Origin of the sequence: Rhizobium binxianense, assembly GCF_028994275.1 — a bacterium.
Classification (GTDB): Bacteria; Pseudomonadota; Alphaproteobacteria; order Rhizobiales; family Rhizobiaceae; genus Rhizobium; species Rhizobium binxianense.
On the sequence record NZ_CP118713.1, the window covers coordinates 456,066 to 511,276 of the forward strand.

Sequence of the window (55,211 nt, forward strand, 5' to 3'; positions counted from 1 at the left end):
GCTGGTAAATATCCTGGCCGATCCCGGTCATCTGCGCCGCCTGGGCGGCCACCGCGCGCGAAACCTCCTTCGAACCGAAAAGCTGGGCAAGGATGTTATTGCCGTCGGAAATGCCTTCGGGCGTGAAAGCCCGGCTCATATCCTCGAAATAGCGCGCATAATTGCCGGAGGCGACGGCCTGCATCAGCCCGACGAAATCATAAGGACTGCTGGTGCTGCGCTTCAGGCCGGCGGAGAAGGCCGGCATCAGCGCCGCCATCGCCTTGGTCGCCTGTTCCTGCGCTAGGTTGAATTGCCGGGCGATCGCTTCCATCGCCGCACCGTTCTGCGCCTGCATCATCATGTCGAAGAGTGGCAGCATGGAGGTCCTTTCCCCGAGTCGTGACGCGTGTCACGTCACTATATCCGGAAATGGTAATGTGCAACCGGCTTTTTGCCATAAGAACTTAGGGAGGAATTTTTTGCTGGAGCATGCGGTCGAGCCTCAGCGGCAGATCAGTGGAACACCGCCGCGGCCCTCTCGCTTCAGGACATCATCGGTTCGGGATGGGAGGCGCGTGTCGGGCAGTGTTTATGCTCTGCTCGGCAAGGCGGGATGTTTTCAGATGCTGCCGGAAAAATGTCTTGAAGTCGCGAAAGCTCGCAAATCCGAGAGCGGTGGCAACGCGAACGACGGTGGAGGGGGAGACGGAGCACTTGAGCGCGACAGAAGCGACGGTCCCGAACGCGATCAGTTCCGGATTTGTGAGCGCCATGCGGGCAGCGCGTTCCTGCTGCTCGGGCAGCGTCAGGCCTGTCTTGACGATCATGGCCTTGAGTTCGGTCAGACCGTTCGGCCGCTTGCGATTTTCCTCAGAATTCATAACCGTGGTTCCTTCGAGATGCGGTGCGCCGTCTCCGGGCCCACCGCGGTTGGCCTTCAGTTCAGCGGGATTGCCTGCTTTTTCGAAACCGATGCGATGCAGGCAAGCGCGATTGCGAGGGCATTGCGAGCATCCGTACCCGTCGGCCCTTTGGTTAGTTCACGGTTACGAACGGAGCGGACGAAAGAGGCGAGCTGGGCCGTGTAGCCGTGAACGAAGTGCTCGGTGTCGCGGCGCCATGTGTCGTTCGAGACGCCATTGCCGTCGAAGAGCGTCATGCTGGAGCGGCGCACGTCGCCCATCGTGACCATCCCGCCGGAGCCGAAGACTTCGCCGCGAATGTCGTAGCCGTAGAGGGCGGAGAAGTTTGCCTCGGCGACCGCGATCGAGCCATTGTCGAACCGGACGGTCACTACAGCCGTATCGAGGAAGCCTTTCTCCCGGGCGTCCGGCCGGATGAGGGCGTCGGCCATTGCATGGACCTCGACGGGCTTTGCTCCGGGATTGAGCCAAAGCAGCGTGTCGAAGTCGTGAATGAGGGTTTCGTAGAAAATCGTCCAGAGCGGAATGCGATCGGGATCGGCGCCGAACGGGCCGGGATCGCGCGTCAGCGAGCGGATCAGCTGCGGCGCGCCGATCCTTCCCTCGTCGATCGCGGCACGGCCTTCGGCAAAGGCCTGATCCCAACGCCGGTTGAAGCCGACCTGAAGGGGAACGTTGGCCGCGCGTGCCGCTGCAATGGCGCGATCGGCATCCTCCAGCGTCAGCGCCATCGGCTTTTCGCAGAAGATCGCCTTGCCGGCTTCGGCGGCCTGGACGAGGATTTTGGTGTGGAAGCGGGCAGGTGTGGCGATGATCACGGCATCGAGCCCGGGATGGGAAAGAAGCTCCGCGACGCCGGTATAAGCGGTCTCGACGTCGAGCGTCTCGCCGAGCCTGGCGGCAGCGCCCGGTGCGGGATCGGCGATGGCGACGAGATTGGCGTTGACGAGGCGGCGGGACACGGTCTCCCCATGAAAGGAACCGATGCGGCCGGCGCCGATGAGGCCGAGATTGACGGGTTTGTTGGCTGGCATGGCAGCAATCCTGTGCGTATCGAGATGGATCAGAGGGTGAAGGCGGTGCGGAAGGCTTCAAGCGCGGCTTCGGGATCGCCGGCCGACCAGGCTTCCATGCCGACCGGGCCGGAATAGCCCATGGCGTTCAGCGCGCGGGCGATGCCGCGCCAGTTGATTTCGCCGGTCCCCGGCTCGCAGCGGCCCGGCACGTCGGCCACCTGGATTTCGCCGATCCAGGGCAGGCATTTGCGGCAAAGCTCGATCAGGTTCCCTTCGCCGATCTGGGCATGGTAGAGGTCGAGATTGAGGCGAAGCCGGGGGTGATCGACGCTCGAGACCAGCGCCAGCGTGTCTTCCGCGCGTCCGAAGGGCACGCCCGGATGATCGACCGGTAGATTGAGGTTTTCGAGCGTGAAGGTGACGTTTTCCTCTTCGGCCATGTCGACGATCCGGAGGAGCGTGTCGCGCGCTTTCAGCCACATCGCGCCGGTGACCACTTCGACCGGCTGGACGGGTAGGCCCCCATCTCCGAGGCCGGTGCCGTGCAGGTTCAGTCGCTGCACACCGAGCCGCTTGCCGATCTCAGCGGTTTGGCGCGCCGTCCTTAAAAGTTCGGCGGCGCCCTCGTCGTCGGTCAGGCGGCCGGTGAGATAGCCGTTCATGATCGTGAAGGTCGCGCCTGTTGCCTCCAGTTTGGCGAGGTCGTGCTCCGACCAGTTCCAGAGACCGACGCCGAAGCCCATTTCCTTCAGGCGCGCGGCGCGCCATTCGATCGGCTTGTCGCGCCAGAGCATTTCGGCGCAGGCGGCAAGCGGGAAGGGGGAAGTCTTGGCAGCACTCATGGCAGGGTTTCCATATCAAGGGTCTGAGGTGGTGAGAGCAGCGCGAGCGCCGCATCGTAGCTCGGGGTGAAGGTCCGTCAGACCGTTCCGCCGAGTTCTTCCGACAGGGTCTGCAGCTCCTTGCCGCCGGCCATCAGGTTTTGAAGGTCCTCGATGCCGATCTCGCTCTTCGAATAGGTGCCGAGCGTGCGGCCGCGGTTGAGCGCGGTGAAGCGGTTGCCGACAGCATAGGCGTGGCGAACATTGTGGGTGATGAAGATCACGCCGAGGCCCTTGCCGCGGACCTGGTTGATGTATTTCAGTACCATCGATGTTTGCGCCACGCCGAGCGCCGATGTCGGTTCGTCGAGGATCAACACCTTGGCGCCGAAATAGACCGCGCGCGCGATCGCCACGCATTGGCGCTCTCCGCCGGAAAGCGTGCCGACGGCCTGCTCGGGATCGCGCACATCGATGCCGATTCTGTGCATCTCGTCGCGCGTCACGTTGTTTGCGTGTTCCATGTCCATGCGCTTGAGGGGGCCGAAGCCTTTGAGCGGTTCGCGTCCCATGAAAAAGTTCCGGGTCACCGACATCAGCGGGATCATCGCGAGATCCTGATACACGGTGGCGATACCGGCATCGAGCGCGTCGCGCGGACCGGCAAAGGCGCGCGGCTGCCCTTCGACCAGGAATTCTCCCGATGTCGGCTGGAAGACGCCGGCGAGCGTATTGATCAGCGTCGACTTGCCGGCGCCGTTATCGCCGAGAAGGCAGAGCACTTCGTTGGCATTGACGGTGAGCGACACGCCGTTTAGCGCGATGATGGAGCCGAAGTGTTTGACGAGGTTCTTCACCTCGACGAGGGGCGTCTGAGATGTGCTCATCAGCGTTCTCCCGTGACACGTTTGCGAATGACATTGTTGAAGATCACCGCGATCAGCAGCATGCCGCCGAGGAAGACGAGGTACCAATCCTGGTCGATCGAGGTGTAGGTCAGGCCGATCAGCACCATGCCGAAGACGATCGAACCGAAGAATGCGCCGATGGCCGAGCCGTAGCCGCCTGTCAGCAGGCATCCGCCGATGACGGCGGCGATGATGGCTTCGAATTCCTTCTGGAAGCCGCGGCGCGCATCCGTCGAGCCTGCGTCAAGCACGGTCAGGATGGCGACCAGCGTGGCGCAGAGGGCAGTGATCACGAAAAGCGTGGTCTTGACGCGGGCAACCGGGACGCCCGATTTTCTGGCAGCGCGCGGATCGCCGCCGGCTGCGAAGATCCAGTTTCCGAAGCGGGTTCTGAGCAGGACCCAGGTGGCGAGAACGGCGATGCCGAAGAACCACAGGATCTCGACCGGAATTCCCGGCACTTTCGGCGTGCCGTTCGGGAAGGTCTCGATGATCCCGTGCCCGGCGAGCCATGAGAACAGGCCGATAAAGGCGTCGCCCGAGAAGAATGGCGCGAGCGGGCTGCCGGCTGCGGCTTCCTTCATGCCACGCAGCTGCGTGGCGCCGCCGCTTGCCCATTTCAGGCCGACGAGCGTCAGGCCGCGCAGGATGAACAGGAAGGCAAGCGTGACGATGAAGGAGGGAAGGCCGGTACGCATGGTGATCTGGGCGTTGGTCACGCCGATCACGGCGGCGAAGGTCAGCGCAACGAGGATCGCCACGCTGAGCGGCAGGTGCAGAACGACGAGGGCGGTGCCGAAGACCAATCCGGCAAAAGCCACCATCGAGCCGATCGACAGATCGAATTCGCCGCCGATCATCAACAATGCCGCGCCGATCGCCAGAATGCCGAGCTGCGCGGCCGGCGCCATGAAATTGATCACGCCGGCCAGCGTGAACATGGCGGGATTGGCGGTGAAGAAAAAGAAGATGGTGACGAGCACCAGACCGGCGACGGCGCCGAGTTCCGGCCGCCGCAGCAGCGCGGTCAAACCCGAAACCTTTTTCAGCCGCTCATCGGATCGGGTGGCAGCCCCATTCTGTTCATTGGCGAGCGTCATGGTTCATTCCTCAAGGATTGGTCGTTGCCGTGCGTGCGCCTTCACGCGTGGAGGCGCGGCGTTGGAGGCAGCCTCCGCCCAGGCGGAAGCTGCCGCGGCTCCGCCTCAGCGGATGCCCTGGGAGGATTTCTCGATGACCGATGCGGCCGCATCTTTCTCGACGAAGCTCGGGCCGGAGGGGACGTTGCCTGCCGGGATCGTGCCATATCGAGCGTTGAGCGCGAGGAAAGTCACGGGGAGGTAGCCCTGGAGGTATGGCTGCTGGTCCACCGCGAACAATGCCTTGCCGTCGGCGACAGCCTGCAGGAAGCCGGCCGAAAGATCGTAGGATGCGACCTTGACCTTGTCGCCATTGCCCATCTTCTCGACGACGGCGACCGCACGCTCGCCGACGAGCGGAGCCGACAGGCCGAGAACGACATCGATGGACGGATCGGAGGTCAGAGCCGCCTGGATCTTCGCTTCAATTTCGGCCGGATCGGCCGTGGTCGGCAAAACGGTGACCGTGCCGCCCTCAAAGCCCTTCTCGGTGCCGGCGCAACGCTGATCGAGCGCCGCGTTGCCAACTTCCTGGTTGACGCAGAGGACGTGCTTCAGGCCGAGCGATTTGAGCTTGGCGCCGACCTTGACGCCGGCCGGCAGTTCGTCCTGGCCGACATGCAGCTTGATGCCGAGTTTTTCGGCCGCGGAAATGCCGGAGTTCATCGAGATGACCGGGATGCCGGCGGCAACGGCCTTCTCGATCGCCGAACCGAGCGCATCGGGATCGGGGTTCGAGATGACGATGCCGGCAGGGTTCTGGTTGACGGCGGCTTCGATCAGCTGTGCCATCGCCACCATGTCGAAGGTTTCGGGAGCGCGATAGTCGACCTTGACGTTGCTGTCCTTGGCCGCCTGCATCATGCCGTTCTTGACGATCGACCAGAACGGATCGGACGCCTGGCCGTGGGTGACGGCGATGATCGTCGGCTCCTGGGCCTTGGCTCCGACAGCCGCCGTGGTCGCAACGCCAAGGGCGAGGGCGCCGAATGCGAGCTTCTTCAAAATAGATGTCATGTCTTCCTCCTCTAGACCATCCACTCCTCAGGATGGCAAAAAACGATTGCTACCGGGTGCAAACGTACTTGCTACCGGGTGCAAACGGGTGCATCTTATTCACGGATGCGCTAAAATCAAGCATTCATTTCATCTGAATCATAAAATGGAATGTTTGTTTCATTTTTAGGGAGGCATCATTGCGAAAAAGAGCAACGGCCAAAGAGGTCGCGGATGCGGCAGGCGTCTCGAAGTGGACGGTCATCCGGGCATTTACGCCGGGCGCCTCGATCACCGAGGAAAGCAAGCGTAGGGTTCTCGAGGCGGCGGCCGTGCTTAACTACACGCCCAATCTGCTCGCCCGTAGTCTCGCGACCAATCTGACGCATCAGGTCGCGGTCTTCGTCGACGACTTCGCCAATCCCCAGAAGCTGCCGTTCCTGGAAACCCTGACCGAACGTTTGCAGGCGGAAGGCCTGGTCGCGGTGCTGATCAATATCAACAATCACTTCGATCACGTCCATGCGCTGCTGAACGCCGATCAGCGTCAGGTCGACGCCGTCATCCTCTTCGGCACCGCCTTTCGCAATGAAACGCTGAGCGACCGGCAATTGGGCAGGGGCATGCCGCCGATGTTCGTCCTGGCGCGTGACAGCCAGATCGACGGGGTGCCGGCCGTCGTCTGCGACGCCGAACTGGCGCTGCGCGACATTGTCGACCACCTCTATGAAAGGGGATACCGGCGTCCCGGTTTCATGACCGGTGCGCCGGCGCTATCGACGGCGCTGCGGCGCCGGCAGCATTTCATCGATTTCTGGAAGGGGAAGGGGGTGGACGAGATCACCATTCTGTCCGCCGACAGATACAGTGCCGAAGCTGGGGCAGGATCCGTCCGTCACTATCTGAACGACATCGACCCGGCCGCAAGGGTCGACGTACTCATGTGCGAAAATGATATCCTCGCCCTCGGAGCGATGGACGAGATCCGCGGCAATTTCGGACTGCGGATACCTGATGACATCGCCGTCGTCGGCTTCGACAATTACGAACTCGGCGGCGCCTCCTGCTACGGCCTGACGACCTATGAGCAGCCGAGGATCGAGATGGTGCAGGCGGTCATCGGCATGATCAAGGGCCGGCTGGAGCCGGAAACCGTAACCCTTCCCGGCAAGCTGGTCGTGCGCACATCCACATAGGCCATTTCCACATGGGGCGCTCCTTTTCGCGGCCACCAGGCGGCACTCTCAAGACATATCTCGGAGGAAATATCCATGACTGGACATATCACTGCCTTGCCCGTTGGCGTGCGTCTGGCGGTCAGTCCGCTGTCATGGGCCAACGACGTTCTGGAAGACCTCGGCGCTGACATATCGCTGGAAACCTGCCTCCGGGACGCTGCCGAAAGCGGCTATGAGGGGATCGAGCTCGGGCGGAAATTCCCGCGCGAGGCAGGAGCGCTCCGCTCGCTGCTGGACAGCCATCGGCTTGCTCTCGCATCCGGATGGCATTCCGGCGAGTTGGCCGAGCGCAGTGTCGACGACGAGATGAAGGCCGTTGCCGGGCACGCCGCGCTGCTGCGAGCGATGGATTGCAAGGTGATGGTCTATGGCGAAGTCGCGATGATGACGCCTGGATCGCCGCTGGATGCACCGATGTCGCAGCGGTTGCGCATGCCGGCGGCCGAAGTAGCGGGATATGCCGGGCGCCTGACCGATTTCGCCGGACGCCTGGCGACGGAATATGGTCTGACGCTTGCCTACCACCATCACCTGATGATGGTCGCCGAAACGTTCGACGAGATATCGGCAATCTTTGACAAGACAGGCTCGGCGGCGGGACTGCTTCTCGATACCGGCCATGCCGTCGCCGGCGGCTTCGACTATGCCAGGCTGATCGATCGGTTCGGCGATCGCGTCGTGCACATTCATCTGAAAGACATTCGAGGTCCTGTTATCGACGAGGTGCGTGCGGGTGACATGAGCTTCAATGCCGGCGTGCGCCGGGGCATGTTCACCGTCCCCGGCGACGGCATCATCGATTTCAAGCGGCTTGCCCGTTTCGTCAGGGACAGCGGCTATCGCGGATGGCTGGTCGTCGAAGCCGAGCAGGACCCCGCCGTCGCTGAACCACGCCCCGCCGTCGAGCGGGCATTTAAGCATGTGCAGGCAAATTTCCGGAGCTGAGCCGATTTCTTCGGCGGCATGATATCCTCACCGGAAACCGATCCCTGCGCGCCGGCGTTCGCCTTCCATGGCCGAAATGAAATCCCCCGCTGATCATGACGAGGCGCCGCCTAGCGAAGACGGTGCAAAGCCGGGCGCGGATATCGGAGACGGCCGGAAGTAGGACTCAGTACTGATAGTCCTCGAAGACCGGTTCCACGGAACCCTGCCAGCGGCCGTGATAGAGCGACAGCAGATCCTCGGCGAGTGTCGCCTTCTTAGCGAGCACTTCATCGAGCGGCGCCAGGAAGATCGTCTCGTCCTGGCCTTCGCGGTTGAGCCTGCTGCGCGCCTTGAGGCCGGCTCTCGATATGCCGACCACCTCGCGCGCGACATCGAGCAGCGCATGCCCGCGAAACTCAGCCTTCAACCCTTGCGCCGGAACGGCATTGCGCAGGGCGCCGACCTCGGCAAAGCTCCAATCGCTCGTCAGTTCGTCGGCGGCCTGAAGGGCCGCATCGTCGTAGAGCAGGCCGACCCAGAAGGCCGGCAACGCGCAGATGCGCCGCCACGGGCCGCCGTCGGCGCCGCGCATTTCGAGGAAACGCTTCATCCGCACGTCGGGAAAGAGCGTGGAGAGATGGTTCGTCCAGTCGCCCATCGTCGGCGAGGGATCGGCGACCTCGCCCTTCAATGCGCCGTTCATGAACTGGCGGAAGGTGACATGGGTACAGTCGTGATAGCGGCCGTCACGGACGATGAAATACATCGGCACGTCAAGCGCCCATTCGGCATAGTCGCGGAAGCCGAAATCGTCGCGGAAGGTAAAATCGAGCAGGCCCGAGCGCTGGTTGTCGACATCGCGCCAGATATCGCCGCGCCAGGAGAGCAGCCCGTTCGGCTTGCCCTCGGTGAAGGGCGAGGATGCGAAGAGGGCGGTCGCCAGCGATTGCAGCTTCATCGAGACGCGCATCTTCTGGCGCATGTCGGCTTCCGAGGAGAAATCGAGGTTCACCTGGATCGTGCAGGTGCGGTACATCATGTCGAGACCCTGGGTGCCGACCTTCGGCATATAGCGGGTCATGATCTCGTAGCGAGATTTCGGCATTTGCGGGGTTTGCGCATAGGTCCATTTCGGGCTGCCGCCGATGCCGAGGAAGCGGATGCCCATCGGCTCGGCGATGTCGCGCAACGTCGCCAGGTGGTGGTTCGATTCCCTGCAGGTTTCGTGGAGCGTTTCCAGCGGTGCGCCGGAGAGTTCGAACTGGCCGCCCGGCTCGATCGAGATCGCGCCCATGCCACTCTGCTCGGCCAGGCCGATGATATTGCCGCCATCCATGATCGGCTCCCAGCCGCTCTTCGCCTGCAGGCCGGTGAGCAGGGCCGAAATGCTGGCATCGCCGAAATAGGGAACCGGGCTGTTGTCGGCGCGGAAGAAGGCGAACTTCTCGTGTTCGGTGCCGATCCGGAAGCGCTCCCGCGGCTTGTTGCCGGCGGCGATGTAATCGGTCAGATCCTGGACCGAAGAGAGCGGTGTCTGGTCGGTAGTGTCGCGGGCCATGCGGGATACCTGTATTCGAAAAGGCGCCCAGGGGGCCGGGCAGTTGGAAGGGTGATTAGGACCCAAGCCACGTCTGTTGCAAGTGAAATTCTTTCAACGACGCATCAAAAAAATAGCAGCGATTTCGATGTCAACCCGTTTTCGAGCTAATTCCAGTCGCCGATCGCCGCCTGCACCACCGCCAGCGCCGCAACGGCTGCGGTATCGGCCCGGAGGATGCGTGGTCCGAGCGGAATGGCGGTAACGAAATCGAGGCTTCGAAGCCGTGCCCGTTCCTCTTCCGAAAAGCCGCCTTCCGGCCCGACCAGCAGCGCGAGGTGCCTTTCCCTGATCGCCGACAGCACCGGCAGCGGGTTCTGGCCGGCATCGCCCTCGTCGCAATAGATGATGCGGCGCTCCTTCGGCCAGCGGTCGAGCAAGTCGAGAAGCCTCACCGGCTCGGCCACCTCGGGTATGCCGAGAATGCCGCATTGCTCCGCCGCCTCGACGACATTGGCGCGCAGCTTGTCGAGATTGGTGATCTTGCCCTGGACGTGCTGGGTCATCACCGGCTGCAGCAGGCCGGCGCCCATTTCGACTGCCTTCTGCACCAGATAATCCAGGCGGCCGACCTTGAGCGGCGCAAAGAGATAATGCAGGTCTGAGGGCGCGGGCTGCGGCCGCGTCTCTTCGATTGCCGTCAGGAGGATGCGTTTGCGCGTGGGGAAGGACAGGGCGGCCTTCCACTCGCCGTCGTGGCCGTTGAAGAGCAGGATCTCCGCGCCTGCCTCCAGTCGCAGCACATTGGCGAGATAGTTGAACTGATCGGCATTCGCCTCGAGGGCGGCACCGCGGGAAAGCGGCGCGTCGACGAAAAGCCGTTGCATGCGGAAATTGGCGCGCATTCGAAAACTCGGGGTTTCAGACGAAGAGCGCGAACATAACCCAATAAATCATGGCCGCAAGCGCTCCCGAAACCGGCACGGTGACGATCCAGGCGGCGACGATCGTCATGAAATGCGAACGGCGCACGAGATAGCGCCGCCGCGTCTCGTGAATGTTCGGTTCCTCCGGCTCGTCGATATCGAAGCTCTCGGCCTTGCGCCTGATATAGGCGATGCGCCGCTTCGAATGGCGCGTGTACCATTCGCGGAAGAAGCCGACGCCGAAGACGGAGCCGACGGCGATATGCGTGGTGCTGACCGGCAGGCCGAGCCAGGAGGCGACGATGACGGTGAAGGCGGTCGACAGCGCGACGCAATAGGCCCGCATCGGATTGAGTTTGGTGATCTCCTCGCCGACGAGGCGGATGAGGCGGGGGCCGAACAGCAGCAGGCCGACGGAGATACCGAAGGCGCCGATCAGCATCACCCAGAGCGGCGGATGTCCGATGGCGTCGCCGCCGATGCCGACCGAATGGACGATCGCCGACAGCGGCCCGACCGCGTTCGAAACGTCGTTGGCGCCATGCGCGAAGGACAGCAGCGCCGCAGAGCCGATCAGCGGCAACCGGAACAGCACCCGCAGCGAGCTGTTGCGGTTTTCGAGATCCCGCGCCTGGGCGAGAACGAGCGGCCGGGCGGCAAGCCAGCTGACCAGCCCGATGCCGATGCCGATGAGGAGGATGGTGAAAGACGGAAATTTGCCGGTGGGCGACAGCTGCAGCACCATATAGGCCATGAAGCCGCCCGCCATCACCGCGACCAGCACCGGCACCCAGCGCCGCGCCGCCGCGACCTTGTCGTCGCGATAGATGATCAGCGTCTTGACGAGATAAAGCAGCCCGGCGGCGATCAGCCCGCCGATCAGCGGCGAGGTGATCCAGCTCGAGGTGATCTCCAGCATCACCCGCCAGTTCACCGGCTCCGGCCCGACGGCCGAGATGCCGGCGCCGATCACCGCCCCGACGATCGCATGGGTGGTGGAAACCGGCGCGTTCATCCAGGTGGCGAGGTTGATCCAGAGGGCCGCCGCCATCAGCGCCGCCATCATGATCCAGCCGAGCGTCACCGGCGGCACCTGGACCGCATCGACGATGCTGGAGGAGATCGTCTTGACGACCTCGCTGCCGGCGACCGTGGCGCCGAGGATTTCGAAAATCGCCGCGATGACCAGCGCCTGGCCCATCGTCATGGCGCGCGCGCCGACGGCGGCACCCACATTGTTGGTCACGTCATTGGCGCCGATGTTCATCGCCATGTAGCCGGCAAGGGCTGCTGCCGCCACGACGAGCACCGCTCCCGGCCGGTCGAACACATAGACACCGGCAAACAACATGGCGAGACCGACGAAGATCAGCCCGAGACCAGGCGCCACCAGCCGCCGCAAAACATGCTTCGCCGCGTCCTCGGCATGGGTGATCTTGTCGAGGTCCTTGTCGAGCGTGCGTTTCGTGAGGACTGTGGGACGTGCCGGCATTCTTTTCCCGAGGTATGAAATCTGCTTCTACGCTGCTTTTCTAGCACCGCAAGATGGCAGGATTCATTCCGCCGGAATTTGTTTGGTCGCCGGAATGCGCTTTGCCGATAGCCTGTCGGTCATCTTCTTCTTGAAGGCGAGGAAAAGGTGACGGAGTTCAGGTTCGCGCACGCGCCCGGCCGCCTCGTCGAACGATACCCATTCGATGGTGCGTTCGCCCCTTTCCTTGAAGTTCTTCGCCATGTCGGTGACTTCGAGCGCATAGACCTGCACCTTGCAGACCACCTGCACTCCGTCGCGCAGCACTTTCGAATAGCTGTAAGCACCGAGCGTGTCCGTCTCGACCGCGCCGCGGACGCCGGCTTCCTCAAGAGCTTCCTGTGCGGCGACCTCATGGGCGCATTTGCCGGTCATCGGCCAGCCCTTGGGAATGACCCAGCGGCCGGTATCGCGGCTCGTCATCAGCAGCACCTCGACGTCACCGCTCTTCTTCTTTACCCGATAGCAGATCGCACCATACTGTTGGCGCGGCGGGCGCCGGAACATCAGTTGCACATCGGATGCCAGTCGGGCGAGAAGAGTCAATTGTCGGGTCACCTTCGCAGTGGTTTTAGGAATCACTCATATACGTGTATCACGAAAAGCCTACACAATCCAAAAGAGCCACGGGACGATCCGAAACGCGATTCGATCGCCGTTCATAGGGGAATCGAGGCCAGACAGGTTCGGAAAATCCGTCATGTGATGTCTCGAATGCGCCACGTTGCACAGCTGTACAATATGGCGCGGACTTGCCTTTCGTTCAATGGCAAGATCAAGTGATCCACTATCGTTTCCGATTGTGGTAATCATGCGCCTTCCACCGCTCAATGCCATCCGCGCCTTCGAGGCCGTCTGCCGTCACGGTAGCATTCTGAAGGCCGCCGAAGAGCTGAACGTGGTGCGCGGCGCCGTACGCCAGCAGATCGCCACGCTGGAGAATCACGTTGGCCGCAAGCTCTTTACGCGTGACGGCCGCAGGCTGGTGCCGACCGTCCAGGCCAGCGCTTTCGCCGCCGCCGCGGGCGCGGCTTTCGATATCCTGCAACGCGCCGCTTCAGAACTCGAAGGCAGCGTGCCGGGCCGCATCCGGCTCGGCGTGCCCTCCGCCTTCGCGGTCTGGTGGCTGATGCCGCGCGTCGCCGACATGCAGGCGAGCCTCGGCGACACGGCAGTCGACATCGTGCCGATGGCCGTGGCCGAGCCGCTGCAGATCCACCCGGAATTGGACGCGGTGATCATGGGCGGCGAATACCGGCCGGCCGCAGGAATTACCGCTCTGCGTTTCATGGAGGACGAATTCGGCCCGGTCGTGACTGCAGCGCTTGCCGCAACACTCTCAAGCGACCCTGCATCGATGGCCGCGCTGACGATGCTCGCCAGCCGCAGCGTTCCGAAGCTCTGGGACGAATGGTTTGCCGAAAGCGGCACGCCGCCGGTCACTTTTTCCCGCGTCCAGGAATTCGTGGATCTGCTGCTGGCGCTGGGTGCTGCCCGCTCCGGGCTTGGCGTCGCGCTTGCGCCGCGCGCCTCGATCGAAGACGATCTTCAACGCGGGCGTCTGGTCGCCCCCTACGGCTTCATCTCCCGCCCGTCGGGCTACAGCCTCTGCTGCCGCGCGCCGGATGCGAAACGACCGGCCTTTGCGGCGCTGTCCGGCTGGCTGCTTCGTTGCGGGATATCGGCTTGAAAGGGCAGAATTTCTGCCCCTTGGCCAGAATTACTTCCATATTCGCAGCCCTGTTGCTCCGTTAAAAACAGCCGGATACGCAAACAGGAAAGAGTTAATGGAAAAGACCGCAACCCGCATCGACTGGATCGGCACCGGCTGCCGGCTGCTCACGGCGACGGCCGCCGAATTCGAGCGCACACGTCCTTTCGAGGGTCTGTCGATCGGCACCGGCATCCATCTGGAGCCGAAGACGGTGGCGCTGCTGATGACGCTGCGCGCCGGCGGCGCGCGTCTCGTCTGCACGGGCAATCTCAACAGTACTCAGCCCTCGACGGTCGAGTTCCTGCGTTCCCAGGGCATCGCGGTCTTTGCGACACAGACGACCGATCCCGCCGCCCATCATCAGAGCTTAGAGGCGGTCATCACAGAAAAGCCGGATCTGCTGCTCGACAATGGCGGCGATCTCTTCGCCATCGCGGCGGAAAAGCCCTATGCCAATCTCCGCGGCGGCACCGAGGAGACCACCTCGGGCCGCACCCGTCTGCTGCCGCTGCGCGAGCGCCTGAACATGCCGATCCTCGTCATCAATGACAGCCCGATCAAGCAGTTCGCCGAAAACAGGCATGCCGTCGGCCAGAGCCTGTTCGAAAGCTACCTGCGTTTCACCAATCGCTCCACCAATGGCAAACGCGTGACGGTCTTCGGCTACGGCGCCTGCGGCAAGGGCACGGCCGCCTGTTTCCGCAATGCCTTTTCGTCAGTCAGCGTCGTCGATATCGATCCGGTGACGACGCTCGAAGCCCATCTCGACGGTTTCGTCACGCCGCTGCGCGACGCAGCGATCCGCTCGGCCGACATCATCGTCACCGTCACCGGTTTTGCCGGCATCGTGACGGCAGCCGACCTGCCGCTCGTCAAGGACGGCGCGATCCTGATGAATGGCGGCCATTTCCCGCAGGAGATCGATGTCGAGGCTTTTCGCCGCCACCCCGATGTCACCGGCATCGATCGCTACGAGGCCGATCATATCGAGACCTTCCACCTGAGCGACGGCCGCTCCTTCCATGTGCTCGGCGGCGGACACATGGCCAACCTCGCCGGCCCGCGGCCGCTCGGCAATACCGTCGAGTCGATGGATCTCGGCTTCACCCTTCAGGCCCGCTGCCTGGAACGTATCGCCAAGGGCGAGGCTGGCCCTGAATCCTGCGTCGTGCCTGTGCCCAGGGATATCGACGCGATAGTGGCGAAGGCCTATCTCGATCTCTCACGCTGAACCCTGCGCCTGTTATCATCGCTCCCAGTAGGGGACAGGACCATAAAGCTCTGCCAGGTAGTCGATGAACAGCCGCACCTTGGCTGGCAGGAATTGCCGGCTGGGATAGACGGCCGACAGCGCGACATTGTGCGAGCCTTCATAGGCCGCCAGCACCTGCACCAGCCGGCCACTCTTGAGCTCTTCGCCGATATCCCAGGTCGAGCGCAGCGCGATCCCGAGGCCGGCGATGACAGCCTCGCGGATCACTTCGCTGGAATTGGTGATCAGCATGCCTTCCGGCCTGAGACTCAGCGCCCCGTCCGGCCCGTTCAGCCGCCAGGTGTCGTTATTGTGGGCCGGCAGGCAACGGTGGTGTTTCAGCTCGTCGATATGTTTCGGCTCGCCATGCGCTGCAAGGTAGTCCGGCGAGGCGCAGAGCAGCCGGCGTACCGGCGCCAGACGGCGGGCGACGAGGCTCGAATCGGTGAGTTCGGCGATGCGGATCGCCAGATCGAAACCGCCGCCGACGATGTCGCTGAATTCGTCGGTCAGCACCAGGTTGATCGCAAGCTCCGGATGCGCCTCCATGAAATCCTTCAGATGCGGGGCGATATGCATGCGCCCGAAGGAGGTCGGGGCCGAGATTTTCAGCGTGCCATGCATCTGCGCCGAGCGGCCTGAGATATAAAATTCTGCCTCCTCCAGCCCGGCGAGAATGCCGAGAACGCGGTCGTAGAAGCCCTGTCCGGCTTCCGTCAGCGAGATCTGCCGCGTCGTGCGCTGCAGAAGCCGGGTGCCCAGCCGGTCCTCCAGCCGCTTGATCCGTTTGGAGACGACGGCCGGGGAAAAGCCGAGCGCCCGCCCGGCGAGCGACATGCTTCCCGTTGAAACGACCTTGGCAAAGATTTCGAGATCACCCAGATTGGTCATAAGGTTTTGCGACTTTTTCCCCTTTTGGCATAAGTGCTTAGCATTTGCGCCAGTTTCGGGAAAGTGCTAAGCCGGTCTATCGGCGGCAGGGAGGTTCGCGGCCGGTTTCCGCTGTCATCTTCCCGCTGTCATTCCCCCTCGTCAGGGCCAGGGAGAACGCCATGTCCGACGCCATTTCGTTTCTCAGCCCCCGCGCCGACGTGCTGGCGCGCCGGGCTCAGATCGTCGCCGACCTGACCGATCTTCTGCCGGCGGAATGCCTGGTGCACGAGGCGCGCGAACTGGTACCGTTCGAGACCGACGCCTTCGTCTCCTACCGTCGCCTGCCGCTCGCCGTCGCCTTGCCGCGCACCACGGCCGAGGTTTCGGCCGTCATGCGTTATTGCCACCGCTATGGCATTCCCGTCGTGCCGCGGGGCGCCGGCACCTCGCTCTCCGGCGGCGCCATTCCGCAGGAAGATGCCGTGGTGCTCGGCCTGTCGAAGATGAACGCTATCCTCGAAATCGATCTGCCGAACCGGGTCGCCGTGGTTCAGGCCGGCGTCACCAATCTCAATATTTCTGAATCCGTCTCCGCGGATGGCTTTTTCTATGCGCCCGATCCGAGTTCGCAGCTCGCCTGCACCATCGGCGGCAATATCGGCATGAATTCCGGCGGCGCCCACTGCCTGAAATACGGCGTCACCACCAACAATCTGCTCGGCGTCAGGATGGTGTTGGTCGACGGCACGGTGATCGAACTCGGCGGCAAGGCGCTGGATGCGGCGGGTTATGACCTGCTCGGCCTCGTCTGCGGCCACGAAGGCCAGCTCGGCATCGTGACCGAGGCGACGGTGCGGCTGATCGCCAAGCCGGAAGGCGCCCGCCCCGTGCTCTTCGGCTTCGAGAGTTCGGAGGAGGCCGGCGCCTGCGTTGCCGATGTCATCGCCGCCGGCATCATCCCGGTTGCGATCGAATTCATGGACAAGCCGGCAATCGAGATCTGCGAGGCCTTCGCTCATGCCGGATACCCGCTCGATGTCGGCGCGTTGCTGATCGTCGAGGTCGAGGGGTCGGAAGCGGAGATGGACGCGACGCTGAAGGACATCGTCGCGATCGCCCGCCGGCATGCTGTGAAGACGGTGCGCGAGTGCCAGTCGGCAACCGAGGCGGCGCTGATCTGGAAGGGGCGCAAATCCGCCTTCGGCGCCACCGGCCGCATCGCCGACTATATCTGCATGGATGGCACCGTGCCGCTCAGCCAGCTTTCCCATGTGCTGAAGCGGACCGCCGAGATCGTCGATCATTACGGCCTGCGCGTCGCCAACGTCTTCCATGCCGGCGACGGCAATATGCACCCGTTGATCCTCTTCAACGCCAATGATCCCGAAGATGCCGCCCGCGCCGAAGCCGCCGGCAGCGATATCCTGAAACTCTGCGTCGACGCGGGCGGCTGCCTGACCGGCGAACATGGCGTCGGCATCGAGAAGCGCGACCTGATGCGCCACCAATATTCTGAGGCCGATCTCGCCCAGCAGATGGCGGTGCGCGCCGCCTTCGATCCCGGCTGGCTGCTCAACCCGTCGAAAGTCTTCCCGCTGGAAGGGCGCCCCGCCGCATGATCGATTTGATGCCGACGAGCGAGGAAGAGGTGGCGGCAATCGTCCGCGCCCATGCGGAAAGCGGCCAACCGCTGGCGATTTGCGGCGGCGATAGCCGCTCGGGCTTCGGCAATGACATGATCACAGAAGAGCGGCTGCGCTCGACCGGGCTTTCCGGCATCGTCGCCTATAATCCCGGAGAGATGGTCATGACCGCGCGAGCGGGCACGCCGCTTGCCGAGGTCGAGGCGGCACTTCAGGAGAGCGGCCAGATGCTCGCTTTCGAGCCGATGGATCATCGCCCCGTGATGGGCACATCGGGCGAGCCGACCATTGGCGGCGTCTTCGCCGCCAATGTCTCCGGCCCGCGCCGGCTCATCGCCGGTGCGGCGCGCGACAGCCTGCTCGGTGTGCGCTTCGTCAACGGCAAGGGCGAGATCATCAAGGCCGGCGGCCGGGTGATGAAGAATGTCACCGGCCTCGATCTCGTCAAGCTGGTCGCCGGCTCGCATGGCACGCTGGGTTTTCTCACCGAAGTCACCTTCCGTGTGCCGCCGTCAGCGAAGACCGAGCGGACGGTGGTTCTCTCCGGCCTCAACGACGCCGAAGCCGCAAACGCCATGGCGGCGGCGATGGCGCTGCCGGTCGAAATCTCCAGTGCCGCTCATCTGCCTTTGACGGTGACCTGGAAATTCCTCGCCGGCACATTGCCCGAGGGCGAGGCGACGGTGCTCCGCATCGAAGGCCTGGCCGGTTCGGTCGACGTCCGCGTCGAAAAGCTTGCGGCGGCGATGTCGGCCTTTGCGACGGTCACGCGGCTGGAACAGCCGGAAAGCCGCAGGCTCTGGCAGGAAATCCGCGATGTGCTGCCTTATGCCGACGGCACCGCGCGGCCGGTCTGGCGCGTCTCTGTCGCCCCCGGCACCGGCCATCAGCTGGTCGCAGCCCTCCGCCTCGAAGCCGGCGTCGACGCCTTCTACGACTGGCAGGGCGGCCTCGTCTGGATGCGCATGGAGGCCGGTCCCGAAGCCGAGCTGGTCCGCCGCTTCATCAAGGCGCTCGGCGGCGGCCATGCGACGCTGATCCGTGCATCGGTTGCGGCGAGGGCGGTCACCGCTGCCTTCCATCCCGAGCCCGAGGCGGTGGCGATGCTGTCGCGGCGGGTGAAGGAGAAGTTCGATCCGGCCGGGATCTTCAATCCGGGGAAGATGGGGTGAGGGAGAAAATGAGCACAACCCTCGACATCCTCCAAAAGCGGAGGTCTCTCTAAATGCAAACCAACTTCACCCTGACCCAGCTCCTCGATCCCGATGTTGCCGAATCCGAGCAGATTCTGCGCAAATGCGTTCATTGCGGTTTCTGCACCGCCACCTGTCCCACCTATGTCACCCTCGGCAACGAGCTCGACAGCCCGCGCGGCCGCATCTACCTGATCAAGGACATGCTGGAAAACGGGCGGGCCGCCGATGCCGAAGTCGTCACTCATATCGACCGCTGTCTCTCCTGCCTTGCCTGTGTCACCACCTGTCCCTCGGGTGTCGACTACATGCATCTGGTTGATCACGCCCGCGCCCATATCGAAAAAACCTATAAACGCCCGCTGATGAACCGGCTGACGCGCGCCATCCTGGCCGCCGTGCTGCCCTATCCCGGCCGTTTCCGCCTGGCGCTCAATCTCGCCCGCCTCGGCCGGCCCTTCGCCGGCCTGATGCGACGGGCCGCGCTGAAACCTTTCGCCGCCATGCTGGCGCTTGCGCCGCGTCGCATCCCCGCCGCTTCGGCTTTCGCAAAACCGGGCAGCTACCCGCCCGAGACCGAACGGCGCGGCCGGGTGGCGATCCTTTCCGGCTGCGCCCAGCCCGTGCTCGATCCCGGCATCAACGCGGCGGCGATCCGGCTGCTGACCCGGCTCGGCGTCGAGGTCGTGCTGCCGGAAGGCGAGGTCTGCTGCGGTTCGCTGGTCCATCACATGGGCCGTGCCGAACAGGCGCTCGCCAGCGCGCGGGCCAATGTCGATATCTGGACGCGCGAGATCGACGGGCAGGGCCTCGACGCGATCATCATCACCGCCTCCGGCTGCGGCACGACGATCAAGGATTACGGCCACATGCTGCGCCTCGACCCCGCCTATGCTGCAAAGGCGGCCAGGGTCTCGGCGCTCGCCAAGGACGTCACCGAATATCTCGCAACCCTCGACCTGCCGGCGCACATGCCGAAGGGCGTCACGGTTGCCTATCATTCCGCCTGTTCCATGCAGCACGGGCAGAGGATCACCCTGGCGCCGAAGCAATTGCTGAAAGCGGCGGGTTTTGCCGTGCGCGATCCCGCCGAAGGCCATCTTTGCTGCGGCTCTGCCGGCACCTACAACATCATGCAGCCGGAGATCTCGGCGGCGCTGAAGGCGCGCAAGGTCAAGAACATCGAGGCCACCAAGGCCGATGTCATCGCCACTGGCAATATCGGCTGCATCACCCAGATTGCTACCGGCACCGGCATTCCGATCGTACATACGGTCGAGCTTCTCGATTGGGCTTATGGCGGCGCTGTGCCGGAAAAATTAACAGTTTTGCCGTTAGGCTGAAGCTTGCGAAGGCCCGTCGGGCCGGTCTCGGGAGTTTTAGGCGATGTGGCGGGGAATGATTGTGCTTGCGGGACTGCTCGGTGCGGCAGGCACCGCCCATGCAAACAGCCGTTATTTCTGTTCCGCCGATGACAAGGAAGCACGCTTCACGCTCGAAAGCGGTTTCGAAAGCGATGCCGGCCACAAGCTCAACCATTTCCGCGGCGCGTTGATCGTCAAGGATGAGGCCCAATCGGCCGTATTCGGAAAGCGTGTTTTCGAATCGCAGCATCTGACCAATCACTGGTCGCGCGACGGCGAACTGCTTATGGAGGTCGTTGACGGCGGCGGTGACGATACCGGCGGAGCAACGCTGGATCTGGTCGTCGTTGCCGGCGAACGCGGCAAGCCGGTTGCCAATTTCACCGGCACCTATTCCCTGACGATCGCAGGCGGGGACAAACCCTATGACGTCGAGGGCAAGGTCAGCTGCGGCACCAAATAGCGCCGCAGCCGATATTCTCGATTACCAGTGGAATGATACGCCGACATTGACGGCATTGGTGAAGATGTTGGTCTTCAGGTCGACGCCGCTGTCGATCGGAACGTCGACGCGCGAATAGGTGCCCTTGTATTCGACAAAGGTCGACCAGCGATCGGTCACCTTGAAATCGACGCCGGCCTGCGCCTGCAGCGTCACGCCGCCGAATTCATAGGCCCAGGTCTTGCCCTCGGGACGAATCACTTCGACATGCGGAATGTTCACGCCGATACCGGCGCCGAGATAAGGCGTCCAGCGGCGGGTCGGATCCTGGAAACGGTAGAGCCCGTTCACCGTGAGCAGGTTGAGGCCGTCGGTGAATTCGAAATGCGACCAGCCGGTTTTGGCCAGCGTATCGTCGTCGGCATAGACCTTGTCATGGGTGTAATCGAGCGAGATACCCCAGTTCGGCTTGTTGAAGTTCTCGAGCCACCAGGTGACGCGGCCGCCGTAGTAAGGCGGGCTGCCGAAGGACTTGCCTTCCCAGCCGGCGGTGAAATGCGTGCCGTCGGAGAGATCGACCCCGCTGTGCGGTGCCGTCTGATAGCCACCGTAGATGGAGAACTGCAGGTCTTCCGCCGAGGCGGAGGCTGCCGAACAGATGGTGAAAAACGCGATGCCCGCAAGCAGGGAAGCGGAAGAACGCAGCGCAGATGTCATCGAATAACCCCAGATTGCAATATGTCGACTCTAAGGCAGGTGTGCCAGCTTTCCGCCGCAAAGTCTAAGGAAAAGAAAAGGCGCCTCGAAGAGCGCCTTTCGTTTTTTTCTTAAGTGTTGCTCAGCCGCCAAATAGCGTGCGCAGCACATCGATGCCCCTGTCTTCGAAGGCAACCTTGCCCTGCTTGTTGCCGGGGCCGATGACGATCACCTTGGTGCCGACAGGCGCGCGGTCGTATAGATGCGTCACATCTTCGTTCATCATGCGGATGCAGCCGGAAGACATGTTGAGGCCGATCGTCCAGGGCTGGTTGGTGCCGTGGATGCGGAAGATGGTGTCGCGGCCGCCCTGGTAGAGATACATGGCGCGCGCGCCGAGCGGATTGTCCTCGCCGCCTTCCTGGAACGCGGGGATGATGTGCCCCTTGGCGGCTTCGCGTCGGCGCATCTCGGACGGCGGCGTCCAGTCCGGCCATTCGGCCTTGCGGCCGATCTTGACGACACCCGACCAGCCGAAGCCGTCGCGGCCGACACCGATGCCGTAGCGGGTGGCGCGGTTGTTGCCTTCGACGAGGTAGAGATACTTGTTGTTGGTATCGATGATCACAGTGCCGGCCACTTCCGTCGTCACCAGGCGCACTTTCTTGCGCTTGAACTCCGGCTTCACGTATTTCGGCATCTGCGCCACACGCACGATCTGCGTCGGGCGCTGTGCGTTGTCAGGAGTGGAGCCGGCGGGTGCGGCAAAGGCGGACGCAGACATCAAGGACAGGACAAGTCCGGCCGCAGCCAGACCTGGCATCAATTTGATCATGGTCGATTCCCCTCAAGCAAAATCCGCTCGAAGCTACATGAACTTCTGCCCGATTCAAGATCGGTGCTGACGGATACAGAATTTTTGGGGAAAGGAGCCGCCTGTTCTTGCGGCTCCCAAAATACTGCGCCGGCGTTACATGACGATGACGCGGGTCCCGACGCTGACGCGGTCGTAGAGATCGACGACATCTTCGTTGCGCAGGCGAATGCAGCCGGAGGAAACGGCGCTGCCGATCGACCAGGGCGCGTTGGTGCCGTGGATACGGTAGAGCGTCGAGCCGAGATACATGGCACGCGCGCCGAGCGGGTTTTCCGGGCCGCCGTCCATGCGTGCCGGCAGGTAATGACCCTTGGCGGCTTCACGGCTGACCATTTCGGACGGCGGCGTCCAGTCCGGCCATTCCGTCTTGCGAGTAATCTTGTGGGCGCCTGCCCACTCGAAGCCAGGCTTGCCGACGCCGACGCCGTAGCGCCGCGCCTTGCCGCCTTCCATCACCAGATAGAGGAAGCGGTTGTTGGTATCGATGACGATCGTGCCGGGCTTTTCCTGGGTGTCGTAATCCACGATCTGCGGCAGGAACTGCGGCTCGATCGGATGGCGGATCGAGGGGATGCCTGGATTGATCGCCGAAACGGTCTGCGGCGCAACCTGCGGCGCCTGGCGGATGATGCGGCGCTGGAAAAGGCCGCGCTGCTGCGTCTGGACGACAGGACGCTGGTAGACGACGGGACGAACCGTGCCGCCGCCGAGCTGGTTGATCCATGGCGCGGTCAGATCGGGGCTGAGCACGACCGGCGGACGGGTGGCATAGCGATCGTCCGCCATGGCCGTCGTGGAGAAGATGCCGACGAGGGCAGCGGCAAGAACAAGGTGTTTCATCATCGGACGAACTCTCTACAAATGACCGAAAATGTGCTGGCGGAGCATGTCTGCCCCGGGCGGAGATGTTCCCGCCCGCAAAGACGCTGCCATCCTATCCGCCAGCGAATGGTAAAGATCGAATCATGAAAAGCCGACCGGTCGAATAAACTTTTCGTCAGGGTTACCGTTCGGTTTGGAAAGACGGTTTGCAAATGGTAAAGCCGGAATCATGACCGGAGAACGAAGCGGACGCCGGAGAATGAAGCGGACATGAGCGCGACAGGCATCATCATCGGCGAGGACGGCAGGAGCCGCTGCCACTGGCACGCCAATCTGCCGGATTATCTGCGCTATCACGACGAGGAATGGGGCCGCCCCGTCACCGACGACATCCGCCTCTTCGAGAAGATCTGCCTCGAGGGCTTCCAGTCGGGCCTTTCCTGGCTGACCATCCTGCGCAAGCGTGAGAACTTCCGCGCCGCCTTCGCCGCCTTCGACTTCGAGAAGGTCGCCCTCTTCGGCGAGGAAGATATCGCTCGCTGCCTTGCAGATGCCGGCATCATCCGCCATCGCGGCAAGATCGTCTCCACGATCAACAACGCCAAGCGCGCGATCGCGCTCCGGGACGAATTCGGCTCGCTCGCCCATTACTTCTGGCGCTACGAGCCCGGCCACAACGAAAGGCCGGCGATCGTCGACCGCGATCATATCGTCGCCAATCCGACGACCCCGACATCCGTGGTCATTTCGAAGGATCTGAAGAAGCGCGGCTGGACCTTTGTCGGCCCGACTACAGTTTATGCCTTCATGCAGGCGATGGGCCTCGTCAACGATCATCTGGAGGGCTGTTACTGCCGGGCCGAGGTCGAGGCGATGCGCGCCGCCCTGGTTCGCCCATGAAAGATCTATCCGTGAGAACATTGATAACAGCCGCTGCCCTGCTCCTCCTGACGGTCCCCGCCATGGCGCAGACGCCGCAGCTCGATCCCGGCGAGAAACTGGATAAGCTGCAGTTCCCGGCCGTCACCATGCAGCTGCAGGGCTGGACGAAGTTCGGCAACAGCCATGTCTATACGCTGCCGGTGCGCGCCGGCCAGCACGTGAAAATCAGCTTTGCGACGAAGAGCAAGTTCGCCTTCCTGGCGATCTTCGACCTGTCGAAGCCGGATGACGAGGCCTTTTTCGGCACCGACGAGGACGGCACGAGCTTCGAGACGACGGTCAAGGAAAATACCACCTGGCTGCTGCGTCCCTATTATTCCAAGGTCTCGCCGCGCCGCGGCCTCGGCGCCCCCTTCAGCGTCCTGATCGAGCCCTTGGCGGCCGCCCCGCCGCCGCCGCAAAAGCCGGCCGAGCCGGAGCGCCCATCGCTGTTTCCGAAGGCGCCCGCCAAGCAATGAGATAAAAATCTTAAGCGAGCCGGTCGATCAGGTCGCGCAATTCGCCGAGATGGCCGATCTTGCGGAACCGCGGCGCCTCCGTCGGTTCGTCGACATGTTCCAGCACCCAGGTGAGTTCGTGCGGCACGAAGACGCCGTAGCTGCCGGCGGCGATTGCCGGCACGATGTCCGATTTCAGCGAATTGCCGACCATCATCGCCCGCTCCGGCCCGTCCCCGACCTTGGCGAAGATGCGGCGGTAGGTGACGGCTGTTTTGTCGGAGACGATCTCGACCGCATCGAAGAAATCGCCGAGCCCGGATTGGGCGAGCTTGCGCTCCTGATCGAACAGATCGCCCTTGGTGATCATCACAAGCAGATATTTGCCGGCAAGCCCCTCCAGCGTGTCGCGCACATGTGGCATGGTCTCGACCGGATGGGAGAGCAGGTCGCGGCCGGTATCGAGGATCTTGGCGATCACGCCTGCGGGCACCTTGCCCTCGGTGATCTCGATCGCCGTTTCGATCATCGACAGCGTGAAGCCCTTGATGCCGAAGCCATAGTGGCGAAGGTTGCGTTTCTCGGCTTCCAGCAGCCGTTCGGAAATCTTCGGTCCTTCGGCGAAATCGGCAAGCAGGCTGGTGAAATGCGCTTCCGTCAGCCGGTAATATTGTTCGTTCTGCCAAAGCGTATCGTCGGCATCGAAGCCGATCGTGGTCAGTGGTCGCGTCGCCATATGCGTACCTCTCGAAATCAGGCCGGCAATCTACCGGCCGCCTGTGTCGAGACAAGGGCGTCGCCTGCGCGGCAAGACGGCGTTGAAAAGCTCCGGCGCCGCACTACATCGAACCTGCCTCACCCTGCAGCCAGCCACGGCTGTGCCTGTCACGCGCAGGCCAATAATCAAAAAATGAAGTTCAGCGGTTCGCAAGCCTCTTGCGGCAGACACAAAGGATTTTTTCGACCATGCGTTACAATCAACTCGGAAATACGGGACTTTTCGTCTCGGAAATCTGCCTGGGCACCATGACCTTCGGCGAAGCCAAACAGGGCAGCATGTGGGGCGCCATCGCCGATGTCGATCAGGATGCCGCCGACCGGATTGTCGAGCGCTCGCTTGGCGCAGGCGTCAATTTCATCGATACGGCCGACGTCTATTCATCCGGCGAGTCCGAAAGGCTGCTCGGCCAGGCGCTGAAGAACCTCGACGTGCCCCGCAAGGACGTGGTCATCGCCACCAAGGTCTACGGCGTCATGGGCGACAAGCCGAACGACCGCGGCGCCTCGCGCGGCCACATCATGGATTCCGTCGAGGCGAGCCTGCAGCGCCTGCAGACCGATCATATCGATCTCTACCAGATCCACGCGACCGATACGGTGACGCCGATCGAGGAGACGCTGCGCGCTCTTGACGATCTCGTTTCCCGCGGTCTCGTGCGCTATATCGGCGTCTCCAACTGGCAGGCTTGGCGTATTTCCAAGGCGCTCGGCCTCTCCGAACGCCGCGGCTTTGCCCGTTTCGAAACCGTGCAGGCCTATTATTCCATCGCCGGCCGCGATCTCGAGCGCGACATCGTGCCGATGATGCAGGAGGAAAAGCTTGGCCTGATGGTCTGGTCGCCGCTCGCCGGCGGTCTGCTCTCCGGCAAATACGGTCCGGGCGCGCCCGGCAACGGCGAGGGCCGCCGCGCCAGTTTCGACTTCCCGCCCGTCGACAAGGACAGGGCCTGGGCCTGCGTCGCCGTCATGCGCGAGGTCGCCGAAAAACACGGCGCCAGCGTCGCCACCGTGGCGCTCGCCTATATCCTCGCCAAGCCTTTCGTCACGACGGTCATCATCGGCGCCAAGCGGGTCGACCAGCTCGACCAGAATCTAGCCGCCGTCAAGCTGAAGCTCGATGAAGACGATTTGAAGAGGCTCGACGAGGTGAGCGCCCTTGCCCCCGAATATCCGGGCTGGATGCTGTCGCGGCAAGGCGCCGGCCGCCGCCCGGCCGATTTCGAGGCGAAGGACTGACATCATCGGCGTTGTGCCACGGCCGTCCCGGTCGGGCGAATGGCTGCCCCTTCATCTGCTTGCAGAGGTGCAGGCAGATGAAGGGGCCGGAGTCTACTGAGGCTTTTTCAGCGCCTTTTCCTTGGCAAAAACATTCCCGTCCTCAGCGGCACTCTCGACCCAATGTTTTTTCGGATCTTCGAAGAACATGCGGCGCTTGTGCGACTTGGCGAGCTTGTCGTCATAATATGGCTGCCACCACTTGTCGGTGGGATCGAGTTTGCCGACGTTCACCGGGCCGCCCTTCTTGGCGATGTCGTTGATGACGTCGCGGGAATAGAAGTGGCGGAAGACGCGGTCGTATTCGGTGAGATAGATATCGGCAACACGCGTGTCGCCGCGGATCAGCAGCATATTCTCGTCGTTTGCTGTCAGCGACGCACCGGAGAAATTGGCCGATCCGGTGCACACCAGGGGATCCTCCGAGAAGGGATCGACCAGCAGGAACTTGGTGTGGACGTAAAAGACGAAGCCGTCGCCGGACTGGCGTTCCAGCTCCTCCTTCAGGAACCACTTCTCGATCTTGAAGTTCGGGATCGGAACGATCTTCGTCACCTTCTTGCCCGTCGCGTCACGGCCGGTTCGCTCCTCGGTGAGCATCTTCGTCTTTCCAAGAATCGCTCCGTAGGACAGTTCGAGATCGGCCGGATTGGCCTTCCTGGCAGCCTGGACTTCCGCGCTCGGCGGCTGTTCGAGAAGAATGAAGCGCATCGACGTGTCGGTGTCGGCGAGCGCGCTGAGGATTCGTTCGTCCACCTTGAAGGCTGCCGTGAACATCACCGCATTGACTGCATCGGCGGCGCGATGACCGTACCAGTCGAGCATCTTGGGGCTCGGCCGCGGGGAAAAGACCAGTGTCGTTCCCGTCCCGACGGCATTGGCCGGATTGGGCGTCAACGCCATGGCCGCCTCAGTCGCGTCGAAATCATCAGGGTCGGCCTTCAACCCCTCCCAGAGCTGCAGATAGTTTTTCGCAATGTCGCCGTCGGTGACCTTGTGGCCGACATTCGTCTGCCCGAGAAAACCCGAGGGCGTGAAATTGGTGGAACCGGTCCAAACGGAGACCGGAGTTTTTCCTTTCTTCAGCCTGACGATGAACTTGTTGTGCGGTGTCTGCGGCCGCGTCCGCTTGAAAAGGATCTGCTCTCCCTTCCAATTCTCAGGCAGTTTCGCATCGGCAATTGCATCCCCGTTCGCCTTGGTGGCGTGATAGACGATCCTGACGTCGACCCCGCGCTCCAGCGCCGCCTTCAGCTCCAGCAATATGCGCTTGAAGGTGAATTCGTAGGCGACGATGCGCAGCGCATCGCCTGCAGGCGTTTCCCTGATGAATTCGATGCAGGCTTCCAGCAGGCCGCGCGACAGAAACGCGACCTCCTTGTTATCGGGATCGTTGTACTCCGCATCCGACAGCGGCTTGTTCCCGAATTTTTCGGCAAAGGCCTGGCTGGCGATGGCGCCGAGATTGAACCAGATGCCGTGCTTGCCGTCGTCGTTTTGCTCGGTGGTGATGGCAAGCGTGGCCGTGTAGCGCGCCTCCAGCTCGGCGATCGGGCCGAACATGGCCGAGATCTCGAATTCGTATTTCGTGCCCGGTGAGGCGCGGTAATCGCTCCACAGAAAGCTCTGGATCGGATGTTGGTTGGTGGGAAAGCGCCCGACCTTGCCCTTCTTGATGACCGGACCGCCCTCTGGAAACAGGTCCACGAACACCTTGAGGCCGGTCAGCCATTCCCACTGTCCATCCGCGACGCGGCGGCGAAAGGCAAAGCCGTGAAAGCCCTGCAGAAGGCCTTCATCCATATTCATCGCCAGCAGGATCGCCTTCGTTCCGGCGACGGCAAAAACCTGCAGCTTATTGTCAGGAGAAAATGCATGGACACGCATTGTGAGCAGCCTCCGTTGGGACTCGAGAATGCAACAGGCGAGATATGCGGTGAATGAAATGCGCAGAGAATGGTGCGGATGCGGGCTGGGAACCATCCCTGAGTGCAACTTTAAATATCAAAAGCGATGAGTCAATTGCCGACTTTATCAGCCATCCGGGAACGCCTGATAGATCTGGCGTTCCCCTTTTCATCTGAGATCGGTTACTTGCCGTGGGCCTTGAGCCAGGCGTTCATCTCGGTGATCTCCGCTTCCTGCGCCTTGATCACCGCTTCGGCGAGCTTGCGGATGTCTGGGTCCTTGCCGTATTGAAGCTCGATCTTCGCCACATCGATCGCACCTTGATGGTGAGGGATCATGCCGCGGACGAAATCGACATCGGGATCGCCTGTATATTCGATCATCATATCCTTGTGCATCTTGTCGTTCGCCTGACTGAAGGCATGACTCGCCGTATCGTGGCTGCCCATCGGCTTGCTCATGTCCATGGGCTTGTCTTCGGCAAGGACGGGAGCGGCAACGACAGTAAGCATTGCGGTGAGGGCGATGATTTTCAGAGACATGAGAGTTCCTTCCTCTGTCTGACAATAGGTTTGCCGGGTGGCTGAGCCACCCGATTGGCATGGATTGCTAGGGTGTCAGGACAGTCGGGGAGGGGGCGCCTGCGGTGTCGGCTTGTCGTCATCCAGGGAGCGGGCAGGTGCTGGGGCGGGATAGCCGAAAACGGACTGTCCGCCATCCGTGACCGTCACCGTCGGCGGCAGCAGAAGACAGGCGGCGCAAACCGGCATATGCGCTGCGTTGCCGCTGGCGCAGGGGTCTTTCATCGGATCGGCCTTGCCTGCCGCCCCAGGCCCATCCATGCCGGCCATTTCATGGTGCATACCGTTTTCGACGGCGACCGGCACACTCATCGACGCGCATGTCGGACAGCCCGCCCATGCGGACATGGCGCTATAGACCAGCCAGCCGAGAACCATCGTGATGAAAGCGAGCGTGCGCATGATGTTTCATATACGTGAATGCCGGGTGTAAGCCAATCCGGCTGACGGTGAACATTCGGTGACGGCATCGTTATGCCTCTCACCAGGCGGCAATGACCTTGTGCTCGATCCGATAGTCCCGGCTCTCCTCGCCGAGCGGCGCGACCGGCCATGTCCAAGCCGCTTTTGCCGGCGGCGGCAAAACGCCGTGCAGCAGGTCGGCCTCCTCATGCGTCCTGTCGTTGCGGTCGACGACCGCATAGGCGATGTCGGTCACCAGGCAACCGCGGCAGGGAAGCTCGGAAAGTCCGGTGAGATGCGCCGCGATCAGTCTTTCCACGGTATCTTCAGGCATGCGGCCGGTCTCGGCCTCATAGCGCCGTTTTACACCGCGGCCGATCTGCGACAGGAGATTGGCCGAAACCACGAAATCGAGATAGGGCACCGAGCGCAGGAAGCCGAACGGTTCGGGCTCACCGCCGGCCGCGAGCGTGTCATAGCCGGAGAGATCGCGCTCGATCAGCCTGGTATTGCGATAGGTCTTGGCCGCGAGCCACAGGCGCACCGAGGCGAGATGAACGAGATCGACCAGAACGACGGTGTCGAAGCTTTTCGCCAGGTCCTCGATCGGCACATCCCGCAGCAGGCCGGAACCGAGCACGACGGCTGTCCGCTTCTGCCGGAGGTCGGCCGCAGCCGTGCGAATCGCATTACGGCTCATCTCCTCATGTTCGGCCCAATCCACCGCACAGCGTCCGGCCCGCGACCAGAGATTGACGGAATAGCGGATGAACTTTCGATGCGGCTTGCCGGTGAGCGGCATTGTCGCGGCATAGAGAAGCGCCTCGGTGATCATGAGCATATCCGCATTCTATAGACGCCTCTGCTTCAATCGATTCTGCTTGCGGCTTCAAGACCCTTCGCCCTTGCCGCTCCCCGCCCGATCGGTTAGGAAACCGCCACTGTCACAGTCAGCGGAATTGCCGGAAATGAACGACAAGCAGAAGAAACCGCAAAAGCTCAAGGCCCGCCTGCCGCGCGGCTTCGTCGACCGGACGGCCGCCGATATCCGCGCCGTCAACGAGATGACGGCAAAGATCCGGGAAGTCTATGAGCATTATGGTTTCGATCCTGTGGAAACGCCGCTGTTCGAATATACCGATGCGCTCGGCAAGTTCCTGCCCGACAGCGACCGGCCGAACGAAGGTGTCTTCTCGCTGCAGGACGACGACGAGCAATGGATGTCGCTGCGTTACGACCTGACGGCGCCGCTCGCCCGCCATGTCGCCGAGAATTTCAACGAGATCCAGCTGCCCTACCGCACCTATCGCGCCGGTTACGTCTTCCGCAACGAGAAGCCGGGTCCCGGCCGCTTCCGCCAGTTCATGCAGTTCGATGCCGATACCGTCGGCGCACCTGGTGTCCAGGCCGATGCGGAAATGTGCATGATGATGGCCGACACACTGGAAGCCCTCGGTATCAAGCGCGGCGACTATGTCATCCGCGTCAACAACCGCAAGGTTCTGGATGGCGTGCTGGAGGCGATCGGCCTCGGCGGCGACGACAAGGCCGGCCAGCGGCTCAACGTGCTGCGCGCCATCGACAAGCTCGACAAGTTCGGCCCGGAAGGTGTGGCATTGCTGCTCGGTCCCGGCCGAAAGGATGAATCCGGCGACTTCACCAAGGGTGCCGGGCTCAACCAGGAGCAGATCGACAAGGTGCTGTTTTTCGTCGGCATCAAGAATTATGCCGAAAGCGCCGGGCGCCTGGCTGAGCTCGTTGCCGGAACCTCCAGGGGCGGTGAAGGCGTCGAGGAGCTGAATTTCATTGGTGCGCTGGTCACCAGCGCCGGTTACGGCTCCGACCGCATCAAGATCGATCCCTCCGTCGTCCGTGGCCTCGAATATTATACCGGCCCGGTCTACGAGGCCGAACTCTCCTTCGACGTCACCAACGAAAAGGGCGAAAAGGTCGTCTTCGGCTCGGTCGGCGGCGGCGGCCGTTATGACGGTCTCGTCTCCCGCTTTATGGGCCAGCCGGTTCCGGCGACGGGCTTCTCGATCGGCGTCTCCCGCCTGATGACGGCGCTGAAGAACCTCGGCAAGCTCGGTGCCAGCGACGTCATCGAGCCGGTGTTGGTCACCGTCATGGACGGCGATGTCGAGGCGATGGGCCGTTATCAGAAGATGACGCAGCAATTGCGCGCCGCCGGCATCCGCGCCGAGATGTTCCAGGGCAACTGGAAGAAATTCGGTAACCAGCTGAAATATGCCGACCGCCGCGGCTGCCCCGTCGCCATCATCCAGGGCGGCGACGAGCGCGCCGAAGGTGTGGTGCAGATCAAGGATCTGATCGAAGGCAAGCGGCTCTCCGGCGAGATCGAGGACAATGCCAGCTGGCGCGAGGCGCGCGTAGCGCAGGCGACGGCGCCGGAAGCCGACCTCGTCGCCAAGGTGAAGGAAATCCTTGCCGCGCAGGCCGAGGATCGGAAAAGGGCTAGCTCCGGTTTCGAAACTTCATATGATCCCGCTCAAGCCGGTGACACAGATGACGACATTTGAGAGAGATCTCCCCTTCGCCCCTCGGGGAGAAGGTGGCCCGAAGGGTCGGATGAGGGGGCGCCACGGCAGAAGCTGTCCTTCGCTCGCCGCTCAGGACATTCGTCGGTTACACTCCTCATCCCCCTCATCTGCCCTGTCGGGCATCTTCTCCCCGCTGGGGAGAAGAGGGAAGTCAAGCCAATGCCCCTGATCAACCTCCCCGAATTCGCGGGCGACCTGCTGGCCGAATTTACAGCGCGCAATGCCGAGCGCATCGATACGCCTGTCATTCAGCCGGCCGAACCTTTCCTCGATATCGCCGGCGAAGATCTGCGCCGCCGCATCTTCATGACGGAGAGCGAAACCGGCGCCAGCCTCTGCCTGCGTCCCGAATTCACCATCCCCGTCTGCCTGCGCCACATCGAGACCGCCACCGGCACGCCGAAGCGTTACGCTTATCTCGGCGAGGTTTTCCGCCAGCGCCGCGACGGCGCCAATGAATTCTACCAGGCCGGCATCGAGGATCTCGGTGATATCGACCTGTCGAACGCCGACGCCCGCGCCATCGGCGATGCCACCGGCATTCTCGGCCGGCTGCTGCCGGGCCGGCGCCTGTCGGTGACGCTTGGCGACCAGGCGGTGTTCGAGGCCGTTGTTCAGGCGCTCGGCCTGCCGCTCGGCTGGCAGAAGCGCCTGATCCATGCCTTCGGCAACATGACGCAACTGGAAGCGTTGCTGGCCGGTCTCGTCAGCCCGCAATTCGTCACCGGGCTGGACGACGATATTGCCAGGCTGGTCGCCTCAGGCGACGAGCAGGCGCTGGTCGTCCATCTCGAGCGGGAGATGCAGAAGACCGGCTATTCGACGAATGCCGGCCGCTCGCCCCTGGAGATCGCCCGGCGCCTCAAGGAAAAGCTCATCCTGTCCGAAACGCGCCTCGACGATGCGGCCTTCCATGTGCTGGAAGAGTTCCTGTCGCTCGACGTGCCGCTCGTCAATGCGTCGGCGGCGCTGGCCGGTTTCGCCGATGCTGCCGGCCTGAAACTCGGCAACGCGCTCGCCCGCTTCAATGGCCGCGTTGCAGCACTTTCCAACGCTGGCGTCGATCTTTCCTGCCTCGATTACCGCGCCGCTTTCGGACGGCCGCTCGACTATTACACCGGCCTCGTCTTCGAGGTGACGGCGGAAGGCTCGAGCGCGGTTCTGGCCGGCGGCGGCCGCTTCGACCGGCTGTTGACCTTCCTCGGCGCAACGGACCGCATTCCGGCCGTCGGCTTCTCCTTCTGGCTCGACCGCATCGAAACCGAAAGGGCAGCCGTATGACCATCACCATCGCGCTTCCCTCCAAGGGCCGGATGAAGGACGACGCTTCGGCGATCTTCGAGCGTGCCGGCATGCCGATAACGGCTGTTGGTAACGACCGCTCCTATCGCGGCCGGGTCGAAGGCTGGGACGATATCGAGGTCGCCTTCCTGTCGGCCTCCGAAATCTCCCGCGAACTCGGCAACGGCACCGTCGATTTCGGCGTCACCGGCGAGGATCTGATGCGGGAAGGCTTTGCCGAAGTCGACAAACGCGTCGAATTCTGCGCCCGCCTCGGCTTCGGCCATGCCGATGTGGTGGTTGCGGTGCCGGAGATCTGGCTGGATGTCGACAGCATGGCCGATCTCGGCGATGTCGCCGCCGATTTCCGCGCCCGCCATTCCAGGCGCCTGGCCATCGCCACCAAATACTGGCGGCTGACACAGCAGTTCTTTTCGAGCCAGCACGGCATCCAGCTTTATCGCATCGTCGAAAGCCTGGGCGCCACCGAGGGTGCTCCCGCCGCAGGCTCGGCCGATATCATCGTCGATATCACCTCCACCGGCTCGACGCTGCGCGCCAACCACCTGAAGGTGCTCCAGGATGGCGTCATCCTGCATTCGCAGGCCTGCCTGGTGCGCGCCCGCAAGGAGAGCCATGCGGACGAACCGGTGGTCCAGGCGATCATCGACGCGGTGCGCGCCGCCCTCTGAGTCTCAGTCAAAAGAGCATACGAAAAACCCGCCGTCGGATCGACGGCGGGTTCTCTGTTTATGGGAGGATGTCTGCTGGTATCAGGCGGCTGCGTAGGCGCCGCGGCGTGCGTCGATCGAATAGGCACCGGCACCGACTGTGGCGAGCAGGATGTACGCGCCGGCCAGTGTGATGTTCTTCATGACCATGATCTGGTTGAGAATGTTCACGAGTTCCGTGCCGCTTGCGTAGGGCAGGTGGAAGGCAATGCCCGTGAAGACACAGAAGGCGGCGAGCAGCCAGCCGGCAATGCGGACCTGGAAGCCTGTGAGAACAGCAAGGCCGGCCAGCAGTTCGAAAAGGCCTGCGGCATAGGCCAACAGGGTTGCTGCCGGCAGGCCGGCACCAGCGATCATGCCCGCAGTACCGGCAGGATCGGCGAGCTTCGTGAAGCCGGAAAGGATGAACATGAAAGACAGAAGAATGCGGGCAATCAGGATGATGACGTTCGACATGGATGTTGTCTCCGTTTGAAGGACTCTGGAGATCTGGGTGCCCCGGCACCGGATGGACCTCGGATGTCTCCTATGTCGCCTTTTTCTTGTTCTATGGAAAGATAAACGGAAGCGGACAGTTCGTTCAATAATATGGAACGATGTCCTGCCGTCGTCGCTTGCTTTTCACAAACCCGGTCTTTTATGGTCGGCTGATAACATGGAGGCCCCGATGGCAGATCTTTCCGCATTTCCGATCACGGCGCGCTGGCCGGCGAAAAATTCCGACATCATCCAGCTCTATTCCCTGCAGACGCCGAATGGGGTGAAGGTCTCGGTCGCCCTCGAAGAGCTCGGCCTCGCCTATGAGCCGCATTATGTTTCCTTCGCCGCCAACGAGCAGAAGTCCCCGGAATTCGAATCTCTCAACCCGAACGGCCGCATTCCGGCGATCATCGATCCGAACGGGCCGGGCGGCAAGCCGATCGGCCTGTTCGAATCCGGCGCCATCCTGCTTTATCTCGCGGAAAAAACCGGCAAGCTCATCCCCGATGATGCTGCCGGCCGCTACGAATGCATCCAGTGGGTGTTTTTCCAGATGGCGGGCATCGGCCCGATGTTCGGCCAGTTCGGGCATTTCTACAAATTCGCCGCCGACAAGGTCGCCAACAATTCCTATCCGGTGGAGCGCTATCGCGACGAGTCCAAACGTCTGCTCGGCGTGCTCGAAGACCGGCTGAAAGGCCGCCAGTGGATCATGGGCGATCTCTATACGATCGCCGACATCACCACCTTCACCTGGGTGCGCGGCGCCGACATCTTCTATGGCGGCCGCGAGGTTCTCGAATACGCGAAATTCCCCGCCGTCTCGGACTGGCTGGAACGCTGCATCGCCCGTCCGGCCAGTGCCAGGGGGCTCAACATACCCGTCAAGCCGGAGTAACGAGCGGATCAGTTGGAAAGCACAAAGGCCGCCTTCGAGGCGGCCTTTTATCTTAATTTCAGCCTCACTGCCGGCTTGTGATCTGCCTGGCGCCTTCGAGCTTGAAGCGGGGAAAGATGAAGACGCCGGACATGCTGCCGCTGTATTTCTCCTCGAGCCCATTCGACTCGCCCATGCAGAACAGCGGCTGGCGCAAGCCGTTCGGCATGATGATCGTCGTCGAAAAACAGAAGGAGGAGCAGAGGGTCGCCGCCTGCTCGAACAGCTCCAATACGTGGCTGCGGTCCTTGCTGTCGTAGCAGCGGATCAGGCTTAACAGGCCGCAGTCCCGTGCGGAAAGGCCGTGCAGCATCGTGCTCCATTCGCCGAGACGGAGCATGCCGCTCGACAGATCGCCGGTCCAGGCTTCGGAAATGGAAAACTGCGCCACCATCTCGTCATTTTGACTATGGTGGTCCAGCGAGCCGGGCATCAAAGGTACGGCTGCATTGGCTTTGGCGATCTTAAACAAGGCGTTCCCCCGTTCGCATGCGGCTCCTCCGCCGCACGCTCGGCAAACACAAAGAAACAGGATCATGTCGCTGCGGGCATGATGCCCGCCGCATCCGGCGATCGTTGACACGACGATCAGGCCTTCGGAACCCGAACGCCCGCCCCGCGCTCCGGCCTCGTCTGATGGTGAGACATCGCCCGGCGCGCTTCAATTGCAGCGCGGATTTATAGGGGCTTTTGGACAAACGGCAATGGCTTTTTAAGGGGTATTCGGATCGGCACCATGTCCTGAGATGCTCGCATCTTCGAGCCGTTTGCGAAAATCATCGCCAGAAGATCGTCCTCACGGGCTTTGCAAGCCTTTCCATCCCATAGGAAGCCGGAAATACTGCCGCGACATCGCGATCTCTCGGTGAACGAAAGAGACGCAGCGCCGCAAGTTTCGCGCAAGCTTCGCGTCCGGGACCTGCGATACGGAGCCAGTTAAACGTTTTATCTGCCGAATCGGACGCCCATGCATCGAATCGCTACCGCCTAACCCAAGGCGCGGTGGCTTAAAAGAAAAGGGCGACCCGAGGGCCGCCCTTCCTGTTCCGGATACCGGAATGAACGATTCTGTGAAAGGCCCTTGGCCTATCACATCATGTCCATACCGCCCATGCCGCCCATGCCGCCCGGCATGCCGGCAGGGGCATCCTTCTTCGGCAGTTCGGCGATCATGGCTTCGGTGGTGATCAGCAGCGATGCGACAGAAGCAGCGTTCTGCAGCGCCGTGCGAACGACCTTGAGCGGGTCGACGATACCCATGGCGATCATGTCGCCATATTCGGATGTCTGGGCGTTGTAGCCGAAGTTGTCTTCGTTCTTGTCGAGGACCTTGCCGACAACGATCGAGGCTTCGTCGCCTGCGTTTTCAGCGATCTGACGAACGAGCGACTGCAGGGCGCGGCGAACGATGTTGATGCCGGCTTCCTGGTCGTCGTTTGCACCCTTGACGGTGATCTTCGTGGAGGAGCGGAGCAGAGCGATACCGCCGCCGGGGACGATACCTTCCTGAACGGCAGCGCGGGTCGCGTTGAGCGCGTCGTCGATGCGATCCTTCTTTTCCTTCACTTCAACTTCCGTCGAGCCGCCGACGCGGATGACGGCAACGCCGCCGGCGAGCTTGGCAAGACGTTCCTGCAGCTTCTCGCGGTCGTAGTCGGAGGTGGTTTCTTCGATCTGGGCCTTGATCTGGGCAACACGGCCTTCGATGTCGGACTTGGCGCCCGAACCGTCGACGATCGTGGTGTTTTCCTTCGAGATCGAAACCTTCTTCGCACGGCCGAGCATGTCGAGCGTGACGCTTTCGAGCTTGATGCCGAGGTCTTCGGAGATGACAGTGCCGCCCGTCAGGATGGCGATGTCTTCGAGCATGGCCTTGCGGCGATCGCCGAAGCCAGGAGCCTTGACGGCAGCAATCTTCAGGCCGCCGCGCAGCTTGTTGACGACGAGCGTTGCAAGAGCTTCGCCTTCGACGTCTTCAGCGATGATGAGGAGCGGCTTGCCGGTCTGAACGACGGCTTCGAGAACCGGGAGCATCGACTGCAGGTTCGAGAGCTTCTTCTCGTGAAGGAGAATGAAGACGTCTTCGAGGTCGGCGATCATCTTTTCCGGGTTGGTCACGAAGTAGGGGCTGAGGTAGCCGCGGTCGAACTGCATGCCTTCGACGACTTCGAGTTCGGTTTCGGCGGTCTTGGCTTCTTCAACCGTGATGACGCCTTCGTTGCCGACCTTCTGCATGGCTTCAGCAATGTCGAGACCGACCTGCTTGTCGCCGTTGGCAGAGATCGTGCCGACCTGTGCAACTTCTTCCGAGGTGGAGATCTTCTTGGCCTTGGCCTGGAGATCCTTCACGACGTCGGCAACAGCGAGGTCGATGCCGCGCTTCAGGTCCATCGGGTTCATGCCGGCTGCAACGGCCTTGTTGCCTTCGCGAACGATCGCCTGGGCAAGAACGGTTGCAGTCGTGGTGCCGTCGCCGGCGATGTCGTTGGTCTTCGAAGCAACTTCGCGGACCATCTGGGCGCCCATGTTTTCGAACTTGTCTTCGAGTTCGATTTCCTTGGCGACCGAAACGCCGTCCTTGGTGATGCGCGGAGCGCCGAAGGACTTGTCGATGATGACGTTACGGCCCTTCGGGCCGAGCGTTACCTTGACTGCATCGGCGAGAATGTCGACGCCACGCAGCATCTTTTCGCGCGCGGTGCGACCAAACTTGATTTCTTTAGATGCCATGATTGAAACTCCTCAATTCGAGTGTCCGGGTTCTCGGAAAGGCCAGCGGCTGATCAGCCGATGATGCCCATAATGTCGGCTTCCTTCATGATCAGAAGGTCTTCGCCGTCGATCTTGACTTCGGTGCCGGACCACTTGCCGAACAGAATGCGGTCGCCAGCCTTGACGTCGAGTGCGACGACCTTGCCGGATTCATCGCGCGCGCCGGAGCCGACGGCGACGATTTCGCCTTCCTGCGGCTTTTCCTTGGCGGTATCGGGAATGATGATGCCACCCTTGGTCTTGGCTTCGGACTCAACGCGGCGAACGACGACGCGGTCGTGAAGGGGGCGGAAGTTGGTGCTTGCCATTGTCTAATCCCTCGATCGAATGACATTCGCAGGCCGGAGCGGCCCACATGGATAGATGTTAGCACTCCCTTGCGGTGAGTGCTAGCGACGAGCATTTAGGGATGGCTCCGTAAGGAGTCAATGAGAGCAATCACGAATTTTTGTGCCGGAATTGTGAAGAGGCTGAGAATAATCGGAATGCGGCCGAACCATACGGTGGTCGAAATTTGCGGGCTCGCCGCCGCAACCATCTCCGCTTCAGGATCGGATCGTGAAAAACCGCCGCCCATCCGCGCCCGGCAGCGAAGAAAATGCCTTGCCATCGCCTTGCGCCTTTGCAATGTCACCGGTGACTGAAGCAAATCGGGAAATCGGAATGGCCAGGCGGATAGAGAACTTCTCGGAGATAACAGATCACTATGACGTGGTGCTCTGCGATGTCTGGGGCGTCGTTCACAACGGCGTCGATCCGTTTCCGAAGGCGGCCGCTGCCCTCGAAGCGGCACGCGCAAGCGGGGTCGCCGTCGTCCTCATCACCAATTCGCCGCGCCTTTCCTGGCAGGTGGTCGAGCAGTTGCGTCAGATCGGTGTGCCCGACAGCGCCTATGACAGGATCGTCACGTCGGGGGACGTGACGCGCGGGCTGATTTCCGAGGGCCCGAAGACGGTCTTCCTGCTTGGCCCTGAGCGCGACAAGGCGCTTCTCGAAGGCATTGGCGTCGAGCGCCGGCCGGCCGGCGAAGCGCAATCGCTCGTCTGCACCGGCTTTTTCGACGACGAGACTGAGAAGCCGGAGGATTACACCGACATGCTTCTCGACTTCAAAGCCCGCGAGGTGCCGATGATCTGCGCCAATCCCGACCTCGTCGTCGAGCGCGGCCATCGCATCATCCCCTGCGCCGGCGCCATGGCCGCCTATTATGAGCAGCTTGGCGGCAGCACCCGCATCGCCGGAAAGCCGCATCGGCCGATTTACGAGGCGACGCTGGCCGCTGCCCGCGAGCTTCGCGGCGATTTCCCCGCCGACCGGGTGCTGGCGATCGGCGACGGCATGCCGACCGATGTGCGCGGCGCCTTGAATTACGGCCTCGACCTTCTTTACATCAGCGGCGGTATCCACGCCAAGGAATACACCCTGAACGGCGAAACCGACGAGGCGATCCTGAACGCCTATCTCGAACGGGAAAAAGCCGCGCCGAAGTGGTGGATGCCACGCCTTGCATGAAGAGAAGCCAGCCGATGACCGTCTTCCACCGCAATGAAACCCGGGAACCCCTACCCGCCCATCTGAAGGGCGGCGTCATTGCCATCGGCAATTTCGACGGCGTGCATCGTGGCCACCAGTCGGTGCTGAATCGCGCGCTCGAAATCTCCGAGGCGCGCGGTATCCCGGCTTTGGTGCTGACCTTCGAGCCGCATCCGCGTACGGTCTTTCGGCCGCAGGCGCCGGTCTTCCGCCTGACGCCCGCGCCGCTCAAGGCCCGCATCCTGGAGGCGCTGGGTTTCAGCGCCGTCATCGAATATCCCTTCGACTACGAATTCTCGCAGCGCTCGGCCGATGATTTCATCCATTCGATCCTCAAGGATTGGCTCGGCGCCTCCGAAGTCGTCACCGGCTTCGATTTCCATTTCGGCCGCGGTCGCGAGGGCGGTCCGGCCTTCCTCATGAATGCCGGCCAGACCTATGGCTTCGGCGTTACCTTGATCGATGCCTTCCGCGATGAAAACGCCGACGTCGTCTCGTCGAGCCACATCCGCGCGCTCCTGAAGGAGGGCAATGTCAGCGAAGTCGCCGGCATGCTGGGCTACCGCTATACGGTGGAAGCCGAGGTGATCGATGGCGAGAAACTCGGCCGGCAGCTCGGTTTCCCCACCGCCAATATGCGCCTGCCGCCGGAGGTTGATCTCGCCGCCGGCATCTACGCCGTCCGTTTCCGCCTTGCGGACGGCACGCTCCACGACGCAGTCGCAAGCTATGGCCGCCGCCCGACGGTGACGGAAAACGGCGCGCCGCTGCTCGAAACCTATCTTTTCGACTTCAGCGGCGATCTCTACGGCCAGCTCTGCGCCGTCTCCTTCTTCGGCTATATCAGACCCGAGCTGAAATTCGACGGCCTCGATTCGCTGGTCGCCCAGATCAAACGCGACGAGGAAGAGGCGAGGGCGCTGCTATCGGGTGTCAGCCCGCTCGGCGCGCTTGATGGGAAACTGTGCTTTTCCTGAGTGCCTTGAGTTATTTCCGGCTCAACGGAAATTGACCGGGATCGTTGGTCCATGGATCGAAGATTGCCGCGCCGGAGAAGCGCGTATCTCTGACGTTGCGGGTGACCAGATAGAGATTGTGCTCGATTGCCGTGGCCGCCAGCATCGTATCGACAACCGACGGCGCATGTCCGGTCCTGAGTTTCACGCGTCCCGAAATGACGCCCCAATGCCTGACGGCTGCGTCGCTCAACGAAAGAACACGTTGCGAAAACCTCTCCTCCAGTGCATCGCGGGAGGCCGCATAGCGATAGCGGTTCTGATCGTCCTCAGGCAGGTTTTCGATGCCTTTGTCATATTCCGCCAGCGTGAGAATGCTGATGAACATCCCCTCCTCGTCTTGAGCCGTAGCCCAGGATTTGACGGAGGGTGCGCCGTTCGGATTGATCAGCGCCGCAATGACATTGGTATCGAGCAGCCAGCCGATCACAGCTCGGCATCTCGCCCGGAATCGGCCTCTCGCTCAAGGTCGAGCTCTTTGAGATCCAGGCTCTCCATGAAGGCGACCAAAGGCTTCTTAGGCTCGGCTTTGGTCAACTGGTCGAGTTCTTCGACGCTGATGACGACGACGCTGTCCCGGCCGCGAACCGTCACGCGCTGTGGTCCTTCGCTGTGGGCGCGGCGAACCACCTCGCTGAAGCGCGCTTTCGCGTCCTCGAGCTTCCAGCTTTGCTTCGTCACTTTTTTCATGCGTCTATGCCCGCGACAGAAACTGGTCAGATAGTCAGATCATACCGCATGCTGCAAGCGTTTTCCAGCCACCTGCCTTCTTCAGAGAATGCATTTGCGGCAATTCCCGCCACCGATGAGGATTGCCGGCGCGCGAATTCTTCTCTTCCTTTTCCCGGCAAAAACGCCTATGAACCGGCGCTATGACGAAATTTCGGCTGGCGATCACGATGCGAATTATCGGCCCGGCCTTCCGCGCGCGCTAAGCGGCCGGGAGGTCCGGGTTTTCAGCGCTCGGATATGAGCGCTTCCGTCACCAGCTTTTTCACGCCCGTTGCGCCCCTTTCTGGGCCGCCAGAAACGATTGTCCCGATATGACCGACACATCCGAAAAGATCGATTATTCGAAGACCCTCTATTTGCCCGAAACCGATTTCCCGATGCGCGCCGGCCTGCCGCAGAAGGAGCCGGAGCTCGTCAAGCGCTGGCAGGAGATGGGTCTCTACAAGAAACTGCGCGCTTCCGCCGCCGGCCGCGAGAAATTCGTGCTGCACGACGGCCCGCCCTATGCCAATGGCAACATCCATATCGGCCACGCGCTGAACAAGATCCTCAAGGACGTCATCAACCGCTCGTTCCAGATGCGCGGTTACGATGCCAATTACGTGCCCGGCTGGGATTGCCACGGCCTGCCGATCGAATGGAAGATCGAGGAAAAGTATCGCGAGAAGGGCAAGAACAAGGACGAGGTCCCGGTCAACGAATTCCGCCGGGAATGCCGTGAATTCGCCACCGGCTGGATCAAGGTCCAGGCGGAAGAGTTCAAGCGTCTCGGCATCGAGGGCGACTTCGACAATCCCTATACGACGATGAACTTCCACGCGGAATCGCGCATCGCCGGCGAACTCCTGAAGATCGCCGCCAGCGGTCAGCTCTACCGCGGCTCCAAGCCGATCATGTGGTCGGTCGTCGAGCGCACCGCGCTGGCCGAGGCCGAGGTCGAATACCAGGACCACGAGAGCGATACGATCTGGGTGAAATTCCCCGTCGTCGAAGGTCCGGCCGCGCTCAAGGATGCGTTCGTGGTCATCTGGACGACCACGCCCTGGACGATCCCCGGCAACCGCGCGGTTTCCTTTTCCGCGCGTGTTTCCTACGGGCTCTATGAAGTAACGGCCGCCGAGAATGATTTTGGCCCGCGTCCCGGCGAGAGGCTGATCTTTGCCGATAAGCTGGCCGAGGAATCCTTCGCCAAGGCCAAGCTGCAGTACAAGCGCCTGAGCGATGTCTCTGCGGCGGACTTCGCCGCGATGACCTGCGCCCATCCCTTCAAGGGTCTCGACGGCGGCTATGAATTCGCCGTGCCGCTGCTCGATGGCGATCATGTCACCGATGATGCCGGCACCGGCTTCGTGCACACCGCTCCCAGCCACGGCCGCGAAGACTTCGATGCCTGGATGTCGGCTGTCCGCACGCTCGAGGCCCGTGGCATCGAGACCAAGATCCCGTTCCCGGTCGACGACGGCGGCTTCTACACATCGGACGCCCCCGGCTTCGAGGGCGCCCGCGTCATCGACGATAACGGCAAGAAGGGTGATGCCAACGACCGCGTCATCAAGGAGCTGATCGCCCGTGGCGCGCTCTTTGCCCGCGGCCGGCTGAAGCATCAGTATCCGCATTCCTGGCGCTCGAAGAAGCCGGTCATCTTCCGCAACACGCCGCAATGGTTCGTCTATATGGACAAGACCCTTGCCGACGGCACGACGCTGCGCTCGCGCGCCCTGAGCGCGATCGACGACACCCGTTTCGTGCCCGCCGCCGGCCAGAACCGCCTGCGCGCCATGATCGAGGGCCGCCCGGACTGGGTTCTTTCCCGTCAAAGGGCATGGGGCGTGCCGATCGCCGTCTTTGCCGACGAGCAGGGCGAGGTCCTGGTCGATGACGCCGTCAACCAGCGCATTCTCGAAGCCTTCGAACACGAGGGCGCCGACGCCTGGTTCGCCGAAGGTGCCAAGGAGCGGTTCCTCGGCAACGACCACGACCATGCCCGCTGGACGCAGGTCATGGATATCCTCGACGTCTGGTTCGACTCGGGCTCGACGCACACCTTCACGCTGGAAGACCGCCCCGACTTGAAGTGGCCGGCCGATCTCTATCTCGAAGGGTCCGATCAGCATCGCGGCTGGTTCCATTCGTCGCTCTTGGAATCGGCTGCCACCCGCGGCCGCGCGCCCTACAACGCCGTCCTCACCCATGGTTTCACCATGGACGAGAAGGGCGAGAAGATGTCGAAGTCGAAGGGCAACGTCACCGCTCCACAGGAGGTGATGAAGGACGCCGGCGCCGATATCCTGCGCCTCTGGGTCATGACCTCGGATTATGCCGACGACCTGCGCGTCGGCAAGACGATCATCCAGACCAATGTCGACGCCTATCGCAAGCTGCGCAACACCATCCGCTGGATGCTCGGCACGCTCGCCCACGACAAGGGCGAGGAGATCGCGCTCGCCGATCTGCCGGAGTTGGAGCAGCTGATGCTGCACCGGCTTGCCGAGCTCGACGAACTGGTGCGCGAGAACTACGACAGCTTCGACTTCAAGAAGATCGCCAGGGCGCTGATCGATTTCGCCAATGTCGAGCTTTCGGCCTTCTATTTCGATGTCCGCAAGGACTCGCTCTATTGCGACGCGCCGTCGAGCCTGCGCCGGCGCGCCAGCCTGCACGTCATCCGGCAGATCTTCGATTGCATGGTGACCTGGCTCGCTCCGATGCTGCCCTTCACCACCGAGGAGGCATGGCTGTCGCGCAACCCGTCCGCCGTTTCCGTGCATCTGGAGCAGTTTGCCCCGGTTGCCAAGGAATGGCGCAACGATGCCCTGGCCGAGAAGTGGAAGAAGATCCGGACGGTCCGCTCGGTAGTCACGGGCGCTCTGGAAATCGAGCGCAAGGACAAGCGCATCGGCTCTTCGCTGGAGGCGGCTCCCGTCGTCTTCATCGCCGATCCGGAACTGATGAAGGCGCTCGAAGGCCAGGACTTCACCGAAGTCTGCATCACCTCGGCGATCGAGATCAAGGCCGGCGAAGGCCCGGCGGAGGCCTTCCGCCTTGCCGAAGTGCCTGAGGTCAGCGTCGTGCCGAAGCTGGCAGAGGGTGAAAAATGCGCCCGCTCCTGGCGCATCACCAAGGATGTCGGTTCCGATCCGGACTATCCCGATGTTTCCGCGCGTGACGCTGCCGCCTTGCGCGAACTCGGCATCGGCGCTTGAAGATATTTGCCGGGTGAATTGCGTTTTCGCGGTTCATCCGGTAAAAGCTGCCTGAAAATGGCCGGATTTTTGCGTCAGGGGGACGGTTGTCCGGTTGGGCAACGATTGCACCGGTGGCTGGAAGGGTTTTCATGTTCGCAACGCATTGGTTCCGTATGGGCGCCTGCCTGTCTGTTGTCATGGCGGGATGCTCTCTGGTGTCCAGCTGCGCCAGCAGCCCGACCTACGGCACCGACAAGACCGCCATGGAGCAGTTGACCGACGATCTCGGTCAGTCCGTGTCGTTGACCGGGCCGGACCCGAAGAACAAGGGTGTCAAGTACACGCCGCGCCCGACGCTGGTGCTGCCGGCCCAGGCGCAGAAGGAGACCCTCGTTGCGCCGCAGCCGACGGTCGCCGACAAGGACAATCCGCAATGGATTGAATCGCCGGAGGAAACCCGCGCCCGCCTGGTTTCGGAGGCCGATGCGAACTCGGACAATCCGAATTACCGCTCCCCGCTCGCGAGTTCTGCCATCGAAGGCGGCCGACGCACGACGGAAGCCCAGACCAAGGCCTATCGTGAAGCCCGCGCCCTGCAGAAGGGCTCCTACATCGATCAGCGCCGCTATATTTCAGATCCGCCGCCCGGCTACCGCACCGTCGACGATCCGGCAAAGCTCGATGATGTCGGCGAACCCGAGCTCAAGAAGCAGAAGAAGCGCAAGAAGGACGCGGCGGTCGCCAACAGCGGCAATCAGTGGTGGAACTTCCTGCAATAGCAGTTTTTTTAGGACCGCTGTCTGCTGACTCAATGTGACGCGACATCGCCGGCACAGGAGATCGTCGAGAGCAACCCCTCATCCGGCTGCCGCCACCTTCTCCCCGCTCGCGGGGCGAAGGGACCAAGCCGCACCTCTCCGCTCCCATCTCGCTCTCGCAGGGCACTTCCCTCACCCCGTTTTTACGGGGTCCGAAGGACGGGTCGAGACGAGTGGCTCGACCCCGGTAAGGTTAGGGTGAGGGGCAGCCACTCGCACAAACCGGACGTAGCGCGGGCAGGGATGGCGGTGCTGCGCAGAACTGTTGCGAATTATGGCGCCTCTCTCCGTTGCGAAAAGAATCTCCGTAAGATCTCGGCTGATTGCACCTCGTTGAAGCCGGAGTAGACCTCCGGGGCATGGTGGCAGGTCGGTTGCGCATAGAATCGCACGCCATTGTCGACGCCGCCGCCCTTCGGGTCCTCGGCGCCGTAATAGAGCCGGCGGATACGCGCAAACGAGATGGCTGCCGCGCACATGGTGCAGGGCTCGAGCGTCACGTAGAGATCGGCGCCGACAAGGCGCTCTTGTCCGAGCGCTTCGCAGGCGAGCCGGATTGCGGCGATTTCGGCGTGTGCGGTCACGTCATTGAGCTCGCGGGTGCGGTTTCCCGCGCGTGAAACGGCAATGTCGTCGATAACGACGACGGCGCCGATCGGCACCTCGCCGCGTTCTCCGGCGGCATGCGCTTCTGCAAGCGCCATCTCCATGAAACGATTTGTCTTCACGATCGCAAGAATTTCCACTTAACCGCAGATGCGTGACCTGATAGACAGGCCCAAAAGGCAGGCAAACAACAAATGACACCCAAAGACAAGCCAAAACGCCCGGGCGCAAAGCCGTTTTCACGGGACACCGAGCCGAAGACCGGCGCGAAGCCGGGCGGCGCCAAGCCGGCAAAGGCTTCGGTCGCCGCCGAGACCGATGGCGACGCGAAGGCGGAACGTATTTCTAAGGTGATGGCACGCGCCGGCGTTGCCTCCCGTCGTGACATCGAACGCATGATCATGGAAGGCCGCGTGACGTTGAACGGCAGGGTTCTCGACACCCCGGTCGTCAACGTCACGCTTGCCGATCGCATCGAGGTCGACGGCGTGCCGATCCGCGGCATCGAGCGCACCAGGCTGTGGCTCTATCATAAGCCGGCGGGCCTCGTGACCACCAATGCCGATCCGGAAGGCCGCGCGACCGTCTTCGACAACCTGCCGGAAGAATTGCCGCGCGTCATGTCGATCGGCCGCCTCGATATCAACACCGAGGGCCTGCTGCTCTTGACCAATGACGGCGGTCTCGCCCGCGCGCTGGAATTGCCGGCGACCGGCTGGCTGCGCCGCTACCGTGTCCGCGCCCATGGCGAGATCGATCAGGATGCGCTCGACAAGCTGAAGGATGGCATCGCCGTCGACGGCGTGCTCTATGGCTCGATCGAGGCGACGCTCGACCGCACCCAGGGCTCGAACGTCTGGATCACCATGGGCCTTCGCGAAGGCAAGAACCGCGAAATCAAGAATGTGCTCGGCGCGCTCGGCCTCGACGTCAATCGGCTGATCCGCATTTCCTATGGCCCGTTCCAGCTCGGCGATTTGCCGGAAGGCCATGTCGTCGAAGTGCGCGGCCGCACGCTGCGCGACCAGCTCGGCCCGCGCTTGATCGAGGAAGCCAAGGCGAATTTCGACGCGCCGATCTACAATGCGCCGGCCGTTGCGGCCGAGGAAGAGGCAGAGCCCGCGGTGCCGGAAAAGCGCGAGCGTCCGCGCCGCGACGAGGACAAGCGCGAACGGGCGCTGAGCCGCCTCGACACCAAGCGCGACGACCGCCACGGTGGCGGGCGCAGAGATGACGATCGCCGCGACGGCGGCCGCAGGGATGACGACAAGCCCAAGCGTCCCCAGCCGCTCGGCCAGCGTCGCAGCGCCAATGTCTGGATGGCGCCGGGCGCCCGGCCGCTCGGCGAAAAGGCAGCGGCGAAGGCCGCCAAGAATGCGCAGACCGCACGCAAGCGCGGCGAGTTGGCGCCGGCAAAAGGCACTGGTTTCGATCGCATCGAGGATCGCCCGCGCACGCAGGTGAACCGTGTGCGCGAAGAGGATGGCGAATGGATCCGCTCGAGCGAGCAGCCCCGTCGCAAGGATGAGGGCGAAGGCGCCGGCCGCAAGCGCTCCTTCGGGGATCGCCCCGCCCGCGAAGACCGCGGTTTTGGCGACCGCCCGGCGCGTGGTGAACGCCGCCCCCGCGAAGGCGGAGACGAACGCCCGCGCACCAGAAGCTCCGCCGGCGAAGGCCGTTCGGAGCGCCCGCGCGGCGACCGGCCTTTCGGTGATCGTCCCTCGCGTGGCGATCGCCTCTTCGGCGACAAGCCGCGCGGTGATCGCAAGCCGCGTGGTGATGGTGACGAACGTCCTCGTGCCGCCAGAGCCTCCACCGGTGAGGCCCGCTCGGAGCGTCCGCGCGGCGGCCGGCCTTTCGGTGATCGTCCCTCGCGTGGCGATCGCCCCTTCGGCGACAAGCCGCGTGGTGATCGCAGGCCGCGCGAGGACGGTGATGAACGTCCGCGCGGCGAAAGATCGTTCGGCGACAAGCCTCGGGGTGATAGGCCTGCGGGCGACAAGCCGCGCGGCAAGGGTTTTGGAGCCAAGCCCGGTGGGGCCAAGAATTTTTCCGGCAAGCCGAAGGGCGCCAAGCCGGGCGGTGCCAAATCGGGCGGTGCCAAATCGGGCGGTGATAGGCCAGGCGGAGACAGGCCTGTGGGCGGGCCGTCCAGAGGTGGTGCGAAAGGAAAGGGAATGACGCGCGGTGCGGATCGTCGGCGGTGAGTTTCGCGGACGGCCTCTCGCCGTGCCAAAATCCAACGAGATCCGGCCGACTGCCGACCGGACGCGCGAGAGCCTGTTCAATATATTGAGCCATGCCTATCCGGAATGCGTCGACGGCACCCGGATTCTCGACCTGTTTGCCGGAACCGGCGCCGTCGGCCTCGAAGCCGTTTCGCGCGGCTGTCGCCATGCGCTCTTCGTCGAAAACAGCGTCGAGGGCAGGGCGCTGCTCTGGGAGAACATCGATGCGCTCGGCCTGCACGGCCGCACCCGCATCCTGCGTCGGGATGCGACCGATCTCGGCAGTGTCGGCAATCTCGAACCCTTCGACGTGCTGTTTGCCGACCCGCCCTATGGCAAGGGTCTCGGCGAAAAGGCGATGGCGGCCGCCGCTGAGGGCGGCTGGCTGCGGCCGGGCGCGATTGCGGTGCTCGAAGAACGCGCCGATATTGTCGTTTCCGTCCACCCTTCCTATGTTTTTCTCGAAAACCGCATCTTTGGCGATACGAGGGTGCATTTCTTCCGATATCAGCCGCAATAAGCGGAGGCGGGGCGTGCAGCAGGCGGAGATCATCAGCCCGAAACTGCCTGCGATCAGCGATCTTCCAACGGTCGCTGTCGCTTTCGGCGGCGGCGGCGCGCGCGGGCTTTCCCATATCCATATCATCGAGACGCTCGACGAACTCGGCATCCGGCCGGTGGCCATATCAGGGTCGTCGATGGGCGCGATCATGGGGGCCGGCATGGCGGCCGGCATGTCCGGCGCCGAAATCCGCGAACATGCGCTGGCGACCGTCGGCAACAAGACGGCCGTCATCGCCCGCATCTGGGGTCTGAGGCCGGCGACGGTGCGCGATGCGGTGGCAAAGGGCGTCCGTATCGGCCAGTTCAATCTGGAACGGATCCTCAAGGCCTTCCTGCCGTCCGAGTTGCCGGCCCGCTTCGAGGATCTGCTGGTGCCGATGAAGGTCATCACCACTGATTATTACGGGCAGTGCGAAGTCATCATCGAAGAGGGCGAGCTGTTTCCGGCACTCGCGGCCTCTTCCGCCATTCCCGCCGTCTTCATGCCGGTGCGCCTGCGCGGCCGCGTCATGATCGACGGCGGCATCAGCAATCCGGTGCCCTACGAACCCCTGATGGATCTGGCCGACATCGTCGTCGGCATCGATGTCGTCGGCGCGCCGGAAGGCGACGGCACCCATATTCCAAACCGCATGGAAAGCATCTTCGGCTCCGGCCAGCTGATGATGCAGACGGCGATCACGCTGAAGCTGAAGATCCGTCCGCCGCATATCTTCCTGCGCCCGGCAGTCGGCCGCACCGGCGTCATGGATTTCCTCAAGGCCCGTGAAGTGCTGGCCATGTCGGTCGGCGTCAAGGACGACTTGAAATTCGCCCTCGACCGCGAGATCGAAGCGCGGCTAAAGCGCTAAAGTGCATTGCACGGGAGCCGTTGCATGCTTCCGGGCGATATGCATGCGCGGTTCACCGAGCATCGCTTCGGCTATGAGCTCGGCATCGCCATTGTCGATTTCGAAGAGACCAAAGCGCAATCGATAGCCCCAGCCTCCCCGATCGCTTGTGAAAGACAGCCGGCCGAGCAACGGCCGGATCGGCGTTTCCACGGCTCGCCACCAGGCGACATCGCGCCTCCAGGGGCGGAAACCGGGGTGAACTTCCACCTGATACGCCGCCGTCTCCTCGACCACGCCAATGGCCGTGAACGCCTGCAGGCGATCCTTGCCGCCAAATGTTTCGGTCGGCGAGTAGTAGATGACCAGGTCACCGGGCGCGCTTCGCATCAGCGGAGCGGCCTTGCCATGACAGACCTGCATGAACCCGGCTTCGCGCCCGATGCGGACATGGTTTGCCGATGCGACAGCGATCCAGCTGCGGGACATGTTTCAGTCCTCCGCAAAGGTGTAGACGCGCAGGCGATGCCCGTCGGGATCGGCTGCAACAAAGCTACGGCCGAAATCGAGGTTGGTCGGCGGCAAGAGGATGGTCGCGCCCTTGACTTGCCATTCGGCGTGAAGCGCATCGACCCTATCCGCTGTGGCGACCTTGAAACCGACGTCGCAGCCGCCGCCCATGGCAATCGGCGCGGGCTCCACGCCCGCCTTGCCCCAGAGTCCAAGGGCCAGGCCCGAAGGCAGGATGAACATCGCGAAGGTCGGGCTGAGCTCAACCGGATCCTGCCCGAGCAGTTGGCCATAAAAGCCGGCGCTTTTGGGCGCGTCGGCTACGAAAAGGAGAATGCTGTTGCTGTCGATCATGGTGAGCCTCCTGTTTGGGTCAGGAGGCTCGTCTACAGAGACATGCTGACAGATTCTGGCAGTAGCCTTGCCTCTGCCGCCGTTCAATCGGCCCAAGCTTGCCACGTCCCGGAGTTGATTTATGCGTCCGCCGTCGCATCCGCAGTGCCCGCCAGCGGATCGTCCTCGAAGGCATCGCTAGCGCGTTTCGGCTTGACCAGCGGCTCGGGGCGAACGGGGTGGGAAAACAGCATGTCGCGCCCGGCCTGCAATCCTTCGGAAACCTGCAGCACCAGACGCGCCTCGTCGCGCTTGCGGATATCCTCGCCGATTTCATAGGCGTCGACCTCGGGAACGCCGAGCGCCTCCAGCGTCCGCCGTCCGAACAGCAGGCCGGATTCCAGCGTTTCGCGCAGTTCGTAATCGACGCCCTTGTTGCGCAGTTCGATCGAATGGATGCGGTCGTAGGAGCGCACGTAGAGCCGCGTGTGTGGATAGTCCGCCTGCACCAGCTCCACCACCTCGTCGGTGATTTCTTTCTTCTGGGTGCAGACGAGCACGATCTTTGCCCGGTCGATGCCGGCCGAGCGCAGCACGTCCTTGCGGGTGCCGTCGCCGAAATAGATGCGGAAACCGAAGGAGGAGGCCTGCCGGATGCGGTCGGCCGAAAAATCGATGACGGTGACGCTGCGCCCGCCGGCAAGCAGGATCTGGGCGGCGATCTGGCCGAAACGGGAGAAGCCGACCATCAGCACGTCGGCGCCCGCACCCTCGAAATCCTCGTCCAATTCCTCACGCGCGTCGCCGCGCAGGAGCCGCTTCGAAAGGGCCGCCCCGATCGGCGTCAGCGCCATGGAGAGCGTGACGATCGCGACCAGCAGCGATGCCGTGCTCGTCGACATCAGCCCTGAGGTCCCCGCCGTGGTGAACAGCACGAAGCCGAATTCGCCGCCCTGCGGCAGCAGGAAGGCGATGCGGATCGCATCGTCATGCGAAGAACCCGAGATCCGGCAGAGCCCGTAGATGATGATCGCCTTGACGGCCATGACGATCGGCACGGTGACGATGACGAAGAGCGCGTTGTCCAAGAGAACGTCGAGCTCCAGCGACAGGCCGACGGCGATAAAGAAGATGGCGAGCAGGACGCCGCGGAAGGGCTCGATATCCGCCTCCAGCTCGTGCCGGTAGGAGGATTCGGCCAACATCACGCCGGACAGGAAGGCACCCATCGCCATTGAAAGCCCGGCAAGCTGCATCAGGCTCGCCGAGCCCATGACGACGAAGAGGGCGGCGGCGATCATCGCCTCGCGCGCGCCAGTCCGGGCGATGATCTGGAAGAGCGGCGTCAGCAGGTAGCGCCCCATGACGATCATCGCCGCGACGGCGCCGATGGCGACCGTAAAACCGAGCAGCGGCGCGTTGCTGCCCTTGCCGCCGTCGAGAATGGTGATCAGCGCTAAGAGCGGCACGATCGCCAGGTCCTGGAACAACAGCATCGAGAAGGAGCGCTGCCCATATCTCGTATTGACGTCGCCGTCGCCGTCGAGGATCTGCATGGCGAAGGCGGTCGAAGACAGTGCCAGGCCAAATCCGGCGACGATACTGCCGCGCCAGTCGAAAACGTGGGAAAACCAGGCGAGCGCGGTCAGCGCCAGCCCGGTCACCACCACCTGCGCCGTGCCGAGGCCGAAAATGTCGCGCCGCATCTGCCACAGGCGGCTGGGTTTCAGCTCCAGCCCGATGATGAAGAGCAGGAAGACCACACCGAGTTCGGCGACGTTGAGGATCTGTTCGCCATCGGTGATGCCGTGAAAAACCGGGCCGATGACGATGCCGGCGGCGAGATAGCCGAGCACGGTGCCGAGCCCGAGCTTCTTGAAGATCGGCGCGGCGACCACGGCTCCGCCGAGCAGCAGGATCGTTTCGGAAAAAAGGGCATTGGGCGCTGACATGCTGGCGATTTCTTTCGACGGCGGGGAACATGCGGGCAGCCCAGATAAAGAATCGGTGGCGGCGGCCTTGATGCTTGGGAGAGTGCACAATAAATGGAAGCCGAAGGAAAGGCCAAATCATGTCCTCTGAAATCGATTCCTCGACACTTCTTTCCCGCGCAAGTCAATTGATCGATCTGGCCAGGAAGGCAGGGGCCGACGCCGCCGACGCCGTCGTCGTCCGGTCGCGCTCGCAATCGGTGAGCGTCCGCCTCGGCAAGGTCGAGGGGACGGAATCCTCCGAAAGCGACGATTTTTCGCTGCGCGTCTTCATCGGCAAGCGCGTTGCCAGCGTTTCGGCCAATCCGGGCTTCGATCTGCAGGCGCTGGCCGAACGCGCCGTCGCCATGGCCAAGGTCTCGCCGGAGGACCCCTTCGCCTGCCTGGCGGATGAGGCGAGCCTGTCGAAATCCTATCCCGACCTGCAATTGCTCGATACCACCGAGGTCTCCTCGGAGAGGCTGCGCGAGGCAGGCCTTGCCGCCGAGGCAGCCGCCCTTGCGGTCAAGGGTGTCACCAATTCTTCCGGCGCCGGCGCATCGGCCGGCATGGGCGGCCTGGTTCTTGCCACCTCGCACGGTTTTGCGGGCAGCTACATGGCCTCGCGTTTTGGCCATTCCGTCAGCGTCATCGCAGGCGAAGGCACCGGCATGGAGCGCGATTATGATTTCGACAGCCGCCTCTACTATGCCGAGCTCGACGATCCCGCTGAAATCGGCCGCCGCGCCGGCGAACGGGTGGTAAAGCGCGTCAACCCTCGCCAGGTGCCGACCGGCAAGGACGTCACCGTCATCTTCGACCCGCGCGTCGCCCGCGGCTTCGTCGGCCATATCGCCGGCGCGATCAACGGCGCTGCCGTCGCCCGCAAGTCCAGCTTCCTGCGCGACAGGATGGGTCAGCAGGTGCTGAAGTCGGGCCTGTCGATATCAGACGATCCCTTGGTCGTGCGCGGCCCTTCCTCGCGGCCCTTCGACGGCGAGGGCGTGTCGGGCGAGCGGCTCGTCATGATCGAGGACGGGGTCTTGAAGCACTGGTTCCTCTCGACCTCGACCGCGCGCGAGCTGGGTCTGGACACCAACGGCCGCGGCGTGCGCGGCGGCACATCAGTCTCGCCTTCCTCCACCAACCTTGCGCTGGAACCCGGCGACATCTCGCCGGAGGAGCTGATCCGCAGCGTCGGCAACGGTTTTTATGTCACCGAATTGATCGGCCACGGCGTCAATATGATCACCGGCGAATACAGCCGCGGCGCCACCGGCTTCTGGATCGAGAACGGCGAACTGACTTTCCCGGTGTCCGAGGTGACGATCGCCTCGAACCTCAAGGACATGTTCATGCGCCTGACGCCGGCAAACGACATAGACCGCAAATTCGGCGTCGCCGCCCCGACCTTCGCCATCGAAGGCATGACGCTGGCAGGGCGCTAGAGCAATTCCAGCAAAAGTGTGTAGCGGTTTTGCGTCCGGAATTGCGTAAAAATAAAGAGATAGAGCATGATGCCGAAAAGTGTGCGCGGCTTTCGGACGACATCATGCTCTAACGAGAATTCAGAAACGGATTGATCGGATGAGCGACATGGAGAAAGCCCGCTGGCAGAGCGATCTCAAGCTGATCGCCGATGCTGCGAAAGAGGCGGGTGCGGTCGCTTACGGCTTTTTCAACCAATCGCCCGAGGTCTGGTGGAAGAACGGGGATCGCTCCCCCGTCAGCGCCGCCGATTTTGCCGCCAACAAGACGCTCGAGACCATTCTGCGCAAGGCCCGGCCGGATTACGGCTGGCTCTCGGAAGAAACCGACGACGATGCCGACCGTCTCGCGCGCGCGACGGTGTTCATCATCGATCCGATCGACGGCACGCGCGCCTTCCTCGGCGGGCAAAATGTCTGGTGCGTGAGCGTCGCGGTCGTTCATCGCGGCCGGCCGGTGGCCGGCGTGCTCTATGCCCCGGCGCTCGAAGAACTCTATGAGGCCGTCGAGGGCGGGGTGGCGATGAAGAATGGCGTGCCGCTCGCCGTCTCCGCCGCAGGAGCAGATGAGACGAGCCGCCTTGCGATCGGCGAGGACCTGTTGGCGACCTTCCCGCCGGAGTTCCGCGCCCGGGTCACGCGCCAGAAATACATTCCCTCGCTCGCCTATCGCATCGCCATGGTGGCGGACGGTCGTCTCGAAGGCACCTTCGTCAAGAGCAATTCGCATGATTGGGACCTTGCCGCCGCCGATCTGATTCTCACCTGCGCCGGCGGCGGTCTCGTCGATCTCGAAGGCCGGCCGGTCGTCTACAACAGCGCCGACGTTACCCACAAGGTCCTCTGCGCAGCACCGACGCCCCGCATCGATGAATTCCTCGCGGCCTTTGCGGGACGATGAGACAGTTGACGTTTCCGTCGAAATCCCGCAGATGGGATGGCGGAGGAGAATAGGCAGAAAGAGAACAAAAAATGAGTGAATCCGGTGACAAGAAGCAGCTTTTGCATCTCGTTTTTGGCGGCGAACTGGAAAGCCTCGATGACGTCCAGTTCCGTGATCTGAACGGTCTCGATATCGTCGGCATTTTCCCGGATTATGCCACGGCGCTGACGGCCTGGAAGGCGAAGGCGCAGCAGACGGTCGACAATGCGCATATGCGCTACTTCATCGTCCACATGCATCGTTTGCTCGATCCGCAGGAAAAGGCCAGAGGCAACTGACCTCGGCTAGCGACCCCGGCCAAGGCCATCCGCAAGTGCCGCCGGCGACCGTTCGGCGAGCAGGGCTTTCGCGCATCGGGCGCCCGTCGTTCCGGATTGTCTGACGCATTCTGAACAAATTGATCGGTCATTGCGGCCGCAACGATAATGAGGGAATGGGTTTGATGTCGATCTTGGATCGGAGGCTGGCGCAATGAGCTCCCGGATGGCTCGGTTCGGTCTGAGCGCATACCGTCTGGCGGGAACCGTGGCCTCTCCTGTTGTCGGCCTC

The 55,211-nt window shown here is 62.7% G+C and carries 57 protein-coding genes (2 of these 57 cut by a window edge); 26 read left to right on the top strand and 31 right to left on the bottom strand.

All coding sequences use genetic code 11. The features are described 5' to 3' along the window. The 7 genes from PO860_RS02220 to PO860_RS02250 all read right to left on the bottom strand — a co-directional run. Nucleotides 1-361 carry the start of a DUF937 domain-containing protein gene (locus PO860_RS02220; protein ID WP_275038068.1) on the bottom strand. The gene continues 503 nt to the left of window position 1, outside the view, so 361 of the gene's 864 nt are visible here — the first part of the coding sequence; its start codon is at nt 359-361; its stop codon lies off the left edge, out of view. Nucleotides 362-533: 172 nt separating this feature from the next. After that, complete coding sequence (locus PO860_RS02225; protein ID WP_272782989.1) at nt 534-863, bottom strand: MurR/RpiR family transcriptional regulator; 330 nt, start codon at nt 861-863, stop codon at nt 534-536. A 56-nt stretch (nt 864-919) separates the two neighbouring features. After that, nucleotides 920-1,939 (bottom strand): Gfo/Idh/MocA family oxidoreductase, encoded by a 1,020-nt coding sequence (locus tag PO860_RS02230; protein WP_275038069.1) that lies wholly within the window; start codon nt 1,937-1,939, stop codon nt 920-922. 29 nt (nt 1,940-1,968) lie between these two features. Continuing rightward, nucleotides 1,969-2,763 (bottom strand): TIM barrel protein, encoded by a 795-nt coding sequence (locus PO860_RS02235; RefSeq protein WP_097620999.1) that lies wholly within the window; start codon nt 2,761-2,763, stop codon nt 1,969-1,971. A gap of 77 nt (nt 2,764-2,840) precedes the next feature. Then, entirely contained in the window at nt 2,841-3,629 is a 789-nt protein-coding gene (locus PO860_RS02240; RefSeq protein ID WP_275038070.1) for an ATP-binding cassette domain-containing protein, read from the bottom strand. Continuing rightward, nucleotides 3,629-4,750 carry an ABC transporter permease gene (locus PO860_RS02245; protein WP_275038071.1) on the bottom strand — a complete coding sequence of 374 codons (1,122 nt, stop codon included), beginning with the start codon at nt 4,748-4,750 and terminating at the stop codon, nt 3,629-3,631. Before PO860_RS02245 ends, PO860_RS02240 begins: the two co-directional genes overlap by 1 nt. A gap of 105 nt (nt 4,751-4,855) precedes the next feature. Then, nucleotides 4,856-5,794, bottom strand: coding sequence for a sugar ABC transporter substrate-binding protein (locus PO860_RS02250; protein WP_489676586.1), 939 nt, complete (start codon nt 5,792-5,794; stop codon nt 4,856-4,858). A gap of 191 nt (nt 5,795-5,985) precedes the next feature. Between PO860_RS02250 and PO860_RS02255 the strand changes: the two genes are divergently transcribed. Both PO860_RS02255 and iolE read left to right on the top strand, forming a co-directional pair. Continuing rightward, nucleotides 5,986-6,981: a LacI family DNA-binding transcriptional regulator gene (locus tag PO860_RS02255; protein WP_272782993.1), complete on the top strand. Its 996-nt coding sequence runs from the start codon at nt 5,986-5,988 to the stop codon at nt 6,979-6,981. 75 nt (nt 6,982-7,056) lie between these two features. Continuing rightward, complete coding sequence (iolE, locus tag PO860_RS02260) at nt 7,057-7,968, top strand: myo-inosose-2 dehydratase (RefSeq protein ID WP_183605806.1); 912 nt, start codon at nt 7,057-7,059, stop codon at nt 7,966-7,968. Between the two features lie 166 nt (nt 7,969-8,134). On the opposite strand, the gene PO860_RS02265 is transcribed toward iolE, so the two are convergent. The 4 genes from PO860_RS02265 to PO860_RS02280 form a co-directional block, all read right to left on the bottom strand. Next, nucleotides 8,135-9,508: a glutamate--cysteine ligase gene (locus tag PO860_RS02265; protein ID WP_183605807.1), complete on the bottom strand. Its 1,374-nt coding sequence runs from the start codon at nt 9,506-9,508 to the stop codon at nt 8,135-8,137. Nucleotides 9,509-9,654: 146 nt separating this feature from the next. Beyond that, a complete protein-coding gene (locus tag PO860_RS02270) occupies nt 9,655-10,392 on the bottom strand; it encodes a 16S rRNA (uracil(1498)-N(3))-methyltransferase (RefSeq protein ID WP_272782996.1) in 738 nt (245 codons plus the stop codon). Between the two features lie 16 nt (nt 10,393-10,408). Continuing rightward, nucleotides 10,409-11,905: an inorganic phosphate transporter gene (locus PO860_RS02275; protein ID WP_183605809.1), complete on the bottom strand. Its 1,497-nt coding sequence runs from the start codon at nt 11,903-11,905 to the stop codon at nt 10,409-10,411. 63 nt (nt 11,906-11,968) lie between these two features. Then, entirely contained in the window at nt 11,969-12,490 is a 522-nt protein-coding gene (locus PO860_RS02280) for an NUDIX hydrolase (protein ID WP_272782998.1), read from the bottom strand. A 265-nt stretch (nt 12,491-12,755) separates the two neighbouring features. On the opposite strand from PO860_RS02280, the gene PO860_RS02285 reads away from it, so the two are divergent. Both PO860_RS02285 and PO860_RS02290 read left to right on the top strand, forming a co-directional pair. Continuing rightward, nucleotides 12,756-13,634: a LysR substrate-binding domain-containing protein gene (locus PO860_RS02285; RefSeq protein WP_272782999.1), complete on the top strand. Its 879-nt coding sequence runs from the start codon at nt 12,756-12,758 to the stop codon at nt 13,632-13,634. Nucleotides 13,635-13,731: 97 nt separating this feature from the next. Then, nucleotides 13,732-14,889 carry an adenosylhomocysteinase gene (locus tag PO860_RS02290; RefSeq protein ID WP_272783000.1) on the top strand — a complete coding sequence of 386 codons (1,158 nt, stop codon included), beginning with the start codon at nt 13,732-13,734 and terminating at the stop codon, nt 14,887-14,889. A 15-nt stretch (nt 14,890-14,904) separates the two neighbouring features. On the opposite strand, the gene PO860_RS02295 is transcribed toward PO860_RS02290, so the two are convergent. Continuing rightward, entirely contained in the window at nt 14,905-15,801 is an 897-nt protein-coding gene (locus PO860_RS02295) for a LysR family transcriptional regulator (RefSeq protein WP_275038073.1), read from the bottom strand. A gap of 161 nt (nt 15,802-15,962) precedes the next feature. Between PO860_RS02295 and PO860_RS02300 the strand changes: the two genes are divergently transcribed. From PO860_RS02300 to PO860_RS02315, 4 genes are read left to right on the top strand one after another with little or no spacing between them, the layout of a single operon-like run. Continuing rightward, nucleotides 15,963-17,402: an FAD-linked oxidase C-terminal domain-containing protein gene (locus PO860_RS02300; protein ID WP_275038074.1), complete on the top strand. Its 1,440-nt coding sequence runs from the start codon at nt 15,963-15,965 to the stop codon at nt 17,400-17,402. Continuing rightward, the gene (gene glcE, locus PO860_RS02305; RefSeq protein WP_272783003.1) at nt 17,399-18,598 is read left to right on the top strand and encodes a glycolate oxidase subunit GlcE; all 1,200 of its coding nucleotides are present in this window, start codon (nt 17,399-17,401) and stop codon (nt 18,596-18,598) included. The genes PO860_RS02300 and glcE overlap by 4 nt, the downstream gene beginning before the upstream one ends. Before the next feature lie 53 nt (nt 18,599-18,651). Continuing rightward, a complete protein-coding gene (gene glcF, locus PO860_RS02310; protein ID WP_275038075.1) occupies nt 18,652-19,962 on the top strand; it encodes a glycolate oxidase subunit GlcF in 1,311 nt (436 codons plus the stop codon). A gap of 43 nt (nt 19,963-20,005) precedes the next feature. Then, a complete protein-coding gene (locus tag PO860_RS02315) occupies nt 20,006-20,446 on the top strand; it encodes a hypothetical protein (RefSeq protein WP_273883476.1) in 441 nt (146 codons plus the stop codon). 21 nt (nt 20,447-20,467) lie between these two features. Here PO860_RS02315 and PO860_RS02320 read toward each other — a convergent pair whose 3' ends face one another. The 3 genes from PO860_RS02320 to PO860_RS02330 form a co-directional block, all read right to left on the bottom strand. Beyond that, nucleotides 20,468-21,142, bottom strand: a complete 675-nt coding sequence (locus tag PO860_RS02320) for an outer membrane protein (protein ID WP_183605818.1) — start codon at nt 21,140-21,142, stop codon at nt 20,468-20,470. 121 nt (nt 21,143-21,263) lie between these two features. Continuing rightward, nucleotides 21,264-21,956: a L,D-transpeptidase gene (locus PO860_RS02325; RefSeq protein ID WP_183605819.1), complete on the bottom strand. Its 693-nt coding sequence runs from the start codon at nt 21,954-21,956 to the stop codon at nt 21,264-21,266. 135 nt (nt 21,957-22,091) lie between these two features. Further along, nucleotides 22,092-22,841, bottom strand: coding sequence for a L,D-transpeptidase (locus PO860_RS02330; RefSeq protein WP_125843865.1), 750 nt, complete (start codon nt 22,839-22,841; stop codon nt 22,092-22,094). A 249-nt stretch (nt 22,842-23,090) separates the two neighbouring features. Here PO860_RS02330 and PO860_RS02335 point away from each other — a divergent pair, with 249 nt between their 5' ends. Continuing rightward, complete coding sequence (locus PO860_RS02335) at nt 23,091-23,720, top strand: DNA-3-methyladenine glycosylase I (RefSeq protein WP_183605820.1); 630 nt, start codon at nt 23,091-23,093, stop codon at nt 23,718-23,720. Continuing rightward, nucleotides 23,717-24,220 carry a hypothetical protein gene (locus PO860_RS02340; protein WP_275038076.1) on the top strand — a complete coding sequence of 168 codons (504 nt, stop codon included), beginning with the start codon at nt 23,717-23,719 and terminating at the stop codon, nt 24,218-24,220. Before PO860_RS02335 ends, PO860_RS02340 begins: the two co-directional genes overlap by 4 nt. 10 nt (nt 24,221-24,230) lie before the next feature. Here the strand turns inward: PO860_RS02340 and PO860_RS02345 are convergent, their stop codons facing one another. Beyond that, a complete protein-coding gene (locus PO860_RS02345; protein WP_183605822.1) occupies nt 24,231-24,935 on the bottom strand; it encodes an HAD family hydrolase in 705 nt (234 codons plus the stop codon). 230 nt (nt 24,936-25,165) lie between these two features. On the opposite strand from PO860_RS02345, the gene PO860_RS02350 reads away from it, so the two are divergent. Further along, the gene (locus tag PO860_RS02350; RefSeq protein WP_183605823.1) at nt 25,166-26,215 is read left to right on the top strand and encodes an aldo/keto reductase; all 1,050 of its coding nucleotides are present in this window, start codon (nt 25,166-25,168) and stop codon (nt 26,213-26,215) included. Nucleotides 26,216-26,308: 93 nt separating this feature from the next. On the opposite strand, the gene PO860_RS02355 is transcribed toward PO860_RS02350, so the two are convergent. The 4 genes from PO860_RS02355 to PO860_RS02370 form a co-directional block, all read right to left on the bottom strand. Continuing rightward, entirely contained in the window at nt 26,309-28,141 is a 1,833-nt protein-coding gene (locus PO860_RS02355) for a phospholipase D-like domain-containing protein (RefSeq protein WP_275038077.1), read from the bottom strand. A 203-nt stretch (nt 28,142-28,344) separates the two neighbouring features. After that, the gene (gene copM / locus PO860_RS02360) at nt 28,345-28,704 is read right to left on the bottom strand and encodes a CopM family metallochaperone (protein WP_272783009.1); all 360 of its coding nucleotides are present in this window, start codon (nt 28,702-28,704) and stop codon (nt 28,345-28,347) included. Nucleotides 28,705-28,779: 75 nt separating this feature from the next. Beyond that, nucleotides 28,780-29,145, bottom strand: coding sequence for a hypothetical protein (locus PO860_RS02365; RefSeq protein WP_275038078.1), 366 nt, complete (start codon nt 29,143-29,145; stop codon nt 28,780-28,782). A gap of 79 nt (nt 29,146-29,224) precedes the next feature. After that, entirely contained in the window at nt 29,225-29,986 is a 762-nt protein-coding gene (locus tag PO860_RS02370) for a hypothetical protein (RefSeq protein WP_342466764.1), read from the bottom strand. 127 nt (nt 29,987-30,113) lie between these two features. On the opposite strand from PO860_RS02370, the gene hisS reads away from it, so the two are divergent. The 3 genes from hisS (at nt 30,114) to hisG (ending at nt 33,679) form a co-directional block, all read left to right on the top strand. After that, nucleotides 30,114-31,685, top strand: coding sequence for a histidine--tRNA ligase (gene hisS, locus PO860_RS02375; protein WP_183605828.1), 1,572 nt, complete (start codon nt 30,114-30,116; stop codon nt 31,683-31,685). A gap of 180 nt (nt 31,686-31,865) precedes the next feature. Further along, on the top strand, nt 31,866-32,987 hold the full coding sequence (locus PO860_RS02380; protein WP_272783013.1) for an ATP phosphoribosyltransferase regulatory subunit: 1,122 nt from the start codon (nt 31,866-31,868) through the stop codon (nt 32,985-32,987). After that, entirely contained in the window at nt 32,984-33,679 is a 696-nt protein-coding gene (gene hisG, locus PO860_RS02385) for an ATP phosphoribosyltransferase (RefSeq protein ID WP_275038079.1), read from the top strand. Before PO860_RS02380 ends, hisG begins: the two co-directional genes overlap by 4 nt. Nucleotides 33,680-33,760: 81 nt before the next feature. Here hisG and PO860_RS02390 read toward each other — a convergent pair whose 3' ends face one another. After that, a complete protein-coding gene (locus PO860_RS02390; RefSeq protein WP_171601493.1) occupies nt 33,761-34,174 on the bottom strand; it encodes a DoxX family protein in 414 nt (137 codons plus the stop codon). A gap of 211 nt (nt 34,175-34,385) precedes the next feature. On the opposite strand from PO860_RS02390, the gene PO860_RS02395 reads away from it, so the two are divergent. Further along, nucleotides 34,386-35,096 (top strand): glutathione binding-like protein, encoded by a 711-nt coding sequence (locus PO860_RS02395; protein WP_273883462.1) that lies wholly within the window; start codon nt 34,386-34,388, stop codon nt 35,094-35,096. A 64-nt stretch (nt 35,097-35,160) separates the two neighbouring features. Here PO860_RS02395 and PO860_RS02400 read toward each other — a convergent pair whose 3' ends face one another. The 4 genes from PO860_RS02400 to PO860_RS02415 all read right to left on the bottom strand — a co-directional run bounded on the left by PO860_RS02400 (nt 35,161) and on the right by PO860_RS02415 (nt 38,517). Beyond that, on the bottom strand, nt 35,161-35,607 hold the full coding sequence (locus PO860_RS02400; protein ID WP_183605833.1) for a hypothetical protein: 447 nt from the start codon (nt 35,605-35,607) through the stop codon (nt 35,161-35,163). 617 nt (nt 35,608-36,224) lie between these two features. Continuing rightward, the gene (gene groL, locus PO860_RS02405) at nt 36,225-37,865 is read right to left on the bottom strand and encodes a chaperonin GroEL (protein ID WP_183605834.1); all 1,641 of its coding nucleotides are present in this window, start codon (nt 37,863-37,865) and stop codon (nt 36,225-36,227) included. A gap of 53 nt (nt 37,866-37,918) precedes the next feature. Further along, nucleotides 37,919-38,215 carry a co-chaperone GroES gene (gene groES, locus PO860_RS02410; protein WP_003545797.1) on the bottom strand — a complete coding sequence of 99 codons (297 nt, stop codon included), beginning with the start codon at nt 38,213-38,215 and terminating at the stop codon, nt 37,919-37,921. 95 nt (nt 38,216-38,310) lie between these two features. Next, a complete protein-coding gene (locus PO860_RS02415) occupies nt 38,311-38,517 on the bottom strand; it encodes a hypothetical protein (protein ID WP_183605835.1) in 207 nt (68 codons plus the stop codon). Nucleotides 38,518-38,570: 53 nt separating this feature from the next. Between PO860_RS02415 and PO860_RS02420 the strand changes: the two genes are divergently transcribed. Both PO860_RS02420 and PO860_RS02425 read left to right on the top strand, forming a co-directional pair. Then, nucleotides 38,571-39,419, top strand: coding sequence for a TIGR01459 family HAD-type hydrolase (locus PO860_RS02420; RefSeq protein WP_183605836.1), 849 nt, complete (start codon nt 38,571-38,573; stop codon nt 39,417-39,419). Nucleotides 39,420-39,433: 14 nt separating this feature from the next. After that, nucleotides 39,434-40,417: a bifunctional riboflavin kinase/FAD synthetase gene (locus PO860_RS02425; RefSeq protein WP_273880761.1), complete on the top strand. Its 984-nt coding sequence runs from the start codon at nt 39,434-39,436 to the stop codon at nt 40,415-40,417. A 10-nt stretch (nt 40,418-40,427) separates the two neighbouring features. On the opposite strand, the gene PO860_RS02430 is transcribed toward PO860_RS02425, so the two are convergent. Together PO860_RS02430 and PO860_RS02435 are read right to left on the bottom strand one after the other, a co-directional pair. Next, complete coding sequence (locus tag PO860_RS02430) at nt 40,428-40,886, bottom strand: type II toxin-antitoxin system VapC family toxin (protein ID WP_183605837.1); 459 nt, start codon at nt 40,884-40,886, stop codon at nt 40,428-40,430. Continuing rightward, entirely contained in the window at nt 40,883-41,146 is a 264-nt protein-coding gene (locus tag PO860_RS02435) for a type II toxin-antitoxin system Phd/YefM family antitoxin (protein ID WP_183605838.1), read from the bottom strand. Before PO860_RS02435 ends, PO860_RS02430 begins: the two co-directional genes overlap by 4 nt. Before the next feature lie 353 nt (nt 41,147-41,499). Between PO860_RS02435 and ileS the strand changes: the two genes are divergently transcribed. Continuing rightward, nucleotides 41,500-44,391, top strand: a complete 2,892-nt coding sequence (gene ileS / locus PO860_RS02440; protein ID WP_273883460.1) for an isoleucine--tRNA ligase — start codon at nt 41,500-41,502, stop codon at nt 44,389-44,391. 131 nt (nt 44,392-44,522) lie between these two features. Further along, nucleotides 44,523-45,152, top strand: coding sequence for a hypothetical protein (locus PO860_RS02445; protein WP_183605840.1), 630 nt, complete (start codon nt 44,523-44,525; stop codon nt 45,150-45,152). Between the two features lie 311 nt (nt 45,153-45,463). Here PO860_RS02445 and PO860_RS02450 read toward each other — a convergent pair whose 3' ends face one another. Further along, nucleotides 45,464-45,901 carry a nucleoside deaminase gene (locus PO860_RS02450; protein WP_183606640.1) on the bottom strand — a complete coding sequence of 146 codons (438 nt, stop codon included), beginning with the start codon at nt 45,899-45,901 and terminating at the stop codon, nt 45,464-45,466. Nucleotides 45,902-45,991: 90 nt separating this feature from the next. Here PO860_RS02450 and PO860_RS02455 point away from each other — a divergent pair, with 90 nt between their 5' ends. Genes PO860_RS02455 through PO860_RS02465 form a run of 3 tightly spaced genes read left to right on the top strand, consistent with a single transcriptional unit; the run spans nt 45,992 to nt 49,440 of the window. Then, complete coding sequence (locus PO860_RS02455) at nt 45,992-48,004, top strand: pseudouridine synthase (protein ID WP_273883459.1); 2,013 nt, start codon at nt 45,992-45,994, stop codon at nt 48,002-48,004. Then, nucleotides 47,985-48,545 carry a 16S rRNA (guanine(966)-N(2))-methyltransferase RsmD gene (rsmD, locus tag PO860_RS02460; protein ID WP_272783019.1) on the top strand — a complete coding sequence of 187 codons (561 nt, stop codon included), beginning with the start codon at nt 47,985-47,987 and terminating at the stop codon, nt 48,543-48,545. The genes PO860_RS02455 and rsmD overlap by 20 nt, the downstream gene beginning before the upstream one ends. A gap of 13 nt (nt 48,546-48,558) precedes the next feature. Further along, nucleotides 48,559-49,440: a patatin-like phospholipase family protein gene (locus PO860_RS02465; RefSeq protein WP_183605843.1), complete on the top strand. Its 882-nt coding sequence runs from the start codon at nt 48,559-48,561 to the stop codon at nt 49,438-49,440. Here the strand turns inward: PO860_RS02465 and PO860_RS02470 are convergent. The 3 genes from PO860_RS02470 to PO860_RS02480 form a co-directional block, all read right to left on the bottom strand. Next, nucleotides 49,429-49,908 (bottom strand): EVE domain-containing protein, encoded by a 480-nt coding sequence (locus PO860_RS02470; protein ID WP_273883458.1) that lies wholly within the window; start codon nt 49,906-49,908, stop codon nt 49,429-49,431. The two genes, PO860_RS02465 and PO860_RS02470, sit on opposite strands and share 12 nt — an antisense overlap. A 3-nt stretch (nt 49,909-49,911) precedes the next feature. After that, nucleotides 49,912-50,283 carry a VOC family protein gene (locus PO860_RS02475; protein WP_275038080.1) on the bottom strand — a complete coding sequence of 124 codons (372 nt, stop codon included), beginning with the start codon at nt 50,281-50,283 and terminating at the stop codon, nt 49,912-49,914. Between the two features lie 119 nt (nt 50,284-50,402). Beyond that, a complete protein-coding gene (locus PO860_RS02480; RefSeq protein WP_275038081.1) occupies nt 50,403-52,214 on the bottom strand; it encodes a monovalent cation:proton antiporter-2 (CPA2) family protein in 1,812 nt (603 codons plus the stop codon). A gap of 119 nt (nt 52,215-52,333) precedes the next feature. Here PO860_RS02480 and PO860_RS02485 point away from each other — a divergent pair, with 119 nt between their 5' ends. The 4 genes from PO860_RS02485 to waaA form a co-directional block, all read left to right on the top strand. Then, the gene (locus PO860_RS02485; RefSeq protein WP_273880310.1) at nt 52,334-53,680 is read left to right on the top strand and encodes a TldD/PmbA family protein; all 1,347 of its coding nucleotides are present in this window, start codon (nt 52,334-52,336) and stop codon (nt 53,678-53,680) included. 139 nt (nt 53,681-53,819) lie between these two features. Continuing rightward, nucleotides 53,820-54,620 (top strand): 3'(2'),5'-bisphosphate nucleotidase CysQ, encoded by an 801-nt coding sequence (locus PO860_RS02490; protein WP_273883455.1) that lies wholly within the window; start codon nt 53,820-53,822, stop codon nt 54,618-54,620. Nucleotides 54,621-54,691: 71 nt separating this feature from the next. Then, entirely contained in the window at nt 54,692-54,940 is a 249-nt protein-coding gene (locus PO860_RS02495; protein ID WP_273883454.1) for a DUF4170 domain-containing protein, read from the top strand. Between the two features lie 193 nt (nt 54,941-55,133). Beyond that, nucleotides 55,134-55,211: the beginning of a lipid IV(A) 3-deoxy-D-manno-octulosonic acid transferase gene (gene waaA, locus PO860_RS02500; protein ID WP_183605850.1), read on the top strand. The gene runs 1,242 nt beyond the window's last position; the window shows 78 of its 1,320 coding nt (coding positions 1-78); the start codon lies at nt 55,134-55,136; its stop codon lies beyond the right edge, outside the window.

What these genes read in the sequence shown, in the direction of transcription:
- PO860_RS02420 (WP_183605836.1), top strand. Translation starts at nt 38,571, where the DNA reads ATGGCCAGGCGGATAGAGAACTTCTCGGAGATAACAGATCACTATGAC.
- hisS (WP_183605828.1), top strand. Translation starts at nt 30,114, where the DNA reads ATGAACGACAAGCAGAAGAAACCGCAAAAGCTCAAGGCCCGCCTGCCG.
- PO860_RS02495 (WP_273883454.1), top strand. Translation starts at nt 54,692, where the DNA reads ATGAGTGAATCCGGTGACAAGAAGCAGCTTTTGCATCTCGTTTTTGGC.
- PO860_RS02365 (WP_275038078.1), bottom strand. Translation starts at nt 29,145, where the DNA reads ATGCGCACGCTCGCTTTCATCACGATGGTTCTCGGCTGGCTGGTCTAT.
- PO860_RS02425 (WP_273880761.1), top strand. Translation starts at nt 39,434, where the DNA reads ATGACCGTCTTCCACCGCAATGAAACCCGGGAACCCCTACCCGCCCAT.
- PO860_RS02445 (WP_183605840.1), top strand. Translation starts at nt 44,523, where the DNA reads ATGTTCGCAACGCATTGGTTCCGTATGGGCGCCTGCCTGTCTGTTGTC.
- PO860_RS02480 (WP_275038081.1), bottom strand. Translation starts at nt 52,214, where the DNA reads ATGTCAGCGCCCAATGCCCTTTTTTCCGAAACGATCCTGCTGCTCGGC.
- PO860_RS02450 (WP_183606640.1), bottom strand. Translation starts at nt 45,901, where the DNA reads ATGGAGATGGCGCTTGCAGAAGCGCATGCCGCCGGAGAACGCGGCGAG.
- PO860_RS02325 (WP_183605819.1), bottom strand. Translation starts at nt 21,956, where the DNA reads ATGATCAAATTGATGCCAGGTCTGGCTGCGGCCGGACTTGTCCTGTCC.
- PO860_RS02470 (WP_273883458.1), bottom strand. Translation starts at nt 49,908, where the DNA reads ATGTCCCGCAGCTGGATCGCTGTCGCATCGGCAAACCATGTCCGCATC.
- PO860_RS02230 (WP_275038069.1), bottom strand. Translation starts at nt 1,939, where the DNA reads ATGCCAGCCAACAAACCCGTCAATCTCGGCCTCATCGGCGCCGGCCGC.
- PO860_RS02270 (WP_272782996.1), bottom strand. Translation starts at nt 10,392, where the DNA reads ATGCGCGCCAATTTCCGCATGCAACGGCTTTTCGTCGACGCGCCGCTT.
- PO860_RS02485 (WP_273880310.1), top strand. Translation starts at nt 52,334, where the DNA reads ATGTCCTCTGAAATCGATTCCTCGACACTTCTTTCCCGCGCAAGTCAA.
- PO860_RS02435 (WP_183605838.1), bottom strand. Translation starts at nt 41,146, where the DNA reads ATGAAAAAAGTGACGAAGCAAAGCTGGAAGCTCGAGGACGCGAAAGCG.
- groES (WP_003545797.1), bottom strand. Translation starts at nt 38,215, where the DNA reads ATGGCAAGCACCAACTTCCGCCCCCTTCACGACCGCGTCGTCGTTCGC.
- PO860_RS02265 (WP_183605807.1), bottom strand. Translation starts at nt 9,508, where the DNA reads ATGGCCCGCGACACTACCGACCAGACACCGCTCTCTTCGGTCCAGGAT.
- PO860_RS02300 (WP_275038074.1), top strand. Translation starts at nt 15,963, where the DNA reads ATGTCCGACGCCATTTCGTTTCTCAGCCCCCGCGCCGACGTGCTGGCG.
- iolE (WP_183605806.1), top strand. Translation starts at nt 7,057, where the DNA reads ATGACTGGACATATCACTGCCTTGCCCGTTGGCGTGCGTCTGGCGGTC.
- PO860_RS02240 (WP_275038070.1), bottom strand. Translation starts at nt 3,629, where the DNA reads ATGAGCACATCTCAGACGCCCCTCGTCGAGGTGAAGAACCTCGTCAAA.
- glcF (WP_275038075.1), top strand. Translation starts at nt 18,652, where the DNA reads ATGCAAACCAACTTCACCCTGACCCAGCTCCTCGATCCCGATGTTGCC.
- PO860_RS02315 (WP_273883476.1), top strand. Translation starts at nt 20,006, where the DNA reads ATGTGGCGGGGAATGATTGTGCTTGCGGGACTGCTCGGTGCGGCAGGC.
- PO860_RS02320 (WP_183605818.1), bottom strand. Translation starts at nt 21,142, where the DNA reads ATGACATCTGCGCTGCGTTCTTCCGCTTCCCTGCTTGCGGGCATCGCG.
- copM (WP_272783009.1), bottom strand. Translation starts at nt 28,704, where the DNA reads ATGTCTCTGAAAATCATCGCCCTCACCGCAATGCTTACTGTCGTTGCC.
- PO860_RS02395 (WP_273883462.1), top strand. Translation starts at nt 34,386, where the DNA reads ATGGCAGATCTTTCCGCATTTCCGATCACGGCGCGCTGGCCGGCGAAA.
- PO860_RS02275 (WP_183605809.1), bottom strand. Translation starts at nt 11,905, where the DNA reads ATGCCGGCACGTCCCACAGTCCTCACGAAACGCACGCTCGACAAGGAC.
- PO860_RS02235 (WP_097620999.1), bottom strand. Translation starts at nt 2,763, where the DNA reads ATGAGTGCTGCCAAGACTTCCCCCTTCCCGCTTGCCGCCTGCGCCGAA.
- PO860_RS02340 (WP_275038076.1), top strand. Translation starts at nt 23,717, where the DNA reads ATGAAAGATCTATCCGTGAGAACATTGATAACAGCCGCTGCCCTGCTC.
- PO860_RS02295 (WP_275038073.1), bottom strand. Translation starts at nt 15,801, where the DNA reads ATGACCAATCTGGGTGATCTCGAAATCTTTGCCAAGGTCGTTTCAACG.
- ileS (WP_273883460.1), top strand. Translation starts at nt 41,500, where the DNA reads ATGACCGACACATCCGAAAAGATCGATTATTCGAAGACCCTCTATTTG.
- groL (WP_183605834.1), bottom strand. Translation starts at nt 37,865, where the DNA reads ATGGCATCTAAAGAAATCAAGTTTGGTCGCACCGCGCGCGAAAAGATG.
- PO860_RS02350 (WP_183605823.1), top strand. Translation starts at nt 25,166, where the DNA reads ATGCGTTACAATCAACTCGGAAATACGGGACTTTTCGTCTCGGAAATC.
- PO860_RS02475 (WP_275038080.1), bottom strand. Translation starts at nt 50,283, where the DNA reads ATGATCGACAGCAACAGCATTCTCCTTTTCGTAGCCGACGCGCCCAAA.
- glcE (WP_272783003.1), top strand. Translation starts at nt 17,399, where the DNA reads ATGATCGATTTGATGCCGACGAGCGAGGAAGAGGTGGCGGCAATCGTC.
- PO860_RS02380 (WP_272783013.1), top strand. Translation starts at nt 31,866, where the DNA reads ATGCCCCTGATCAACCTCCCCGAATTCGCGGGCGACCTGCTGGCCGAA.
- PO860_RS02335 (WP_183605820.1), top strand. Translation starts at nt 23,091, where the DNA reads ATGAGCGCGACAGGCATCATCATCGGCGAGGACGGCAGGAGCCGCTGC.
- hisG (WP_275038079.1), top strand. Translation starts at nt 32,984, where the DNA reads ATGACCATCACCATCGCGCTTCCCTCCAAGGGCCGGATGAAGGACGAC.
- PO860_RS02490 (WP_273883455.1), top strand. Translation starts at nt 53,820, where the DNA reads ATGAGCGACATGGAGAAAGCCCGCTGGCAGAGCGATCTCAAGCTGATC.
- PO860_RS02455 (WP_273883459.1), top strand. Translation starts at nt 45,992, where the DNA reads ATGACACCCAAAGACAAGCCAAAACGCCCGGGCGCAAAGCCGTTTTCA.
- PO860_RS02345 (WP_183605822.1), bottom strand. Translation starts at nt 24,935, where the DNA reads ATGGCGACGCGACCACTGACCACGATCGGCTTCGATGCCGACGATACG.
- PO860_RS02415 (WP_183605835.1), bottom strand. Translation starts at nt 38,517, where the DNA reads ATGGCAAGGCATTTTCTTCGCTGCCGGGCGCGGATGGGCGGCGGTTTT.
- PO860_RS02370 (WP_342466764.1), bottom strand. Translation starts at nt 29,986, where the DNA reads ATGCTCATGATCACCGAGGCGCTTCTCTATGCCGCGACAATGCCGCTC.
- PO860_RS02290 (WP_272783000.1), top strand. Translation starts at nt 13,732, where the DNA reads ATGGAAAAGACCGCAACCCGCATCGACTGGATCGGCACCGGCTGCCGG.
- PO860_RS02245 (WP_275038071.1), bottom strand. Translation starts at nt 4,750, where the DNA reads ATGACGCTCGCCAATGAACAGAATGGGGCTGCCACCCGATCCGATGAG.
- PO860_RS02330 (WP_125843865.1), bottom strand. Translation starts at nt 22,841, where the DNA reads ATGATGAAACACCTTGTTCTTGCCGCTGCCCTCGTCGGCATCTTCTCC.
- PO860_RS02355 (WP_275038077.1), bottom strand. Translation starts at nt 28,141, where the DNA reads ATGCGTGTCCATGCATTTTCTCCTGACAATAAGCTGCAGGTTTTTGCC.
- PO860_RS02285 (WP_272782999.1), top strand. Translation starts at nt 12,756, where the DNA reads ATGCGCCTTCCACCGCTCAATGCCATCCGCGCCTTCGAGGCCGTCTGC.
- PO860_RS02390 (WP_171601493.1), bottom strand. Translation starts at nt 34,174, where the DNA reads ATGTCGAACGTCATCATCCTGATTGCCCGCATTCTTCTGTCTTTCATG.
- PO860_RS02225 (WP_272782989.1), bottom strand. Translation starts at nt 863, where the DNA reads ATGAATTCTGAGGAAAATCGCAAGCGGCCGAACGGTCTGACCGAACTC.